The organism is Cohnella sp. GCM10012308, from assembly GCF_042649185.1.
Lineage (GTDB): Bacteria > Bacillota > Bacilli > Paenibacillales > Paenibacillaceae > Cohnella.
This window is the reverse complement of record NZ_JBHRYU010000046.1, coordinates 1-55,416: the sequence shown is the minus strand read 5'-3', so window position 1 is coordinate 55,416 and position 55,416 is coordinate 1. Positions and strand designations below refer to the sequence as shown.

At 44.9% G+C, this 55,416-nt stretch carries 41 protein-coding genes and 1 pseudogene; 7 read left to right on the top strand and 35 right to left on the bottom strand.

The features are described 5' to 3' along the window. Positions 1-155: 155 nt before the first annotated feature. From ACFOTD_RS31620 to ACFOTD_RS31600, 5 genes are all read right to left on the bottom strand, one after another. Complete coding sequence (locus tag ACFOTD_RS31620; RefSeq protein WP_378123949.1) at positions 156-1,286, bottom strand: response regulator; 1,131 nt, start codon at positions 1,284-1,286, stop codon at positions 156-158. A gap of 24 nt (positions 1,287-1,310) precedes the next feature. Further along, a complete protein-coding gene (locus ACFOTD_RS31615) occupies positions 1,311-3,110 on the bottom strand; it encodes a sensor histidine kinase (RefSeq protein ID WP_378123948.1) in 1,800 nt (599 codons plus the stop codon). A 174-nt stretch (positions 3,111-3,284) separates the two neighbouring features. Continuing rightward, positions 3,285-3,701 (bottom strand): hypothetical protein, encoded by a 417-nt coding sequence (locus ACFOTD_RS31610; protein WP_378123947.1) that lies wholly within the window; start codon positions 3,699-3,701, stop codon positions 3,285-3,287. Continuing rightward, a complete protein-coding gene (locus tag ACFOTD_RS31605) occupies positions 3,698-3,907 on the bottom strand; it encodes a hypothetical protein (protein ID WP_378123946.1) in 210 nt (69 codons plus the stop codon). The genes ACFOTD_RS31610 and ACFOTD_RS31605 overlap by 4 nt, the downstream gene beginning before the upstream one ends. Before the next feature lie 143 nt (positions 3,908-4,050). Further along, positions 4,051-4,635: a TetR/AcrR family transcriptional regulator gene (locus tag ACFOTD_RS31600; RefSeq protein ID WP_378123945.1), complete on the bottom strand. Its 585-nt coding sequence runs from the start codon at positions 4,633-4,635 to the stop codon at positions 4,051-4,053. 149 nt (positions 4,636-4,784) lie between these two features. On the opposite strand from ACFOTD_RS31600, the gene ACFOTD_RS31595 reads away from it, so the two are divergent. Next, positions 4,785-5,732, top strand: a complete 948-nt coding sequence (locus tag ACFOTD_RS31595; protein ID WP_378123944.1) for a ketopantoate reductase family protein — start codon at positions 4,785-4,787, stop codon at positions 5,730-5,732. Positions 5,733-5,802: 70 nt separating this feature from the next. Here the strand turns inward: ACFOTD_RS31595 and ACFOTD_RS31590 are convergent, their stop codons facing one another. The 5 genes from ACFOTD_RS31590 to ACFOTD_RS31570 all read right to left on the bottom strand — a co-directional run bounded on the left by ACFOTD_RS31590 (position 5,803) and on the right by ACFOTD_RS31570 (position 10,788). After that, positions 5,803-8,226 (bottom strand): TOTE conflict system archaeo-eukaryotic primase domain-containing protein, encoded by a 2,424-nt coding sequence (locus ACFOTD_RS31590; RefSeq protein WP_378123943.1) that lies wholly within the window; start codon positions 8,224-8,226, stop codon positions 5,803-5,805. 106 nt (positions 8,227-8,332) lie between these two features. After that, positions 8,333-8,737 (bottom strand): PIN domain-containing protein, encoded by a 405-nt coding sequence (locus ACFOTD_RS31585; protein ID WP_378123942.1) that lies wholly within the window; start codon positions 8,735-8,737, stop codon positions 8,333-8,335. Then, positions 8,734-8,970 (bottom strand): hypothetical protein, encoded by a 237-nt coding sequence (locus ACFOTD_RS31580; protein WP_378123941.1) that lies wholly within the window; start codon positions 8,968-8,970, stop codon positions 8,734-8,736. The genes ACFOTD_RS31585 and ACFOTD_RS31580 overlap by 4 nt, the downstream gene beginning before the upstream one ends. 219 nt (positions 8,971-9,189) lie before the next feature. Continuing rightward, positions 9,190-9,774: an SF0329 family protein gene (locus ACFOTD_RS31575; protein WP_378123940.1), complete on the bottom strand. Its 585-nt coding sequence runs from the start codon at positions 9,772-9,774 to the stop codon at positions 9,190-9,192. 24 nt (positions 9,775-9,798) lie between these two features. Then, the gene (locus ACFOTD_RS31570) at positions 9,799-10,788 is read right to left on the bottom strand and encodes a tRNA dihydrouridine synthase (protein ID WP_378123939.1); all 990 of its coding nucleotides are present in this window, start codon (positions 10,786-10,788) and stop codon (positions 9,799-9,801) included. Between the two features lie 192 nt (positions 10,789-10,980). Here ACFOTD_RS31570 and ACFOTD_RS31565 point away from each other — a divergent pair, with 192 nt between their 5' ends. Next, positions 10,981-11,496: a thioredoxin domain-containing protein gene (locus ACFOTD_RS31565; RefSeq protein WP_378123938.1), complete on the top strand. Its 516-nt coding sequence runs from the start codon at positions 10,981-10,983 to the stop codon at positions 11,494-11,496. Positions 11,497-11,595: 99 nt separating this feature from the next. On the opposite strand, the gene ACFOTD_RS31560 is transcribed toward ACFOTD_RS31565, so the two are convergent. The 13 genes from ACFOTD_RS31560 to ACFOTD_RS31500 all read right to left on the bottom strand — a co-directional run bounded on the left by ACFOTD_RS31560 (position 11,596) and on the right by ACFOTD_RS31500 (position 33,468). Continuing rightward, positions 11,596-12,768, bottom strand: a complete 1,173-nt coding sequence (locus ACFOTD_RS31560; RefSeq protein WP_378123937.1) for a M24 family metallopeptidase — start codon at positions 12,766-12,768, stop codon at positions 11,596-11,598. A gap of 24 nt (positions 12,769-12,792) precedes the next feature. Then, positions 12,793-13,701 (bottom strand): polysaccharide deacetylase family protein, encoded by a 909-nt coding sequence (locus ACFOTD_RS31555; protein ID WP_378123935.1) that lies wholly within the window; start codon positions 13,699-13,701, stop codon positions 12,793-12,795. Positions 13,702-13,757: 56 nt separating this feature from the next. Next, complete coding sequence (locus tag ACFOTD_RS31550; protein ID WP_378123934.1) at positions 13,758-14,129, bottom strand: sensory rhodopsin transducer; 372 nt, start codon at positions 14,127-14,129, stop codon at positions 13,758-13,760. A 48-nt stretch (positions 14,130-14,177) separates the two neighbouring features. After that, the gene (locus ACFOTD_RS31545; RefSeq protein ID WP_378123933.1) at positions 14,178-16,310 is read right to left on the bottom strand and encodes a hypothetical protein; all 2,133 of its coding nucleotides are present in this window, start codon (positions 16,308-16,310) and stop codon (positions 14,178-14,180) included. 59 nt (positions 16,311-16,369) lie between these two features. After that, positions 16,370-17,200, bottom strand: coding sequence for an amidohydrolase family protein (locus ACFOTD_RS31540; RefSeq protein WP_378123932.1), 831 nt, complete (start codon positions 17,198-17,200; stop codon positions 16,370-16,372). Beyond that, positions 17,200-17,958 carry an amidohydrolase family protein gene (locus tag ACFOTD_RS31535; RefSeq protein WP_378123931.1) on the bottom strand — a complete coding sequence of 253 codons (759 nt, stop codon included), beginning with the start codon at positions 17,956-17,958 and terminating at the stop codon, positions 17,200-17,202. Before ACFOTD_RS31535 ends, ACFOTD_RS31540 begins: the two co-directional genes overlap by 1 nt. Continuing rightward, a complete protein-coding gene (locus tag ACFOTD_RS31530) occupies positions 17,955-19,718 on the bottom strand; it encodes a glycoside hydrolase family 2 TIM barrel-domain containing protein (RefSeq protein WP_378123930.1) in 1,764 nt (587 codons plus the stop codon). Before ACFOTD_RS31530 ends, ACFOTD_RS31535 begins: the two co-directional genes overlap by 4 nt. A 7-nt stretch (positions 19,719-19,725) precedes the next feature. Continuing rightward, positions 19,726-21,663, bottom strand: a complete 1,938-nt coding sequence (locus ACFOTD_RS31525; RefSeq protein ID WP_378123929.1) for an alpha-amylase family protein — start codon at positions 21,661-21,663, stop codon at positions 19,726-19,728. Positions 21,664-21,845: 182 nt separating this feature from the next. Then, complete coding sequence (locus tag ACFOTD_RS31520) at positions 21,846-26,546, bottom strand: DUF4838 domain-containing protein (RefSeq protein ID WP_378123928.1); 4,701 nt, start codon at positions 26,544-26,546, stop codon at positions 21,846-21,848. A 68-nt stretch (positions 26,547-26,614) separates the two neighbouring features. Continuing rightward, the gene (locus ACFOTD_RS31515) at positions 26,615-27,490 is read right to left on the bottom strand and encodes a carbohydrate ABC transporter permease (protein WP_378123952.1); all 876 of its coding nucleotides are present in this window, start codon (positions 27,488-27,490) and stop codon (positions 26,615-26,617) included. Positions 27,491-27,505: 15 nt separating this feature from the next. Then, positions 27,506-28,405 (bottom strand): ABC transporter permease, encoded by a 900-nt coding sequence (locus ACFOTD_RS31510; protein ID WP_378123926.1) that lies wholly within the window; start codon positions 28,403-28,405, stop codon positions 27,506-27,508. 125 nt (positions 28,406-28,530) lie between these two features. Beyond that, complete coding sequence (locus ACFOTD_RS31505; protein ID WP_378123925.1) at positions 28,531-30,225, bottom strand: extracellular solute-binding protein; 1,695 nt, start codon at positions 30,223-30,225, stop codon at positions 28,531-28,533. A gap of 216 nt (positions 30,226-30,441) precedes the next feature. Further along, on the bottom strand, positions 30,442-33,468 hold the full coding sequence (locus ACFOTD_RS31500; RefSeq protein ID WP_378123924.1) for a hypothetical protein: 3,027 nt from the start codon (positions 33,466-33,468) through the stop codon (positions 30,442-30,444). Positions 33,469-33,645: 177 nt separating this feature from the next. Here ACFOTD_RS31500 and ACFOTD_RS31495 point away from each other — a divergent pair, with 177 nt between their 5' ends. Together ACFOTD_RS31495 and ACFOTD_RS31490 are read left to right on the top strand one after the other, a co-directional pair. Next, positions 33,646-35,373 carry a sensor histidine kinase gene (locus tag ACFOTD_RS31495; RefSeq protein ID WP_378123923.1) on the top strand — a complete coding sequence of 576 codons (1,728 nt, stop codon included), beginning with the start codon at positions 33,646-33,648 and terminating at the stop codon, positions 35,371-35,373. Next, complete coding sequence (locus ACFOTD_RS31490; protein ID WP_378123922.1) at positions 35,366-36,994, top strand: response regulator transcription factor; 1,629 nt, start codon at positions 35,366-35,368, stop codon at positions 36,992-36,994. The genes ACFOTD_RS31495 and ACFOTD_RS31490 overlap by 8 nt, the downstream gene beginning before the upstream one ends. Before the next feature lie 147 nt (positions 36,995-37,141). On the opposite strand, the gene ACFOTD_RS31485 is transcribed toward ACFOTD_RS31490, so the two are convergent. From ACFOTD_RS31485 to ACFOTD_RS31475, 4 genes are all read right to left on the bottom strand, one after another. Then, positions 37,142-37,441 carry a hypothetical protein gene (locus ACFOTD_RS31485; RefSeq protein WP_378123921.1) on the bottom strand — a complete coding sequence of 100 codons (300 nt, stop codon included), beginning with the start codon at positions 37,439-37,441 and terminating at the stop codon, positions 37,142-37,144. A 38-nt stretch (positions 37,442-37,479) separates the two neighbouring features. Next, a complete protein-coding gene (locus ACFOTD_RS31480) occupies positions 37,480-37,617 on the bottom strand; it encodes a DUF3885 domain-containing protein (RefSeq protein ID WP_378123951.1) in 138 nt (45 codons plus the stop codon). Positions 37,618-37,876: 259 nt separating this feature from the next. Then, a complete protein-coding gene (locus ACFOTD_RS34590) occupies positions 37,877-38,029 on the bottom strand; it encodes a DUF3885 domain-containing protein (protein ID WP_483862643.1) in 153 nt (50 codons plus the stop codon). A gap of 43 nt (positions 38,030-38,072) precedes the next feature. Next, positions 38,073-38,369, bottom strand: coding sequence for a hypothetical protein (locus ACFOTD_RS31475; protein ID WP_378123920.1), 297 nt, complete (start codon positions 38,367-38,369; stop codon positions 38,073-38,075). A gap of 377 nt (positions 38,370-38,746) precedes the next feature. On the opposite strand from ACFOTD_RS31475, the gene ACFOTD_RS31470 reads away from it, so the two are divergent. Further along, on the top strand, positions 38,747-39,091 hold the full coding sequence (locus ACFOTD_RS31470; RefSeq protein WP_378123919.1) for a helix-turn-helix domain-containing protein: 345 nt from the start codon (positions 38,747-38,749) through the stop codon (positions 39,089-39,091). A gap of 427 nt (positions 39,092-39,518) precedes the next feature. Here the strand turns inward: ACFOTD_RS31470 and ACFOTD_RS31465 are convergent, their stop codons facing one another. The 8 genes and pseudogenes from ACFOTD_RS31465 to ACFOTD_RS31430 all read right to left on the bottom strand — a co-directional run. After that, a complete protein-coding gene (locus ACFOTD_RS31465; RefSeq protein ID WP_378123918.1) occupies positions 39,519-40,922 on the bottom strand; it encodes a TIGR02679 domain-containing protein in 1,404 nt (467 codons plus the stop codon). Positions 40,923-41,066: 144 nt separating this feature from the next. Continuing rightward, positions 41,067-45,248 (bottom strand): TIGR02680 family protein, encoded by a 4,182-nt coding sequence (locus tag ACFOTD_RS31460; protein WP_378123917.1) that lies wholly within the window; start codon positions 45,246-45,248, stop codon positions 41,067-41,069. Beyond that, on the bottom strand, positions 45,241-46,443 hold the full coding sequence (locus ACFOTD_RS31455; RefSeq protein ID WP_378123916.1) for a TIGR02678 family protein: 1,203 nt from the start codon (positions 46,441-46,443) through the stop codon (positions 45,241-45,243). Before ACFOTD_RS31455 ends, ACFOTD_RS31460 begins: the two co-directional genes overlap by 8 nt. Then, positions 46,415-47,959: a TIGR02677 family protein gene (locus ACFOTD_RS31450; protein ID WP_378123915.1), complete on the bottom strand. Its 1,545-nt coding sequence runs from the start codon at positions 47,957-47,959 to the stop codon at positions 46,415-46,417. Before ACFOTD_RS31450 ends, ACFOTD_RS31455 begins: the two co-directional genes overlap by 29 nt. A 631-nt stretch (positions 47,960-48,590) precedes the next feature. Next, the gene (locus ACFOTD_RS31445; RefSeq protein ID WP_378123914.1) at positions 48,591-49,895 is read right to left on the bottom strand and encodes a restriction endonuclease subunit S; all 1,305 of its coding nucleotides are present in this window, start codon (positions 49,893-49,895) and stop codon (positions 48,591-48,593) included. After that, positions 49,892-51,325 (bottom strand): type I restriction-modification system subunit M, encoded by a 1,434-nt coding sequence (locus ACFOTD_RS31440; protein ID WP_378123913.1) that lies wholly within the window; start codon positions 51,323-51,325, stop codon positions 49,892-49,894. The genes ACFOTD_RS31445 and ACFOTD_RS31440 overlap by 4 nt, the downstream gene beginning before the upstream one ends. Positions 51,326-51,349: 24 nt before the next feature. Then, the gene (gene hsdR, locus ACFOTD_RS31435; protein WP_378123950.1) at positions 51,350-53,728 is read right to left on the bottom strand and encodes an EcoAI/FtnUII family type I restriction enzme subunit R; all 2,379 of its coding nucleotides are present in this window, start codon (positions 53,726-53,728) and stop codon (positions 51,350-51,352) included. A 258-nt stretch (positions 53,729-53,986) separates the two neighbouring features. Next, positions 53,987-54,295: pseudogene (locus tag ACFOTD_RS31430) on the bottom strand (restriction endonuclease); the annotation flags it as partial. Between the two features lie 254 nt (positions 54,296-54,549). On the opposite strand from ACFOTD_RS31430, the gene ACFOTD_RS31425 reads away from it, so the two are divergent. Then, entirely contained in the window at positions 54,550-55,062 is a 513-nt protein-coding gene (locus ACFOTD_RS31425) for a hypothetical protein (RefSeq protein WP_378123912.1), read from the top strand. After that, positions 55,055-55,348, top strand: a complete 294-nt coding sequence (locus ACFOTD_RS31420) for a hypothetical protein (protein WP_378123911.1) — start codon at positions 55,055-55,057, stop codon at positions 55,346-55,348. The genes ACFOTD_RS31425 and ACFOTD_RS31420 overlap by 8 nt, the downstream gene beginning before the upstream one ends. The last annotated feature ends 68 nt before the right edge of the window (positions 55,349-55,416 follow it).

Below are 55,416 nucleotides of genomic sequence, written 5' to 3'. Positions count from 1 at the left end.
CAAAGAAACCGTTCCTTTCGTAAATGGTTGCTAGACACTTCCATTTTACCAAAGAACGGTTTCTTTTTGTTTTACAAAAACAGGACTGCCCCGCAGGTCATTTTCATGACCCTTTTGGGACAGCCCCTTCTCTGTTTGGGATGTTCTCTCTCCCTTTAGTTAAATTTCTCTATAAGACGGTAATAAAAATCCGTTACTTTATGGGATATATCTACATCCACCTCTTCACGCATCATTTCAGTAAATTTTTTATATTGCCTTTTTAATCCTACTTCATCCTTTTTCAAAGCCAATGCTTCTAAGTAAAGCATGATCGTTCTATCCTGAAGATCATCGTTTTCAACCAACTTTTTGAGAATAGATATGGCTTTATCCATCTCTGCTCTACGCAATAACGCCTCGCAAAGCTGATGCGCAAATGAAATGTACAATAAAGCGAATCTCTCTATTTCATGATGCGCCCATCCATAAACATGTTCGCCGAATAACTTCCCTTTATAGTTTTTCTCATGCTCGACTGCCCGGTTAACTTGGATGGCATCGCCAAAATCCAGCATGCTGCTTTGGTCTTCAAACAGGAAAGCGTCAACTTCAATATGCGTTTGATCTATAACATAATGCTGATTACCGGAATAGATCGCCTGAGGAAGCCCATGACGGTCCAACAATTTTCTAAGTTGATAGATCGTTGTATTCAGATAAATATCCGCGTTTTTTAATGGCATATGATCGAATACATCTTCTATCATTTTCGCTTTTGATACAAGCTTTCCTCTCTGCATGATCAAGTACGCAAAAAGTTCCGTACTTTTACTCGAACGCCACTTTATGATTTCATTCTGCGATGTTCTTAACTCGATGCTGCCCAGGCAGTTAAATATCAACTTTTTTTCTTGCGCAGCCTGTTTGGCCGTGTCCTTATGCAATTCTATATCTACAACTGCCCGTCCGATGGTTTGCTGAAGCCGCTCTTGATTAACAGGCTTCAACATATAATCCAAGGCATAAACATCAAACGCAGGAAGCGCATATTCTTTGTGCGAGGTCAAAAAAACAATCTTCGTTTCTCGCCCTTCCTCTCTTAACCGTTTCGCAAACTCTATTCCACTCTCTTTTGGCATACTGATATCAATAAAGATTAAATCTACATCATGTTCAGATAAGTATGTATTTGCAGACCACGTATCAAGAAAACATTCGACCAAGGTAATCGCATTTATTTTTTTGAGCATTCTTTCCATAATCATATGCATGCTTTTTTCATCGTCAACGACGATCACCTTCACGCGATTCCCTCCTTCACATCCGTTTTAACGACCGCGTTTTGAAGCGATCGGGAGTGAAAAATAAAAGGTAGTGCCTACGCCTAGAGAACTATCGAACCATATTTCCCCACCATTTAATCGAACGAATTCTCGGCAGATGGATAGTCCAAGACCAACGCCCTGCTCGCCGGCTGTACCTCTTTTGGATATGGGGAATTCATCCTGCAATAAATAACTGGCTTCATCGACGGATATCCCCTGTCCAGTATCGCGAACGGCAACGACAACTTTGTCTTGCAGAACTTCCGAGCTCAATCGAATGGCTCCGCCAATCTCCGTAAACTTCACTGCATTCGACAATAGATTACGAATAATTAAATCCAGCATATCTTTATCTGCATAAACGTAAACATTCTCAGCTATCGTTGAGTTAATGTGCATTTGCTTACTATTTATTTTTGCTTTCATCATATTTATCGTTTTTTGAACAACGTTGCCCAGATCTCTGACGACAGGGTTAAACAGCATTCCCCCGCGTTGGGTATGAAACCATTCGAGTAAACTTTCAACGAGCAGAAACGTATTGTTAATATGCCCCCCCATTTCCTTGATCAGATCTTGATGGTTCCCTTTATGTTTGATTAATTCCGCTTCCTGCATATCCTCTTCCACTAGCTCCATTAAATTAACGAGTACGGCAAGCGGATCACGAATATCATGCGCGATTACGTTAAACATTTTATCTTTAAATAAATTCAGCTCGGATAATTGCCGGGATTGCTGAAGTAAACTTTCTTCGTACAAGGTGGATTCCGTAACGTCATGCAGGATGAGTATCTTGCTAACCGGCTTATTATTGCGTCCATCTATATTTGAAAATTGAACATGATAATACCTGTCTCCTAGCTGCATGGTACGTCTGATTGCATGAGATTGGTCCGATTCATGCTCCATAAACTGTAATAAAGAAGGAAAAGGAGACAGCACTTGCGAGGCGGGGCTGCCAATCCGCTTTTTATCGGGCAACTGGTTAAATAATATATCGGCAGAGTTGTTGTAGCTTCTTAACTTATTATTGATATCAAAAATAAGGACGGCGTCATGTATGGATTCAAAAACTTTCTTCGTAACCAAGGGAGATAGATTAAGAATATTAAACCGATGAATACCCCAAAAATAAAATAATCCGGAAAAAATAAGTCCAAAAGGGGAAATATCGATGAGTATTTTGACAACGCCTATTGAATGTATGAGTGGAGGCGCAAATATACAAAAAGACCCGATCATCATTAAGACAATCCGTTTATTCCGCTCTCTATTCCGTTCTCTCCTTGACTTCAGATACATATGAACCAATAAGCCTATGCCGGCTAAATAGTAACTACAGACGTAAACAATATGTAAGTAAAAAAGCGGACCTCGATCTAGAATAATAAGCGGGAATCCTTGAGAATAATCTAAAGCCATGTCCTTGTAGAACAAATGATGCCATGGATTGGTGAAATGGGAGATTAATATGCAGAGTGGGCCAGTGGACAATAGAGCAATACTCTTCTTTGTTATCATTTTCTGATTGCCTGTGAATTGCAGGATCATAATGACCCAAATAAAGGGTGCAAAAGGAATGCCCAAATACTGAACGTGTATCCAAAAGAGCATTTGGTCCACTGTCGTACTCACGAGTTGAAAAGCATAGCCGAATGTATAAAACGAAGCGGATAACACGCCTAAGCCATAACTAACCGAAATAGGGGTCTCCCTGTTTTGCCAAGAATAGTTCAGCAATACCATGAAACCAAAGGTGAATATCATTAAAATTGCTGAAAGGGTAAGGTTGTAGCCCATGCTGCCATATCCTCCGATTCCATTGACACTTCTCCAAGCCTATTGGCTTATTGTTGCATATGTCAAAAGTTTAAAGGATCCCTGAAGCAAAAAACAGCCTAACTTCTTGGCTGTTTTTACGAATTCAGATTTTAGGCGTAGATACAAACGAGCAAAAAGCCCTGGCGTTATTCGTTATTCGCTAGGGCTTCTCTTCTTATAACCCTTCGAAAGATCCGGGTACTTGACCTCGATCGGCAGCCGCGGAATCTGTACCTTAATGATGAGGTCCGAGTAATCCTCCACTCTCTCCGTCATGTATGCGCGTAACGTAGCCCTCTCGATCTCGTATAACCCGCGTCGGCCGGCTACAGCATATGTAAAAATTAATTTTAGCCCTGAGCGCTCCGGCGTATCCTTGATCCAGATGCGGCGCTCCTTGAGTTTGCCCATTGATCGTTCCAGTTCTCCTTGCAGGAAGCTACCTACAAGCTTAGTGATAGCCGCTCGCGTGCCGGTTGCCTCTTCATGCTGCTTGCGCGCCAGCTCCATAAGCGTCATGATCTCGACATGATGTTGAATAAGCTGCAGATCCTCTGCTTGTGCGCTCATGAGATGTCACGACCCTGCATCGGCAGCGGCCGGCATGCTAAGATGCGATCGGCATGCAGACTGCGCGGCGCGTGCTTAGACAGGTCGTAGGCGGATACCTTGTTGTCGGTCACTGCAATCACCTTAACCGGGCGTTGCGTAAAATTGCCTTGCCGATCTTCATAAATCATGAGAATTTCTCGGCTTATATATTTCGTGACGTCCATTCTGTCCGCCTCCATATAGAACGTATGTTCTTATAATACCCGGAACGCGGGATTTTATTCAATAGGAGGCAGATTCCATATGGGTTGCAAAACGTTCTAAAGTCTAAAAAACGCCCGGCGATGGCCAGACGGTCGCTAAGTTTTTATTCAGCCGGGTCGGACCGCGGATCGACCTTGCCAAAGATATGATAAGGCGTTATCCCATTTGCAAATAGGCTATCGATCAGCTTGACCAATTCTTCCGACGATAGATCTTTTCCGTTGCGTATCCAAAGGCGAAACATAGCGATTAATGTGGATATGTAAAACTCAATCATGTATGGTGCTAAGACATCGTTTGTTGGAAAGTCCACAATCAATCGCTCAAAGGGAATTTCTCTTTTCAGGCGCTCGACAAAATGAACAGAACCATAGTCGCCGAGGAGGGCTTTTAGGATAGAAATTTCTTCTGCACTTTCCAAGCATTGAAGCGCATTTTGTAAAGTGTGCGTAGAAAACTCTCTGCTTGCCATTTCCTCGTTAATGGATTTCAAGACACAGGCTTCAACGCAGTCCAGCAACGCATAAATATCCGTAAAATATTGATAAAATGTACTGCGGTTATATCCTGACTTGTTGGCAATCTCTTGAATCGATATTTTCTCGATTGGCTTTTGGCTATATAAATCGCAGAACACATTGATAAAGGTCTGCCTGGTTTTGTCCGTAATTTCAGGTTGCTTGTTCATGCTTTGCCCTCCATTTCGGTTCAATAGACGATCCGACAGATATTGAAAATCTGATGGTTGATGACTGTATGGCGAATCCATACAATATGATCATACAACACGTTGTTGGATTATCAATAAAGGTGATCAACGATTTGGGGGCGTCTAACATGAAAATTTTATTCTTCGGCAGAGGTGTCATATCGACTCAATATGCGTGGGCGTTCGAACAGGCAGGTCATACCGTCGAGTTTTACGTTAGAAAGGGGAGGAAAGAAACCTTCGGTAGCCATATAGCGCTTGAAATGTGGGACGCACGAAAAGGGAAAAAGCTCATCAAAGAAAGCTGGAACGTCAAACTGCATGAGGAGATCCTTCCCCATTATGATCTCATTATTGTGAGCGTCAACACCGAACAACTTCCGGAAGCCGCACAATTCCTGTCAACTGCTGCAGGAAATACCCCGATCCTCCTATTCAACAACATTTGGCAAGATTTGAAGTCGTCGATCGCACCCTTGTCTATGAACAATGTTGTCTTTGGCTTCCCCGGAGCAGGAGGCGGCATCGCGGACAATAAGCTTAGGGGCGGCTTTTTGAAAATGGTATTTCTAGAAAAACCACGGTCAGGCACCGAGCTTATTAACAACAAGGTCAGCGAACTATTTGAAAGTGCCCATTTTAAAATTAGTCGGATAAAGGATATGCAAAACTGGCTATGGAATCACTTTGCCATGAATGCAGCGATGGAAGCCGAGGTGTTAAAACGGGGAAGTTTCCCGGCGCTCATGAACCATAAGGACTCATTCGCAAATGTTGGTAAGCATATGAGGGAAATGATCCCCGTCCTTCAAGCAAGAGGTGCAAAGCTTGATGCCATTTCCCTCTTGTTGACTAAAATTCCACCGGCCATTCTCGGCATCCTTTTTAACAAGGTTATTTTTGCAAAAGGCGGCTTGGCACGACTCTTCGTGGAATATAACAATAGTAAAGCAGGTTTTGCGGTACTTGAGGTTGTGAGAGAAGCCAAAAAGGCAGGCATCCCTTTGCCGCGTCTTACAAGGGCATTTGAAAATACGGAATATTACAAAGCTATTGAAAATCCCATATTGCCTTAACTATACCTGCAATGCGAATAGGAGCCGTGCTTCGTGTAGAGCGAAGTGCGGCTCCCTTCATTATTACAGGCTACAAACTCATCCCTTTATATCCCATCGCTTGATAGCCCTTAACCCTTTTCTTATACATACTCATGAGCATAGGAACTTGCAGATCTATATAGTCGTAGATCTGCACATCTTGTTTGCTTTGGTGAATCCGATGAAGCCGACCTGCATATTGTTGAAGCGTCCCTCTCCAAGAGATAGGGTGCACCAAAAATAAAGTATCCAGCCTCGCATCGTCGAAACCTTCGCCAATCAGTTTACCAGTTGCTATAAATACCCGTTCCTCAGAATCAGGTATGCTGCCGATCTGCTTCCGCAAGGCTTCACGCTGTTTCTTCCCCATCCCTCCGCGCATGACGATCACATTCTTAGCAAACCCCTTTAACCGGTTCTCAAAATACTCCAGATGTGCTGTGCGTTCTGTTAACAAGAGTGGTGACCTGCCTTGTTCTAAGGCTAAAAGCAGGTCGTCAAAAATCAAATTATTGCGCTCCTCGTCTTGCGTCAGCTGATGATATATGTCTTGAATGTCATAAGCACTTGCTTCCGGCAAACGGAAATTTGTATATCGTGGAACCACCTTATGTTCAATCCCGCGGGCTTGCGCCTGCGACTTAGGGTCAATCTTTACCCGAATCGGGCCGCACTGCATTAAGACAATCGGCTGATGCCCGTCTTGTCTTGTCGGAGTTGCGGTTAAGCCTAAGACATATTGAGCCTTTGCTTTTTTCAGCACTTGTTCGAAACTGAACGCCGAGATGTGGTGACATTCATCCACAATGATTTGTCCGTACTCTTCCACGTATTCCTTCAAATTTCCCTTTTGATTTAAGCTTTGGATGACGGCAATATCCACGATTCCGGTCCTTTTATCTTTTCCTCCTCCAACAATGCCAATATTCTTTTTATCGAGACTCAGAAAAGTGCCGATTCGCTCTCTCCATTGGTCCATGAGTTCTCTTCTGTGAACGAGCACCAATGTATTTACCTTCCTGGATGCGATGATCGAGGCCGCTACTACCGTTTTCCCAAATGCAGTTGTTGCCGAAAGAATTCCTGTGTTATGCGCTAAAATAGTCCTCGCCGCGCCGTCTTGCAGCATGGAAAGCGTTCCGGCGAAGTCAGCATCGATCGCATTTCCAGCGTTACGATCATCCGAAATATTTGCCTCGATTTGATGGACATTCATCAAGTCCATCATCATTTCGAAGCAGCCTCTAGGTAAGGCTATATACTTGGCATAATCCTCGTAGCAACCGATAACTCTCGGCTTACCATACGTAGGAAGCCTCATTGCTTGCGTTTTATAAAAATCCGGATTCTGAAATGTTGCTAAGTTTTGAAGCCGCTTAATGAAAGCCGGTGGCAAATCCTTTTTCTCGATATAAATCATATTAGAATAAATGACGTTTACTTTTGACGGCAACGCACCCGAAATTAAATCGGAATGTTCATTTATCCCCGTAGTTGACCAGAACAGGTCCTGATCGTTATTTTCATTCCAAGTACCAGTGCTGAGCAATGAGCCTCCTTTTGTCATTTCATAAATGAATTGCTGAACTCGCTCTATCGGAAGCTTCTCCATCCCCGCTAGATAACTCCACTGATCCTCATATGGCTGGAAAGTCTCGTCCACGAATACACTATTTCCTTCCCTGCGAGGGACCCCCTGAAGAGGAAGCGCAATCAAGTTTCCAAAGCCGCCTTTTGGCAGCGTATCTTGGTTCGGAAACAATCTATCATATGAGTCCAATGAAATCTGGTAACGGCGTTCCATCGTCTTCGTTAATACGGCGCATCCCAATTTCCTTGCGATGACGGCTTCAATCGGTTGATTAAAAAATATCCAAACATGTCCGCCATTCCCCGAACGAGAACGTTCAAGTGCAACCGGAATGTCCCACTCCTTGCAAGTCTCCAATACAGCGACAGCATCTTGCTGCCAATTTTGCTTATCGAAATCCATGGCAACAAACCAACAAGTCTCATCTTGAAGCATAGGATATAAACCAATAGTGCGATTTTTCTTCGCATCGAGATGTCGGGAGATAATTTCATTTGATATAGATTCAAATGCCTGATGTACACATTCGGAACATTTAACTTGCGGCTTTTTACAAACAACTGTCCACTCATTCTTACAAGCTGGTGAATACCCCGCTTTTCCGGCTTTGTTCGTCCAGCGAACAGGATAGACATCCTCTCTCCCACGAAATAGAGAACGAAACAGTGCTATTTTTTCTTCAGAACTAGATTTTGCATGCACATTGCTCTCAGATTTTGGTTCTTGTTTATTTGCAGTTTTAGGTAAATGTTGTGTCGGAGATGTCGTTTCTTCAACATTTGTATAGTTGGAAAGTTGGCGCTTCAGGGAACGATTCTCCTGTTTAAGAGCTTCTATTTCTTTCAAAGCCCTAAATAATTGTTGCTCCAAATCGTTACTCATACCGTCTCCTGAAATAAAAAATTTGGTCGTATCCATTCTATCATAGGGGAGTAAATTGATATAAAAAAACAGCCCCTCCAACTTATAGTAGGAGAGACGGATAAGCTTAATTTGTATCTATATTTAATCGTGGGATACCCAAGTCTTGCTCGATGAATTTCATGTCAGAATCTCTAGAAACTAATGTAAGTTCGTAAACTGACGCTGTAGCAATAATAAGAGCATCCGGCGTTTTTAACTTACGTCCCTTACCTATAAGATCCCTACGAAGCGTTCCAGCAAATTTTGCAATTTCGGACGAAACATCTATACATCTTTTTAATGTAAAAAGTTTTTCTGCGCGTAGTTGTTCCTCGTGCTTTAACCCTGCGAATACCTCAGAAATCGTAATTGCCGAAAAATAAATCGGCATTTTATCACGGGAGGCTTGTTGAACAAAATCGATTACATTACTCTCGTTAATAAGAATCGCAATCGCAATATTCGTGTCCAGGAGATACCCTCTACTCATGCATTCCATTCCTCACGCGATTGGCCCACTTCTTTAAGAAGCTCTTTCCCTCGTTCAGGGGTTAAAGTGCCTGCCGCTTCCAAAAGATCATCAACGGAATAGTCGTCTTCTTGAGCTTCCACCGTTTGCTTTTCAAGGTCAATCCATACACGAGGGTTATTTATGTTGAGTTTTTGAAGGATGGATTTTATTGTACTCGTGGCTTGAGAATCCATTTTTTTGAGGATCATCATGATCCCTCCATTGTCGCTCGATAACACATTATAACACAGAGGAGGCTGTCATTAATAACCTCGTGAATTGCCTGAATTCTGCAGGGACGGCGGGCTAAGCGCATAAGCCAAGCGCATAAATACAGGCATATTTTTGGGCGAGTGAGGCAAATGCCGCACTCATCCATTGGCAAAAGAAAATACATGCCTTATGGTGGCTCCTTGCCCATCCATGATCAATCACGTGTATAATCCTTCATCAGGACTACGCCTCAGCTCATAAAAATACTGCACGATCGGATGCTTGAACTTTATCTGCCCAGCCATGTTCAGAACCCGCTTTTTCCCGACTCGCCTGTCCACCAGAGCTAGAATATTCAATACCATATCATCGCTCTCTATGCTTTCCTCTATGGAAGTCGATAAATACTTATTAGCCACGACGATAAAATTCGATTTACTTAATGAATCCTGTGCTGACAAAAGCGCTTTGGCATGCTCCGTCCTTTTTCTGCTTCTGGCCATGACGATTAAACGATCTTCCGGCACGGTCCCCTTTGTATTTTTTCTGATCGCTTCTATGTCTTCATTGCTGATCGGAATTTGAATATCCGGATCATTCTTAATCTCCAGCTCCGTTTGATACCATCTGATCGCGTTCGTTTTATCATTCATATTGAGTATATTCTTTTTATCTACCATCAAATAACAGACCCCTGATTTATCGGGTAAATAACGGTAACCCTGCGCGCGGTATTCTACTCTATGATTTAACACAGGACTGAGGAAGCCCTCCAGTTGCTGCTTTAATTTGCTCCAGGACATGTGGCCTCCCCCTCTCAACCGCTTCTAGTTCCCACGTTCCTCGGTCTCATCATGCACCTTGCTTTCAAACTCGCCAAGCAGTGCCCGCACTTCGCTTGTTGACTTTGCGTTCATTAAGTTATTTCTTAATTCGCTTGCTCCCCGGAATCCGCGGACATATATTTTGAAGAAACGGACAAGCGAACTGAACGAACGGGGGGCTAGTCCTGAATATTGATCATGGAGATCCAGATGCAGCCGCAGCAAATCCAGCAATTCCTCACTGCTGTGCGCCTTCGGCTCCTTCTCGAAAGCAAACGGATTATGAAAAATACCGCGCCCGATCATAATGCCGTCCACGCCGTATTGTTCAGCGAGCTTAAGGCCGGTCTGGCGGTCAGGGATATCCCCGTTAATGGTCAGTAGCGTATCCGGCGCCACTTCATCGCGAAGCTTCTTAATCTCCGGAATCAGTTCCCAGTGCGCATCTACTTTGCTCATTTCCTCTCTCGTGCGCAGATGGATGGACAGATTCACGATGTCTTGCTTCAAAATATGGGTTAACCAACCGCGCCACTCGTCGACTTCGCTGAAACCGAGCCGCGTTTTTACGCTGACGGGCAGTCCCCCGGCTTTGGCCGCTTGGATGATATCCGCAGCGAGCTCAGGACGGCAGATCAGGCCGCTTCCCTTCCCGTTCTCCGCTACATTCGCTACAGGGCAACCCATATTGATATCAATGCCCTTGAATCCCTCTTTCGCCATGCCGATGCTCATTTGACGGAAGAATTCAGGCTTGTCTCCCCAGATATGAGCCACAATGGGCTGTTCATCTTCCGTAAAAGCCAAACGCCCGCGCACGGCATGTTTCCCCTCCGGGTGGCAATAGCTCTCCGTATTCGCAAACTCCGTAAAAAACACATCCGGTCTGGCTGCTTCGCTCACGACATGACGAAAAACAACATCCGTCACATCTTCCATGGGCGCCAGTATAAAAAAAGGGCGTGGTAGATCACGCCAGAAATTGTTTGTCATATCAAAAACCTCTCTAAAGTTATCAGGACTCTGCCGAAATCGTCTCGCAGCCGACGCCTCGGCTCCTTAAGACATTATAAACCGGAAGACGGGTATACAACAGATTGATGATATAATCATGGCAAGCCGGCAAAAATTAGCCATGACTGCGAGTCCATCATTCCAGGTAACATCAAGCAAAGGGGATTGAACATGACACGAGTTATCGAAAATGCATATTTAAGTTATGGCAAGGAAAATGCGCCTGTAAAAGTCGAAGTGTTCTTAAATTTAGCGTGCCCGTATTGCGCAACATTCTTTCAAGCTGCCGATGAAACATTGCCTTCGTATATGGAGAACGGACAAGTTCATTATGTGGTTAAACACTATGACAAACCGCGCGAAATGCTTTTATACGGCTCACTGGCGAACGCCTTTTTAGACTACAAGGATCCGGAGCGCGTCTACGAGCTGATGAAGGATTTATTCGCCAAACAAAGCCAGTGGAGCGAATCCGACAGCCATTCGATTAAAAAAATGTTAACCGAAGAGTACGGGTTACAGGAACAACCCGATAACATCGACTTAAGTTTAAGCATTATTGCAGAAGCCATTAAACGTCGTGTGAAGATGGTGCCGACCGTATTCATTAACGGCAAAGAGATCCAATACCCTGATGAAATTGACGCAAACGGGTTAATCAAGGAAGTCGAACAAGCTTTGGTCTAGGAAATTCTGTATAGCGAAAAATTAATGTGAAATAAGAACCCCCGAAACCGTATTCGTTTCGGGGGTATTTGCGGTTCGAAGGTGGCCTTTCATGCCGGATTAAAACTCCAGCTCGTGAATCGTGCCGATCGGGTTGCACAGCAATTCGCAACCGTCTTCGCGAATGACCGCCCCCTTCTCCCAACGGATACCGAACGTGTCTGTCGTAACGAATGTATCGATCTGGAACGTCATATTGGGCTCCAGCAGGTAGTTCGACGACGTCTCCATCCAAGGTGCTTCGACTTCGATCATGCCCGTGCCGTGGCAAGGTCCGTAAAGATAATTTTTCTCGTACCCGTTATCCTTGTAAAATTGGTAGAACCCTTTCGCCACATCGCTTGCCAGAATGCCCGCTTTTAAGTTCGCCTGCGTCCATTCATGCGCCTTCAGTCCGAACTCGATGACCGCGCGGCGATCCGGCGTCAGTTTGCCAAGGCTGATCGGCATTCCGATGCTTGGCGAGTAGCCGTCCACTTTAGCCGACAGGTTGAGTTGCACGATGTCGCCTTTGTTGATGACGCGGTGCGAGGAACGAGAGATCGCGTGGCGGGTCGACTTTTCGCTGAAAATGTACATCGGAAGCCCTTCGTACTCCGCGCCGTTCTCGTAGATCACGCGCTGCGCGACGCCAACCATTTGCGTTTCCGTCACGCCCGGACGGATCGTGCGGATCACTTCTTGTGTCGCCAGCTCGGTAATGCGGAAGCCTTCGCGCATGCATGCAAGCTCGTTAGCGGACTTGATTCTGCGCAGCGATACCATGATCTCGTCGGCGCTGGATATTTCCGCATCCGGGAAATTGCTCTTCAGCCCTTCCATCATGACGACACTCGTGTCGAGCAAGCTCGCAACGCCGATTTTCAGCTTCGATCCCTTAATGCCAAGCGCTTTGAACACATCTCGATAGCTGTCCGGCTTCAGTTCCGGATAGCTGGGGTTCGCGGATTCGCGATACTCCATTAGCGTGAACAGCTTGTCGATTTTGCCGAAGTCGCTCGCGTAGATCGTGCTCTCAGGTCCGACGAGCAGCGCCGCGTCGCCCGCCGCCGTAATCGCGACGCCTGCCCGCTCGAACAGCGGCCAGAATCCGCTGAAGTAACGAACGTTCGCGTAGTCCGCTTCGTTTGAATTGACGATCATGACGTCCAAGCCTCGTTCTGCAACGAGCTTGGCCGCCCTCTGAATTCTTTCCTTATACTCATGATCCGGAATATATACCCTGGCTGTCATATCGCATGTCTCCTTATCGGATAGTTATTGACGAATGGTTTTCTTGCGCCACAATCCGGCGAAATCGTCCGCACGGTGGAATATTGCGCCTTTATCCTTAAGCCGGTCGATTAGAATCGAAAATTCGCTCATCGCCTTCTGCCCGCAGCCTAGCGTCAAGAAACGATCGGGCGTTACCGTCGCTTCGCCGTAATGGTAGCTTTCCTGGATCGGAATGAACTCCCATGGGTGAAAGTAGAAGCACAGCACGACCGGCAAATTCCGCTCTTGCAGAAACTTCATGAACCCGTCAATGCGCTTCATCAGCTCGTCCGCGCTCTTCGTACGGAACAGCGGCCACTGGTCGCGATCCCGCTCCAGGCCCGGGTCGTTGCTCTGCATGACCATGTCGGCGAAGTTCGGAATTTCGACGATGTGCATGTTGCCTTCCTTCGTCCAGTCGGTCGTGCTCGGGTGGTACGGAACGAATCTTTCCCGATAGAAGTACATCGGATAGGAAGCGTCCGATACATAGTTGAGCCGTTCCAGCGCATTCAATAATGCAGTCGATCCCCAGAGACGAGGCGCGCGGAACGACACCGGCTGATGGCCAAGCACCTGCTGCACCCATTCCGTCGCTTTCTCGATGCGCAGCGGAACTTCCTCCGTTAATAACGGCACGACGCCCGGAATCGGAAATAGCTCATCCCCAACCGTCTCATGAAACAGGGAGTGACAGCCAACCTCGTTGCCGCTCATCTTGACGATCTCGACGCTCTCGGGATTGCGACGGGCCGCATCCCCCGTATAATAGAAAGTTCCCTTGATTCCCTTCTTATCGAACAGCTCGACAAGCGGCCCGGTAGCGTTCTTGACCCCGTCATAATACGGCGTGAAGCTGCCCACGTCCGTTTCCATATCAAAGCCGAAAATAACGTGAATGTTATCCTTCATCTGATCTCCAACTCTTCTCCCTATTGATTTGAAATCCCGTATGTCTGTATGTCCGATTACTTGCTGAATCCCATCGTCGTATAGAAGGCCGCATTGTCCTGTCTAGTATCCAATCGACCGTATTGCACGACGATCGGTGCATCGCTTTCGACTTTAAGCGCGTATTGCTCTTCCCGAGGGATGACATATCCGTTCAGGTCGTCCGGGTTGTCGAGACGCAGGCAGCGCACTCTTTCGCCGCCAACCTTCACTTCGATATGGCTAACCGGATCGCGATCGGTAAAATAAAGCGTCAAATTCAGCTTCGCCTCACGGCTCCCAAGATTCAGCACGATGACCGACTCGTGGCCTTTGAGTAAAGAGTCTCCGGCCGGCGGCAGCTCGCAATCGGGATAGATCCATAATGTATGGCCCTGTACGTTGCCCATCTTCTCACCCTCCAAAAGTATGTCAGCCGATAATTCAAAGGCGGAAAATCATAATTGCACGTTATCTGTCAGCGCGAGCGACTTGCGATATTGCACAAACTCGTTTTCCAGCACGCTCCGAACTTGATGGATTTTCCACCGCAAATGCGCCGTATCCGTCATGTACTCCATGCTCGGTTCCCAGCCCAGACGCGAGTCTGCTTCCACGAGCGGAATCGTCGCTTCTGCGTTGGCGATTTCCCGGAGAGCCAACTCCTCCATCAGTTCCAGCAACTTAGTCGCTTTGCCAGTATCCCCTTCGCTCAGAAGCTGATGTTTCAGCTTCCACCATTGCTTCACATGGAGAGTCGTCTGAATGGATCTAGCGATAAATTGCCCAATCCCATGCATTCTCTCGCCATCAATCCGCTTGTAATCCGGCGTCATCTGCAGCGCTTTCTCTAGTCGTGCGTTGCCGGCCTCTATCCGTTCCAACATCCGTTCTAGGCTCCTCATCTCCACGTCGATGCGGGATGCGCCTAGCGAATGCCGGGGATCCTCGATAGGCTCGTAATTCGTTGCAACGATTTCGTTGCCGAACATCGCATGATCGACAGACGGCATTTGAACAGTTCTGCGGAAAATAAGCGGATATGACGGGCCTACGCGGAACGGTCCATATTGATCCTCGTTTGTCGGAATGTAGTGCCGAATCGCATCGCTCCACGCGCTCCAGGCATCCAGCGCGAACGGCGCAGCCGCTTTGCCGAAATCCCGCACCGCCAACATCTCCAGCACGCTCTCGTAAGAGGGGCTTGGACGCCAATAAGCCCATTTGGCAAGCTCGCTGACAAAGGACGGCCACCAGCCATAATGATGCGATTCCATGAGGCCGCTTAAGCCCCATTCTTCCTGCGCTTGTCGGAGCGCCTGGTGTCTTCGGTTCCACTGATCGGGAAACGGCTCATAAGGGATAACGCCGATATCCCAAGTGAGACCGCCCGTATTACTCATCGCATACAGCTTAATGCTGCGTTCGCGGGCAACTTCCGCCTCGCTGCTGAAATATTCGCCAGGTCCGACGTTCGCCAGCGTGTAATCGACGCATACGTGCGTCACATTTTCGTTGCGCATCTGCTCGAACATCTCGAACGTCACTTGCAGCGTGATATTTTCCGGCAGGGCGCGAAGGAGCTTGAGCCGATCTTCCTTCGGCGCATACCCCCAGTTGTACGTCCAGAACACGATGTCCGCGTCCGGGTTGTGCTCGCGGATCGTAACCGACAACAGATTAAGCCACTGCGGAAAGTCATTACACGGCCACCAGCCCGGGCTTGGCTTCGTTCGCGGTTGATCAGCCGGCCATTCGAGGCGCAACTTGCCCGTCGTGTTCGGGTCCTTGCTCGGAAACTCGCACGATTCTCCGACCAAAATGACACCCTTGAACCGGGGGCAAGCCTGAAACACCTTGCCGTAAGTGTTGTCGTAATAGGCTTTCGCATCCGGGTCGTCCGGATGAAGACGGCTCGTCAAGTAGCTGTATACATACACGTCCAGTCCGTACAATTCGGCGCGATCTACGAGGTAGTTAAAATCCTGATAACCTTCGGGCGTTTCGTCGACATCCTTCACGAATACCATAATCGCGTCGAGGCCCGCATGCGCCATCGCGTTCAGATGTGCGTCGGGATAGCGATCCAGCCCCCAGCCGGAGTGCGCCATACGAGGCGAGAATAGCGGCTCGCGGGTGACATCTATGAGTGCCAGCACCGGCGATTCACGCAAATTCATTTGATCCTCGAGAAAATAGCTCCCCTGTGCAGCGCCCCGGTCATCGAATCCGCACACGACAATGCGGTCGGTCTGGGCAACGATCCGATAGCTTCTCGATTTCTCAAGTGATCCGCCCATCGCAGGCAATTCCTCTTTTGTCGCCAGCACGATGACGCTTCCCCAGCCAGACGCGGCTTCCGCCACGTTACGTGTCCGGGTCACGCGGATGGAGACGTTCATGCTTGTCCATAAGTAGTCCTGCAAATCCTTAACCGTGTTCGCCAGCAGCGGCCCGGCCGCTTCGTCGATGACGATGCGCCAGTCTTCCGTAATTTCGAGCTCCCCCGCATCGGGCCGGATAGCCGGATCGCGGCGGTTCGGCTTATGAACGACCTCGAGCCGCTTGCGAAAATCATATTTGCGTTCCACGCTCTCCCACTCCTTTTCCCGCCGCTTTTAAGCTGTCTCCCTGCATCGCATTTCTCGTTTCAAATCAGGGATGGAATAAATCGCTTCAACAATCGCTGCGCATTCAAACCCAGCACCTTGGCTTTCACTTCTTCGGACACGCGGGAATATAAAATGTTGCCGATATCCCACGTTATACTGTTGAATGCGGCATCGCTGGAGAAAAGCAGCTTGTCCGGGTTCGCCTGGCGAACAAAATATTCAAGCGGATGTTTCGAACATAGGAAAACGCCCGTTAAGTCGAGATACATGTTCTCATACTTGTTGGACAGCTCTATTGCCGTCGTTACACCGGGCTCTACTCCGCCGCAATGGCCGATCAACACGGTTACGTTTTTGTATTTTTCCGCAATAGCGAACAAGCGCACTGGATCGGAGTAAGGACACTTCGACCACGTGTGGACAAGCACGAGCAGCCCTTTGGCATCCGCATATTCCCACATTTGCGTATAGTCCGGCCCGTCAATCGGATACTTGTTCATATCCGGATGAATCTTGAATCCTACGAACCGATCGGACTGGGCAAAGCATTGTTCAGCGATTGCCAAGCTTTTCTGCTGCCAGGAAGGGACATACGTTACATAGCCAAGCAGTTTACGATGAACCTTCATCAGATTGGCCAGATCAAGGTTGGCTTCCAATTCATTCGTATTAAGCCCTCTTAGCATCGAAACGATGGCATAGTCGACCCCGATCTGATCCAGCATGTTGGAGAAGTGAACGGCCTGCTCCTCCTCCTTGTTGGCATAGGGCATATAGAAACTGGGAGAGGGACCTAAATGCCCATGAACGTCAATGACCAGGAGATGATCCAGCGGCTTTCCTTGCTCGGCATATTCGTTTAACCTCATTACGCTCCCTCCTCCATCAGCTTCACAACATTTTTATAGGCGATATTCTCTTTGTCCCCTACGCTAATATCCGCATAAGACAGCATCGTAATGGCTGAACCGGGCATTCTGAATGGCATTTCCGTGCCCCATAACAGGCGCTCCGAACCGAATCTCGATACCGCATCTTCATAAGCGAGAGTGTTGGCATACGTGCTAAACTCCACATAGAAGTTGGGGTAGTTCTCCAAATAGCCGTAAACGACCATGATGTTTCTATGACTGACAGAAGTGAGAATCACGTTGACGCCGGGATGCGCCTTTAACAAGTGCTCGAATATCTCCATATCTTTCCCGTAGGCATCGATGATTTCCGAATGATCGATCAGCACATGAATGCGGAGTCGGGCAGCCATCTCGAATATTTCGCGAGTATGCGCGCCGTGCAGCGTAAATCCGTGCAAACGCGGGCAAATTCGCACAAACCGGATATTTTCCTCGCGCAGTATTCGCTCCGTCTCAGCCCATCCCCGATCATATTTATAATGAGGAGAAAGAATAAAACAAGGAATCAGCTTGTCCTCGTTTCGAGTCCATTCCAGCAACTTCTCGTTTCCGGCAATCGGGTTCGAGTCGCGCGCCACGGAATGAAATACGATCGCTTGATCAATATTGTAGTCTGCGAGCCGATCGATCAGCTCGCGTTCGTTTCTGATCTCCAATGGTTCATTGGCCGAAGATCCGATCATGCAGTGGACATCGATTCTTCTCATCTTCATGCACGCCCTCTATCGGTTTCTTCATTAAAAAGCTTGCTTAACGCGCCTAATGACACTTTATCTTGGCGATCAACCGTTACGACGCCATATGCGCCAAAGGGAGCTTGCCATGGTCCGGCATACACGCTGCGATGATAATAATCCGCCCAGCACCACAGAATCCCGCCCTGAACGCCCTCCACGCTTCGAATTGCCTGCCATACCGATTGTATATAAGCGGCTTGAAGCGCTTCGGAATAACGAAGATCGCCTTGAACGCCCGCGATCGATTGCGCCCCGAACTCTGTTACGATGACAGGTTTTCCCGCATATTCCGATACCGTTTCTCGTAAATGCTTAGCCGTTGGAGCAGCCGCATGTTCCTCCAGTTGATCCATATGGTAGACCAGCGGCGCGATCACTGAGCCATAATACAAATTGATGCTGACGACATCCGCATCCAGGAATGCTTGGTGGCCCGGGGTATGTCCGACTGCAACGAAGGTAACGAGGCGGGTGGGATCCATCTCTTTCGCTTTGCTCATTAACCGGCGCATCGCCTGAATACCGTATGGCTTGTTCGTTCCTGATTCATTGCACATGCTCCAGGCAATGATGCACGGGTGGTTGCGGCCATGCTTGATCATCGCCTGCAGCTCCGTCTCAGCTCTGTCGATGATGTCATTGTTCTCGATCTCGTCGACTTCGGCATCGATCTCCCACGGCTTCAGCCACCAATTTAACGGGATTTCGTCGATCAGCAACAGCCCGATTTCATCCATGATGTTCAAATGAAGCGTGTCCAGCGGATAATGCGTGCGAATACAGTTCACGCCGGCTTGCTTCGCCTTGAGCAGATCGGCTCGAATGTCCTCTTCCGGAACGGTAGGTCCATATCCGGCAATATCGTCGTATCGATTTACGCCTTTAATCAGAATCGGCTCTCCATTAAGGAGAATTTGCGTACCCTGCACTTTGATCGTTCTGACCCCGAAGCGCTCCGTCTTTCCGTCAACAATCTGTTCTCCATGTCCAAGCATTTCCACTTGCAAATGATAGAGTTGTGGCGACTCCGGTGACCATAACCGTGCTCGCGCCATGTCGATCGTTGCCGAGCATACGATCTTCTGCCCTGCAGGGCAGGCGATCTCCGTCAGGGCTGTGTAGACGGTATTGTTCGCTTCGATTCCGAGCCGGATTTTCCCCTCCAACAGCGTCTCTCCTGTATTCGTCACCTCGACTTGGCAGACGACCGCAGCACCTTCCTGAACAGGCGCAGCGTCAATCGCAACATTTGAGATCAAACAACGATCGTTCGAGACGAGTGAGACCGGCTGCAAAATCCCCCCGTATTGAATCCATTCGATCAGCATCGATCCCGGCAGCCAGTTGCGTCGCGGCACATTATCGACTCGGACAACAATCTGATTGGTTCCCGTTGCTTGCAGGCAGGAGGTAATATCCCATTCAAAAGGCAAGAAACTGCCGATATGCTCTCCCACCAGTTCACCGTTGATCCACACTTTGGCGTGTCCGCTTACCCTCTCGAATTGAAGACGATAGTTGCGGCCTGATGGCGTTTGATCCGCTTCAAGCTTTAGGCAATACCAACCGATTCCCTCATATCCCCAATAAGCATGACCGTAAAAATCCCATGCGCCCGGGATGTTTACGTGCAGCCAATCCGATTTATCGAACGCTGAAGCAAACCAGCCTTCCTGCTCTCCCCGGTTATCGATATCAATCTGGAAAACGGCTTCGTTCATTCTCAATACCGTCAAAGTCTGTTCACTCCTTATCTGCCTCTTCGACGACAACCATCAGATAACCGTCTACATCCGGCAGCGGAATTCGAATGTACTCCCCTGCCGTTTCATAGGCCAAAGCCTCTCCGTCGGGAGCCGCATACACGTTCCTTGCGTTTTGTCCCTTTAGGTATACGACCGCTTGCGTCAGCAACGGGCGATCCTCGATAATGGTGTAATTGCCTCGTTTCTCCGGATGTGTCGTCTTCACATGGACCATTTTCATCCGGTCTTTCTCCGTTACCGTCACCCGTGAAGTTGAAGGGAGATTCTCGCACTTGAGCAACGGTTCGGCAAGCAACTGCTCCAGGCCATATTTCACCATCTTTTTATGCGTGACAAATGCGTATTCGTTATACGCCGTAAAAATATTAAAGCTGAACTGAAAAATATTGCCCGATCTGGCGAGCGCGGGACGTCCGTTGCTCCCCTTCGGCGGCGTGTAGAAATAGCCGTGAAACCCATCCCAATGCCGATTGAAATACGGCTCGATGTAATCGGCAATCATTTGCGCGCCGTCTTTCAGTTGCATCTGAATGCCCTGATTGTAAATAGCGCATGGTCTGTCGGGCACTTCTCCGCCTGTATCCTTCAGCATCCTAAAGTAGGAACGATTCCATGGATCGGGCCCGTCGTACGTTAGATTCCAAGCATCAATCGCAAAAGCGTTCTTCTCGGGATTCAGCCCTCCGTGTCCGGAGCTGATAATGCCTTTGCCTTCAGCCAAGTGCCGCTCCAGCTTCTCTTGAAGCTTCTCCGTAACCGTCAGATCATCGGGCAGTATAATGACCTTGTACGGCGATAGATCCATGCGCTCATCCAGCAGATCGTACGTATATTTCAATTCGCCCAGTATTCGGACAGCCCCGTTATGGGATTTGCCAATCACACCGCTGACAGGCACCATGATCCCGATGTCCGCGACTGCACGAGCATGGTCCGTCCACGGCTCATATTTCTCGATCTCCGTATACACTTCGCCAATCATGCTGTATACTGCCGGGTCAAGACCATCGCGAGGGTGCATATGATCGCCGACCGAAGTCGTCACGGCGTTGCTGAGCGCATCCCAGCAATCGTTTTGCAACGAAGCCTTCGTCTTCAGACCGCCGAAATCGCCCCAGCTGGCATGAAATCTGCCCGTCATATAGAACACCTGTATGCCGAGATTGCGTGCATAGGCCACTTGTGCCGGGAAGAAATCGTAACCCCATAGCTCCGGCAAGCACTCGATCTCGGCATGCGTATTAAGCCCCTGCGAATCGCCGAAACGCAATCCGTTCAAGTGAAGGAATTTATGATCGCCAACGAGCTCTTTCACCTTCCGGCAAAATTCAAGCGTCTGGATGCCGGTAAAAGCAAGCACGTCGTCGTCGTTAAGCGGGTCCATGCCCCGCTCCCGCATATGCTCGCAACATTCGTTGCCATAGCATGGGTTCGCATACATATTAATGCAATCAAGGAATATCCCCTCGACCGGGTAACGATCCAACACTTCCTTGATCATCGCCAGCATATAATCGCCGTAACCGGAGTTCAGGCACATCGCTCTGAAGAAGTTTTCCGTCCGGTCGCCGTAGATGATCTGCCCTTCTTTATTGACGACACACCATTCGCGATGCTTTCTGGCCATTTCATGATCCAATCCCAAATTGAAATAGGCGGTCACGCCAATCCCCAACTTGCGGCACTCCTCGACCGTTTGCCCGAACATATCAAAGTTCAAATGCGGGTGCATGACCCCAACTTCGGTAGGATAGTATGCGTAACCGATATTGCATTTGGCAAAAGCGTTAATGAATTCGACCTTGGCGTCTTTCAGCGTTTGAGCGAATGCTTTGGCATCAAAATTCGCCCCGAAATCGGGGATATCCGGCATCGTATGAAAGTCGATATGAACCGCTCGTTTGATTTGTCTCATCTTCACTCTCCTCCAGTAGCGACGAAATATGCTCGAATGCATCTCTAACTCTAAGTGAAGCAGATGACCCCAACAAGGGAGAAAGCTTGTCATTCTATGCACTCTCTTGCTCACTATGACGAAGAAACATCCCGCGGCAGGCGCGGGATGTTCTCGATTGAATCTGCGTGCAAATGACTGTGCTAATTCAGCTTTTGGAGCGTGACATCGTCGATGTATACGTATTCGCCTTGCTTAAAACCGACGACGTAGATAACAGGCTGCACGCGCCCCGGTACGCCTCCGGCATAACTTGGATCTACCGTAAATTGGATTGTCGCTTTTGCCCATTGGCCTTTGGTGGCGGCAACCTCAAACGCATCAGACTGCTTCGAGCTTAGTACGCCATATGCAGCGGTCTTCACGTGAGCCTCCCATACAAGACTGCCATTCGTTGTTGAATTCTCCGGCACGAAATAATGGAAGGACGCTTCGTATTGACCCGGCGTGATCGGCAAATCAAGGAAAGCCGCGACGTCGTAGCCGTTAGGATTGTTGTACATGTTTACGGCGAGACTATACTCGCCTGTACGTGCATAATCTGTCGTACGTTCGATCACATCATCTGCGTAAGCTTTGTCGACATACCACGGAGGCGCGGTTGGGTCCCCGCTGTCAAACGATCCGTTCGGAATCAGGTTCGTTTGGCCGGGATTCGTGCCGGGATCGGTTCCAGGACCGGAACCGGGATCTGACGAGCCGTCAAAAGGATAAAGGGTAACATCGTCCAAATATACCTTCTGGTTGTCGGCAAATCCGGTGAAGAAAATGACAGGCTGCACTCGGCCTGGCGCTTCCGTTGTCGGCGCGACGATATAACTTGGCAGCACCTCGAAGTCGACCGTAACTTTGGACCATTTCCCGACTGCGTCACTAGCCGATTGATCGGGAGAGACGATCGAATCCAGCAGCTTATAATTTGCGTTTTTCACATTGATTTCCCAGTGTACAGTCCCAAGCGTTGACGAGCCTGCAGGCAGGAAGTAGTGAAAAGTCGTTCTGTATTTGCCAGGCGTAATCGGCATATCCTGAAACGGGGTCGCAGGCGCCACTGTCGACGTTTTAATCAACAAGCTATGGCCGCCTGTCCGCGACTTTTCATCCGTCCGAGTACTGCCTTCCAAATACCATGGCGGCGCGGCATCCGGGTCGGTTGCTTCACCGGTTTCAAACGAGCCGTTCTGAATAATTCCTTCGCCCTCGACCATATTGATCGTTTTGAACGACTCCAGTTTCCATGGAGCAGCGCCCAGCCACCCCAAAAATTCGGTCTGGCCATGATAGTTCCGCAAGAAATAAGCCTTAAATGATTTGCCTTGCTCCGGATCAACACCTATGCTCTCGAGCGGGATCACCTGAATCGTATTCCACCGATCGCTCTTGATGACCGATTTGTTTTCCCATCCCGCGACAGTGCTCGGTACCGCCAAGTATCCTGGCGTCTGATGATAATTAAACTTGACCTCTCTCGGATTGGTGAAGAACCCGGTGATTCCGCCTGATGGATCGCTGACCATGAACGTCTCCACCGAGTCGTCTCCGCCGCTTCTCCACCATCCATTGGGCGCATCATCGCTCAAGACCATGCCCTCAAGGTGATCGTCAAAATTCTCATACCCGACGTAAAGATTCGTGTCGTCCCACAACAAGTACACTTTTGTTTCGTACGGTCCCTTTGCTTGTGTCTTGATATTATTAAATTCAGTAAACGGTTTGGCGTTCGCCCATGGTCCTGTGCTGAAATCGAGCGATTGCAATATTTCAGCTTTACTCGCCGTCGTTTTCACAGCCATTTCCGAATAGTTGGAGCTGATCGCATCCAAAAATTCGGCTAGCTGTGGACCGATCGCGCCGTTCGCCGGTTCGGTTTTCACGTATTCTTTTAACGCGGAGATCAGCGATCGTTGAACGCCGTCCCAGTTGCCTCCCATGCCTGGCGGATAGACGGGGAGCTCCAATATCGGATCGCCTTTGAACTGCGTGACGAGCTCCGTCCGCTTCTGGGCCATGGCAAAGCTTTGCTTGATATCGTTCAGCATGGCTGCGGCTTGTTGTTCATTGGCCGGTGTGGCAACCGGGCCGCTTCGCGGATAACTGAGCGCAGAAGCTTCGTAGAACTCAAAAGAACGGAGAAGCAATTCGGCGCGTTTTTTCTGTTGACTCGTCTGCGCTTTGGCGACAGCCTGCTCCAACAGATTGCGGCTTTGCGTAATATCTTCCTTCGTTACCGGCTGCAAGTAATCAGGCTGGTCGAAACGAAGATAATAGCGCTCTGACTTGAACCTCTCATACCAATCCGTATCGAGAATACGCCGAGTCCAAAAATCTTCCCACAAATCGTAATAATCCTTCAAGTAAGGAGCGGCTGCCTCGCCTACCGCACGCTTGTACCAATCGTCCAGCAGTTCATCCACATTCTGGTCCGCATTCCATTGCAGCTTAGCGGAAAGCCACGGTTTCGGCCCCTCGCCGAAGTTAGGAAACAGCTCCGCAACATGAGCGATAACCCCTTGATCCTGGGCATATTTATAATTTTCAGCCATCTGATGCGGGAACACACGCGGGAGATTGTATGGCCAACCATAAAGATACTCATACCAGGCCACATTTGTCGCCGCCTGTTTCCAGCGCTGGAAGACCTCGTTTGATAGATCAAAATTCGTTTGATCGATCCACGTCATGCGATCTTCTGTAATATAAGGAATGACATGGGCGTTCAGCGTTACCGTAGTCGGCGGATCGAACAGATTGGAGTACGCCAGCAATCCGAAATATTTGTCGGGATACTCGGCTAATACGCCTTCCACGACTTTGTTGACCCATGGGTAATAGACATCCGACAAATTCTCAAGCCCGACCGAATTCAATTGTCCCGGTTTCTCGCAAAATCTATGGCTGTCATTCATCCCAAGCGAGTATGACATCGAATCCGGATTGTTCTGGAAATACGCTTTAATACGTTGGATGGCCACCGCCGCTGTTGTATCGTTGAAGCATGGCTGCCAATCATACGGATGTGTCGGAACGACTCCGTCTACGTAATACTCCGGATGATTTTTAAATACGACCGGATCGAACAGATTAGCCAAGTTGTGATGGAATTGAATGTTATCATGCATTCGATTCCTTGCTGCCCACTCCGCATTCGTTACCGACATCGAAGCTTCGGTACCGAAGAAATGGCGAGATATCGTTGCAGGCTCCTCCTTAACGAGCGTGCGCGGGATGGTAACTGTACTGTGCGATGGCACATCTTCGCCGTCCGGTCCCGGCATCAACCAGCGAATGTCCAAATATCGCTCCAGGAATTCGTTAACGCCAAACTCCGTTCCCCAATCCGTGGATCCGATAATCGTAATGTTGTTTACTTGCGAATCGATAATAAAGCCATCGACATTGAGTTGGTTCAACAGAGCTTGATGGTTTGATTGATCTTCAATCCGGCTAACTCCGATATAAATATTTGCCTTATCGTCAGTAGATGGCTCAGCTAGTTGTTCAATGGTTACGATTGATAGCGCTGCTCCCGTTGATTTCTGTACGTATTTCTTGAAAGTGTCAGCAGCCTCGCGCGTGCGTTGGCTAGCATCTTCATCAATAATAATCCGTGCCTTGGCTGCTCCATTCTCAACAATCGTATTTTGTGCCGGCACTACGTATGGGCCAGTTTGGCCTTGAGATCCGCCTGACTGATCGTCCAGTTGCAACGGTCTGGTCTCGAATGTTGTCCCTTTCGCTTTTGGGTTCAATGTTGCCTTCTCGATTACGCCAAGCCCCGATACCTTAGCAATCGCCTCCAACAACATGGTGACGATCTTTGCTTCCTTGCCCACTTCTAAAATAACGGAAGACTTAACGATCACTTCGGCAATCGTCGTTCCCTCAACAACAATTCGCACCGTTCCAGTTGCTTTGTCTACAATAACAGCTGACAGAACGCTATTTTCAAAATGTATGCTGTTGATTCCCCCTCCCTTAACGGTCGTCGTTCCTAGAACCGTTACATTCTTAAGAATCACTTCACCTTCTTTGATGCCTTCATTTAACAATAAACTTCCGGTGATCTTCATGTTCTGCAGCGTTACGCCGGAAGCATTGACGCTCACGTTACCGTTAACCGTCCGAATACGATCCACGGGACCATATGTGCCTGACTGATTGTATTCATTCGGAGTCGCTAAGTTTAGGGCTCGATCCAAAATGACTACAATCTCTGCACGCGTAATGAAAGCGTTAGGTTTAAAGCTTTTATCCCCATAACCTTGCATGACTTGTGCGGTGACCATAGCTGCAACCGCCTCTTTGCCCCATGTCGGTATTTGATCTGCATCCGTAAAGGCATTAATTGCGGTATGATCTTCTTTCGGCTCCAACCCCAGCAAGCGTGCGATCATGATTGCCGCTTCTAACCTGCTAAGTCGTTGTCTGGCTCCTATCGTCCCATCGGAATAGCCTGTGATGTAACCTGCCTTGAGCGCTTTGGCCACGTCTTCATATTCCCAATCGGAGACGGCTAGATCGGAGAAATCGATGGGCACTTGCTCATTAAGTCCAAAGGATCGATTGATGAGCGCGAAAGCTTCCCCGCGGTTAACCGTACGATCCGGTTGAAATGTACCATCAGAATAACCTTTGATTAAACCGATCGATGCCCACTTCTTCAATGATTCCTCTGCCCAGTGGCCATCTAAATCAGGAAATAAGGGAGTGGATGATGCTGCGCTATCTGTCGGGTTTGCATCAGCGCCGTATGCGACGCTGAACGATGAACTAAACGCAGAACATAGGAGACAAAGCATTAAAGCCAGGACAAATACTTTTTTACCCTTGCTTTTCAAAGTCATGGTAAACCTCCCTAACTGGAATTGTCCTCACCTATGATTCCGCTTACATGAATAAAGCATATGGGAGCCTAACCCTTGACACTTCCAAGCACAATTCCTTTCACGAAAAACCTTTGCAAAAACGGATATACCACGACAATGGGCAGCATGGCCACGACAATCTGCGCAGTCTTAACCGTTCGAGTAGAAATGTTCTTTAACTCGGCAAAGTTCATGACTCGGCTCATATCGGGATTCGTCACAATCGTCTGCAAGTACGTTTGAAGCGGGTAGTTATCCGACCTGTTCATATAAATGATGCCGTCAAACCAGGCATTCCAGTGACCCACCATTGTAAATAGCGCAATGGTTGCGAGCGATGGGAGCGATAAAGGAAGATAAATACGGAAAAGAATCGTCCAGTGGCCCGCACCGTCTACAAACGCCGACTCGTCCAGCTCTTTCGGGAGTCCCCGAAAGAAGTTCAACATAAGCGTGATATTAAACACTTGAAGGGCTCCGGGAAGTACCAATGCCCATATGGAATCCAACAATCCGTATGAGCGAACAACCATGTACGTAGGAATAAGCCCGCCGCTGAACAGCATCGTTGTTACATAAAACCAAACATAGTAGGTGCGGGGACGAAAACGGATTGATTCTTTAGACAAGGGATATGCAGTCAACAGCGTCAACAAACAACTGATCCCTAACCCCAGGCTTACTCTCCTCAGAGAAACCATAAATGACTTTCCGAATCTCGGTTCATCCATAATATACGTATAGGCATCCAAGCTGAAATCGATCGGCCAGAAGGTGACTTGACCCGAATTAGCGGCAGCCGAACTACTCAATGAAAAGGCGATAATATTAATAATTGGAAGCAAACACAAAATGCCAAGTGCAACCATAATCGTACTGATAACGATGTTTCCCAGTTGTCGCTTTCCTTTTTTCGTTGCCATCATTTACCCTCATCTTCAGAAGATTCTATATCCAGCCAGACGATAGGCAAGCCAGTACGACATTCCAATCAGAAATGCAGCAATAACGGACTTAAACATTCCCACCGCTGTTGCAACGCCAAATTGCGCATCCACAAAACCAATTCGGTAAAGCAGTGTATCGATAATATCGCCGGATTCGTACACAGACGGACTATAAAGCATAAACACTTGCTCAAAACCCGCATTCAACACATTTCCCAGACTTAATACGCCTAGCAAAATAATAATCGGTGTTATCCCGGGCAAAGTCACATGCAGCGTTTGCTTCCAACGATTAGCGCCATCAATAATAGCGGCCTCATACAATGTCGGATCGATCGAAGTCAGGGCAGCCAAATAAATGATGGTGGCAAACCCGAATTCCTTCCAGACATCTGTGACGACAAGCGTTAAAGGAAACCAACTGTTGTCTCCCAGAAAAAACACGGAAGGCAAACCGATTGCTTGAATCGCCTTGTTAACGATCCCGTTTTCAACAGATAAAATATCAATCAAAATTCCTCCGAGAATGACCCATGAAAGGAAGTGCGGCAAGTAGATCATCGTCTGAACAGATCTGACCAGCACTTTCTTTTTCATTTCGTTCAATAAGAGTGCAACCACAATCGGGACGACTAGCCCGGCGATAATTTTCATAACCGCAATATACACGGTATTGTATAGAACCTGATAAATATCCGGCATATTCATCATGTAGGTAAAGTTATCGAACCCGACCCAGGTCGAATTAAAAAAGCCCCGGCTTGGAATAAACCTTTGAAAGGCAATCACAATTCCTGTCATGGGAATATAGGAAAATAGAACAGCAAATATCGTAGCCGGAATTAACATGATATGAAGTGACATGTTCTTCTTCCAACGTGTTAAGTTCATCTGGCATTTACCTCCTGAGAAAACCCTTTCCTGCCAAAACGCCTTTTGCGGTATCGTGAATTTTATTCTTTCCGATTCGCCGAGGAAAGGAGGAGGCACCGGAATTTCCGCTGCCTCCCTGACCTCTAGTTGTTGTTAAGCTCTGCGGTAATCTCATCTCCGCCTTGTTTCTTCCAATCTGCTACGAACTTGTCGAAATCTGCAGCTCCGGCTTCACCGAGTATAACTTTCGTATAGAAGACTTCCTCCATCTTGGATAAGGTCGGCATTTTTTGCGCCATAGTTGGCGTAGAAGGAACTTTTAACGGCGTTGTAACCGTTAAACCGTTGGTAAAATAATAATCTAACACTTCTGCGCCGCTATTCGGCGTTCCGAATGTCGTTTGATACATCCATCCATTTTGAACATCCGGATTTTTGTTGTCCTTCGGATTTTTCAAATAATCATAGATCCCTTTCAAATAAATATGCTCGTTGGATGAACTCGGAAAAGCATCGGCAGATTCATTAGCCAAGAAAGCCTCTTTGACTTTACGATGTTCATTGACTTGAAGCAGCGGCGAGTTAAACGGCACAACGGTATATTGCCAGTACATAATTCCGTCCTTGCTCGTGCCATAATCGGGATGTGGATGAACCATCCAATGCTCAGTAAAGAAGTTAGCCAGTTTGACAACGGCTTCCGGATGTTTAAAGCCTTTTTTCACAACCCAGAACGATCCTGCCGTAGGTCCAACATACGCTTTAGCAGGCGAACCGTCCGCGGAAGGCATGGGGTACGCTTTTAATACAGCACCGGGATTATTAACATACAAATCCTTTATTGCACTGAAAGCATAACCGAAGCTGCCATAGACCATTCCCAGCTTTCCGGAAACAATGGCTTCCGTTACTTTGGCATAGTCTTTCACGCCGAATTCCTTATCGATAAGCCCTGCCTTATACATATCGGCCAGCGCCAATACGGCTGTTTTGATTTCCGGCTGTATGCCGCCGTAAGCAATCTTGCCCTCGTTGTCTTTAATCCACTGGAAAGGATAAGCATGATAGCTATTAAAAAAACCATTGCCAACTGCAGTCGTTAATTCTTTGGTAAGGCCCAGTCCATAGGTGTCCACTCCGTCAGGCTTTTTCTTAACAAACTCCGAGGCAACATGTGTCAGCTCATCCATCGTCTTCGGCGGCTGCAGTCCCAGCTTGTCCAACCAATCCTGGCGTACCCACAGCATGTTGGATGTCCAGAAGCCTTGGGACACTGCGGGAAAAGCGTATAACTTTCCATCGACTGTTGCTGCATTGATTGCATAGCCGCCATCTTCATCAACGGTTTTCTTTGTGTCTGCGCTTACATACTTTTGATAGACGTCCGTCAAGTCTTCGATCAAATCAGCCTCAACCAAATTTCTCAACTGATTTGCGTCAACCATGAACACATCCGGGATGTTGCCCGAGGATATCGCCACATTGGTCTTAGCTGCATATTGATCGCCGGGAACAATCCATTCATTAACAAGCTTTACGCCCAGTTCGCGCTCGTAAAAATCATAAACCCTGTTTTTGTCGATCGACTCGCCAGAATCAAACTTGAAGCCATCGGCCGATCGGCCGATTTTGACTTCAATCGGCGGATCAAATTTGCCTAACGGATCAACATTTTCGTTCCCAACATCAGTCGCGGCTGCGGATGGCGAAGACACCGCCTTCGATTCGCTTGCGTTCGATCCGCTCGTATTCTCTTTACTGCATGCACTGAGAATGGATACCATGGCTAGCGCCACAATCAAGACCACAAGCTGAACCTTGCTTTTTCGCAAATTCAATCTAAAGTCCCCCTAATCAATATGAATTACACTCGAGTGTATGTCTTAACTTTAAGCGGGGCTGCAATGATCCAACAAGGGATAATACTTGTCATGTCATGCACTCTATTGCTAACTATTTCACGCCTTGACCTCATCCATAACGAGAAAAAGGCCACTTGTTTAAACGATCAGTGGCCTATTTTCGCATGAGGTTATGTCATTTCAAGGAATCAATTAATACCCGCTGGGAAGCGCATAAAGCCTTCCTTCTCCTGGGGCAAACTGAGCCGATATGATTCCCGTTGAAGAATTATAATTCGTGCTACCTTCTTGCCCTGTTGTCTTGGATACTTCCGTTACAGTTGCAGGTTTAGGATTAATATTAAAAGTAAATGTACTGGTATTTGTATATGATTTATTAACTGCCATAATATACTTCCTGTTACTTGAATCCTTAAAGTAGGAAATGATTACATCATCACTAACGTTATTAGGTTTCCAGAAGAAATCAGTCGGCACACTACGCGTTCCAGTATTCAAAGTACTAACCGAGTGATATACATCCTGCGAGATCAGGTCCATTAAAGTAGGACCCCATTTTTTAATTTGTGCATTTAACGTTTGTACGGGCGTATATAAGTCAGTTTTAGTTCCCGTTCGGTCAATAATGGCATCGCTAAAGGAAGGTATATTGATTGGCGTCCACCACGTAAACCACGATACCCCCTTCGCTCCATATGCAAGGCTTGTAAATACGTTCCATCGCATTTGATTTTCGTTGGGACGAGCCAAATTATTGTTAATTCCTACTGACTGTAAATAAACATGCGTACTAATATTCGTCTTTAATCCTTTATCCCTTAATAACTCAAGATTCAAGAAATAAGTATCCGTTTGAACGCCTGATGTCGTAAAAGGATAATAGTCATTGGAAATATTTTTTAAACTGGATTGTCCGATCGTATCCACCCATTCATCCAAATAATCCTGATACTCCGACCGGAATATCGTTCTGAAATACAAATCCCAGGTTTGTACAGTACCGTTGATATACCCGCTTCCGTCCGAATAGGATCCTGATAGGGAATGAGCGACATATATGCTGTTATTCCCTCCGCCACTATGCGTCAGTTCGTAATAATAGGTCGTGTCTGGCTTAAGAAAGGCATTCAAATAAAACCTTGGCAGCCAGCCATTATTCGACTTGTCGGAAATTGAAGCTTTGGCAAAAACCTCTTTTTTGTTTATACTATCATACACCGTCAACGTCAGCGTCTCACCCGTTGTCCAAGTGCTTGGGTCTGCATACAACTCCACGCTATATAAGTTCCGTTCTAAATATTTTGGAGTCTTGATCGTTTGCCCCACTGCATTTGAAGCACTTACAAACTCCCCATCGCCGGATGTATTATTGATGACGATCTTATCTTTAACGGTTGGACGATCATAAACTCTGAAGACAAAGTCATTGTTTAATAATAATCCGTTCCGATAAGCGGAGCCCTCTGCGAAATTGTTGGTATTTGAGTTCCATACCCATCCTATGGAGTTGTCTCCGCCTCCATTATGCGTTAATTCCCAATAGTAGCTGGTGTTTGCGGATACGCTGGCGTCCAGCTGAAATTGAGGATAGTCCCCATTATTAGTAGACGATAACGTTTTCGAAGCAATTAAACTCGTTTTGGAAGGCGAGTCCCATAAATTCAATGTGAGAGCTTCGCCAGCGTCCCACGAACTGGAATCAACCATTAACTGTATTTTATGAATATAAGTGCTGCTCGGCGAAGTTTTAAAAGTTTGTCCAATGCCATTTGAACTTGTGACGTTGTAACCTGTTCCCTGTAAAGTTTGCGATGTGACCAGGGGCATTTTTATGCGATCTTTCCCGTAGACTCTGAAATACAGATCATTATTGGGCACTGAAGTTCCGTTTGAGTAAAAATTCCCATCCGGATAACCACTGTAATTCAAAATATATAACGGGCCTATGTCGCCGTCTCCTCCGCCATTATGAGTAACTTCCCAATAATAGGAGGTATTGGCCGCAACATTAACACCTAGCTCAAATCTCGGATAATCGATATTATTGGTTGCGTTCAGCGTACGGGAAGCGATCAGCGTTGTTTTAGCAGGAGAATTCCATAGCTTTAATGTTAGCGCTTCGCCCGGCAACCATGTGTTGCTGTCAAGACGCAGCTCAATAGCGTCGATATACGTAGAAAACGCCGTAGTCTTAAAAGACTGACCTAATGGCCACGTGCTGGTAACGGAAGTGTTAGCAATAGGCGCGCCTTGATTTTGTTCGATTAATGTCGTTTTTGCTTTTGTATATCCAGAGAATACTCTAAAGTAATAATCCCAATTCTGCACCGTGTTATTGACATAACCGGCACCGTCCGGATACACATTGGCAGTAGACCTGACCACCCACCCCACCGCATTGTTCCCGCCTCCGTCGTGGGTTAGCTCCCATTGATAAGTCGTGTTGGGAGATACATTTGCCAACAATTCAAATCTCGGATAATATCCATTATTCGACGCATTCAAAGTGCGTTTGGCCAGCCAATCGGTTTTGTCCGCGTTCCACAACGTTAAAGTGAGTGATTCAGAGGGATCCCAGGAGTTATAATCAATTTTCAGTTCTATCGAATGAATGAAAGTGGTTGATGCGGAGGTTTTAAAACTTTGTCTCAATGGCTGGTTGCTTTGAACGGCCGTGCCGTTGCCTGTTTCGGTCTGTACGGTTTCAGCAACCGGGTATGTTTCAAAATCGAAATCACTTGAATAACCTAGCAGATTCGCAAAGGGTACAATATCCGGTTTGTTAAATAAATATCTATTATAAGCTCTAGCATAACCTTCCCACCTTGAGGCGGACGGCTCATCTCTTATATATAATCCCTTGAATGCGGTATGATTTTTGTAATCATTCACAACCGCATCGATATCGGCATTCGTCGCACTATCCACGTACCTGACTCGCGAATCGGACACATGATACTTCAATCCTCTTGGGCTGCTCAGATCCATAGCTGCAATATTTTCCGCTACTGTGTCTAATGTTGAGTCGAAAGCGTTCACATTAAAGACTTCGTTTATATTTGCATCTCTTATGTAATCGTATTGCGTCGCATTCGTATAGTCCGATGGCGGCGCATAATAGAAACCGATCATGAAATCCTCGGCAAAGGTTGTTTTTGTCCCGAAAAGCAACAAAACGGCCGTCATCAAAGCAATTACTTTTTGAGATAATTTCTTCATTATTATCACTCCCTTTATATACTCGAGTGCATGCCTTAACTTTAAGCGAGGCAGCAATGAGCCAACAAGGGACAATACTTGTCATGTTGTGCACTCTGTTGCTAACTATTGAACTCCCGTTGTTCTTTTTCATCTTTCAAAGTATGATGAATTTCAATTGGAGGTGGCCTCGTTATAGTGAAACTATCCGCGCTGTTTCCTGTCCGTTACGGCATATTCATGAAGCTCTTGACAACTTTTCTGCTCGTTTTTATTCCTGTTTATTTGATCAGCTCGCTGATGAACAAATTTGGAGTCGATATTATTCGCCAGCAGCTTCTGGTGCTGATGGAGCAGAAGTCCGACTTCTTCGTATCTTCAATGGATTCTGAATTGGAACGCGTGTTCCAGCTGCAGCAGGACTTCCTTAAAGATCAGGATTTACAGGCGATTAGCATACGCTCGGATACATTAACACCCTACGAACGAACGAAAACGATTAATGACCTTCATTCCAAGCTCTATGCGCTTTCAGGTTCGAGCAGATATATTAAAGAAGCATTAATTATGATGCCGAACATCCAGAGACGCTTGTCCTCCCTTACGGGACAGACAGAGTTGGAACCGAAGGAGTTGGACGATCTTCTTCATAAAAAAACTTCGAATTCCGGTTTAGTCGCTTCAGATGATCGGATATACTTCCCCATGGGATTTCCTCATCTCAATAACGCTATGTTTATTGTCGTTATTGAGCTTTCTGTTTCTAAAATTCGCGAGGAACTGGCCGATCCTAAAGCGATAGGAAACGGCACCTCCTATATCGTGAGCAATGAAGGCAACTCGTCTTTTGTTATTCCAGCGGCCGGCGCGAATGCGGAAACGATGCAGTTTATTCAACAAACCGCCGCCATGCAGGACACTGCTTTCCGTTTGGACAACAAAAGCTATCTTCGCTTTACGAAGTCATTCAAGTTTAGCAATTGGTCCTTTGTTACGATTGTGGAAGAAGGACAAATGCTGCAGCCCGTCTACGCATTCAAAACATGGTTGACTGTGCTCTACGCGATTGCCGGAATTGTTGTGCTCGTCGTGTCTCTGCTGTTGCTTCGCTTCATTCACAAGCCGATGCGCAAATTGATGCAAGCCTTAAAAATGGTCGAGATCGGGCAATTCAATATTAATCTTCAACATAGCCACAAGGATGAGTTTCACTACTTGTATCAACAATTCAATAAGATGACCGCCCAGTTAAACATTCTCGTACAGCAAGTGTACGAACAAACGATCCGCAGTCAGAAAGCGGAGCTGAAGCAGCTGCAGTCGCAAGTAAACCCCCATTTTTTATATAACAGTCTGTATATTCTGTACCGAATGGCGCAAGCGGAAGACTTCGAAGGCGTATCCGCGATGTCCAAGCATCTGGGCGACTATTTCAAATTCATTACGCAGAATAAAGCGGATTTTATCCCGTTGGATAAGGAACTTCAGCATGCCAAAACCTACACGCTTATTCAGCAGATCAGATTTGGCAGCAGAATCGCTTTTCAGTTTACCGAATATGGCCCTGTTGACGGTTGGGAAGTGCCGCGGTTAATTATCCAGCCGTTTATTGAAAATGCGATTGTACATGGGCTGGAAGATACGCACAAGGATGGCATGGTTCATGTGCGCATTATTGCGACGCCCCATCGATTAACGATCGAAATCGAGGATAACGGTAAAGGCGTTTCGCTCGAGCAGCTTCAGAAGTGGGACAACAAAGCCGCGTTGGAAGACGAGTTCCGCGACCATGCTTTATGGAATGTGCACCGGCGTCTGCATCTGCGCTTTGGAAACAGCAGCGGCGTCCAGTTGCAAAGTAATCATTTCGGGGGACTAACAGCAACCCTGACGATTCTGACAGAAAGAGAGAATGTCTATGAATAACATTTTACTGATCGACGACGAACCCGTAATTGTGGACACGTTATTTGCAATGCTGTCCACAGTGGAGTACTTAGAGCTTACGATCTGGAAAGCCAATTCCGCGATCGAAGGCATGGAAATTATGAAAAATAATCGGATCGATATTCTGATTACCGATGTCCGTATGCCGGGAATATCCGGATTGGAGTTAATCAAGCATGTCAAAAAACAGTGGAGTCGCTGCAAGGTCATCTTCTTGTCCGGATATTCGGACTATGAGTATTTGCAAACCGCCATGCGGGAAAACGCTTTTGATTATATACTGAAACCGGTCGAGGACGAAGTGATCATCGAAGCGATTCAGAGGGTCATCGGGGAGATCGAAACGGATTTGCGCATGCACGACATTATGACGCAAACGGAGCTGCAGCTGCAAAAAGCGCAATATTTGCTTCACAAAGACTTTTTCGAAAACTTGTTGTCCGGCAGACTCCAAACGCTCAGTTCGATTTTCGGTTACATGCAATCTTTACAAATCCCGCTTGAGCAAGAGCAAGATGTCGTCCTGATGATTGGTAGAGTAGATCGTTGGCCGCAGGATTACCGACTTAAAGACAAGCTGCAGCTCCAGTACGCCGTAAACAATATTGTCGAAGAATTTTTGCGTAAAACTTGCCGTATCGTTTCGTTTATCGAGGATCGCTATATCGTTTGGCTCATTCAGACGGATTCCGCTCAAGATTTGACCCATTTACAGTGGTACATTAACGAGTTGCTGGAAAAAATCCAACAGTCCATTCGGCAGTACCTGCATCTTCCGGTCTCTTTTGTTCTCTCCAAACCAAACATAGGCTGGCTGCAAATCCATCATACCTACAAGGAAATGAGCGAGTGGATGCAGCGCGGGATCGGCCTTGACGAGGGAATTATTTTGATCGAACAGGCTAGCAGCATGCTTTCGCAGTTCGGGGAGCAGGAGCTGCTGCCTCAGGATATCAAGCGGAATTTATATCAACTGACCAACCTGCTCGAATCCGGCGACAAACCGACCTTCCAACGTACGATGACGACTTTTTTTCACGATATACAAAGGGCGGTTTTTATTGATTATACGTTGCAGTTGGAAATATTCGCACACCTGTCCGCGATGTTCCTTTCCTATATGAACGCAAGAAAAATAACGCATAGCATCGAAAATGAGCTTGATCTAAAGCCGCTCTCGAACTATGAGATGCATGCCAACTGGTCCGCTTTTGAAGAATACTGCTCGCGGTTGGCCAGCATGCTGTTCTCATACGCGGAGGGAGAAAAGAAAGATCAAAAACAGGAGATTATCGATAAAGTGGATGCCTACATTGTAAAACATCTGCATCAAAACACGTCGCTTGACCATCTGGCTAAGACGTTTCATCTCAGCCCCTACTATTTGTCACGGCTATACCATGCGGAGAAAGGTATTTCCATATCGGAAAGAACGAAGCTGCTTAAGCTTGCCCGCGCCAAAGAGCTGCTCAGCGCAGAGGGCGTCAAAATTCACGAAGTCGCATCGCAGCTTGGATTTTATAACATCTCTTATTTCACCAAGTTTTTCAAGAAAAATACGGGCATCTCGCCTCAGGAGTATAGGCAGAACAATACATAGGGCTCGTCACGTGACGAGACAGATGTGGCTATGGAAGACCTGGTTTTAAAAACAGCTTGGCAATCGAACTCGCCATGCTGCCGTTCAGCTTCCTCGGTTATGTAAGTGCGGGGCCAGGGAGAGGGACATCGTTTTATCAAGATCGCATCATAAAATGGTGACGGCAGCAATCTCCCTCCCAGCCCATAATTTAAAGCTGAATCCAGGTTCAAGCAAGTGCCACGGGGCCCCGTCTACGATAAAAGCCACATCTGCATAGGTATGCGAGTCATCGACCACTTCTGTAACGCGAACCAAGACCGTCCAGACATCGCCATGAATGACCTTGCCGACGACTTCACCGAATATGACGACGATATCGCGAAGCCATTCGTTTAATGGAAATTTGCTTGTGTCTTTATCCTTGTCCCATTCAATAATGGCTTTGCAGTGTCTTCTTTCCATCATATCCCCCATTTCGTCCTCATCGTACAGACAAGACTGAATTAATTTTTCATGAAAGTAGATTCGATTCTCTTACAATCGTATTTCAATATCCAATCATTTCGTTTTACATAAAGGTCTCTTAGCGCTTCCTTGGAGCTGGCTGCCACGTCAAGTCCTCTACTATCATAAAATGAAATATCGTATTGTTCGAAAGGTTGATGAAGTAAATATCATTAGGCGCAAAAAGGACTTTTCGATACTTTAGCTCCGAACGCTTACATCTCAAAACGTACCGATAGGATTTCCCATCCATCATCATCGTCATCATATTTATGTAAGTTTACGCAGGCTAGTGTACGAATCACTTTAGAATTATAAAAGGCATGATCGAATGCCTTTAACTTCCTTGGCTTTGTTGCTCGGTGTGAATCGTGATTTACAACCATAAGTATGTCGTCATCGGCATGATGTACATCTATAAAATTGTGCTCGATACGCTTCATCGGACACCGAGGGATCTGGATTCCCGACTTCAAATCGGATGCCATACTCCGCATTGTAGAACAGTGGAGATTCCAGTTTTAACTTCGACGAAAACTTTTCTTCCATGAAGTTATTTAGAATAAAAAATGTGTTTATAGTTGTACCTCCATTACTCTGGATCAATCTTAATCCATTTATCGGCCAGCAACGCCGAAACCATTTGAGCCCCGTCCTGTACGCCTTTCATATAAAAGCGTTCATGCTCGAGCGCCCTCTTGAATAGATGCTTATCTTCCCAGGCTAAATACCTGTTGAACTGTGTCTCATCCATATCGCTGTAAAGTGCTTCGAATGCCATTTTCTCCTCGGTACGCGCTCTTAGCAATTCAGGATCTAAATCGTTTTGGACATAGATTGCATCCAGACGCTGCTGCATCGCCATCCGAAACCAGGCTGGAAGCTCCACCCACTTCTCCCTCCGATATCTCATTATTTGTGTAGCCGCTTATCATATCTTGCTTGCTTGCGATGGAACTGAACGATTAACTCGTCAACCTTCCGACTTTGCGCCTGAACAGCCTCATTTTTGTACAGCGGGATTCCTTGTTCTAAGGATTGGCACCCAAGCTCGTTTAGCTTTCGTTTTTCATCCTCATACTGATGAAGTAGGTGGGGCATGGGTTGGCCTCCTTATCTCCAATCCTTTGGATACTGCCAATGATCTATAAACTTATTAATCATTATACATATGACTATTATTTGTATCAATAATTTAATTATGACTTCTTTAATGTAATTTTTCGCGACTCCCATTACCTCTAAACTCATTATGAGGTGTACAACATGTCCGAAATTTTGAAAAACGTTGGCAAGCGTATCCGAGAAATAAGAAAAGCAAAAGGCTTATCCCAAACAGCCCTAGCCGAAAAATGTGGTTTTACCTTTTCGTACATTGGCGGCGTTGAACGAGCTGAGAAAAACATCTCTCTAATCAACTTAGAAAAAATAGCAGAGGGCTTGGGCGTAGGAGTACACCAGTTCTTTGTTTATTCTTATCAATATGAACAGCTGCCAGCTAATGAAAAGATTATTCAGGAAGTGGTTTCTATGCTGATCCAGCATGATGAAGGAACGATTGAAATGGGAAAGAATATATTGTCTGAGGTTTTAAAGCGTTCACGTCAGTAATAGTGAGGTGAGGCAGACTCAATTGATAATCGTCCTCCTTTCAATTATAACGCCTTAGGGTTTGAACACCGACACATTTTATTAATAATGTTCCGCACGAGTACTGAACAGCACTCCACATATGTTGCGCTGGGAATAGGAACATGGATCACTCGCTGTATATCGTACGATTGCAATCACTTGAATCAATATGTTCTACCTCATCAGGAATTGGTTTCGCGCGATGTTTAATCAGACACTTAGCGACTTTCAGGATTAAAGAAAAATCCCTCAAACCTAAACATCGGGATCAATATTCACACTGATTCTAGCCAATCAAAGTATTTAATTTTAATATTCCGTTGCCTTTATTACCGGCAGATATAGATGAGCGGTATCTGTTCAAACATAAATTCCTGACTACTTCCATAAATATTTCATAGTTTGTTCATTCATTAATTTGATTTTTTGAAATCGCAGTAGAAACTACTTTAATCCAATCACTTCTCAGTTCTTTTCCCAATAATTCATGGTAAACTTTTGCTCTAACCTGTATCATCTCTCTTACTAAGCCTCCCTCTAGCCTTTGAAGAACTTTCAAGTCTGCATCAGATAGAGGCTTGCTTTTGGTTGCAACATAGTTTCGGTATATAGAAGCATCCATGCGCCACGCATAGAATTCCGCTGAAAACAGCTCTTCCATAATATTTAACATCTGAATACCTGGAACATCTAGGTCCCCGGAATAGTAAATTACGCAGCTTGGGTTTGCTTCAAGACACTTTTCAATAAATACTTTAGAAGCCGTTCTTGCCTGACCGATAGTACAAAGTAAAACTGGAAAATCAGATGGAAGCTGCTCTAATGAAAATTTGTTCAGATTAAGAAAATGAATAGTTTCATCAACGAGATATGATATGACTGTAGGATTTTCAAGAATATATAAGGATGAGTATTTTGGAAATTTATTCATTTCTTCGATTTCTCGTAAATTTAATGTACGAGGAGACGTACCTCCAACTAAATGGGGTACAAAAACATGGGAAATCGAACTTAGGTCGTCGTCCAGAATATCGAAATTTCTATAAATTTGACGTCCAATCAAATACTCTGGCATGACTTTCAAAGCGTTATCAGTATCTCCATATAGCTTTATATATTGGGAATTTATATCACTTAGAGCACTCGATAATAATCTCCCTAATGCATTTGTTTTGTCAAAAGCATGCGAATCCTCAGTAACATAAGCAGCAAACATTGGTAATCTAATTTTTCCAGTAGAGATTCCACATTTTTTGAACATCTCATGTTTTCTCATAAGTAGATGCCATAAAGCGCTTAGACATGTTAATAAATCTGAATAGGCATTTATTTCTTTATTAAAAACCATCCTCAACACCAAATAACCCTTCGCTTCGCCTTCCTTCATTCTTTGAAACCAATCAAATGTCTTTTGAATGAAATATTCAATATCAGTATTTGAGATACTGAATCTGCTAATAAAATCTCGCTCTACTCGAATAAAAAGATCCGTCCAGGCCGAAAGTTGTAACTCTTTTTGTTCGCGTTTGGTGGAAAGTTGACAACCATAATATAATTCCAGCAATTCAAGCAGTGAGACCGAATATCCTGCCTCTTCGATTGCTTTTTCAAAGTCGGCCGCTGGGAAACGGGATCCCTTGTAGCGAACACCAAGAAAACCGCGTAGGGCTTTCTCCTCTTCTCGGGTGGGCTGCATTTGTACTGTACCGAATGATCCATAGCTTTCAAACTTCTTGCGATATAAGTGGAAAAGCCGGTCAAAGCCGACGAGGCGTCGAAAAATCTCGACAAGTTGACTTTTGTTTTGCATTACGGGAGCACTCCTCGATGCTTTGTTCACGGCAAAGAAAACAAGACGTATTGTAACACTATTCTATTGCTAATGAACTTTGCCCAAATTACCTCTAATAAGGAAATGATTCGCCATCGCTGCATACGATGGATACAAACTAACTCAAAACAATGTAACTTGAGTAATTGAAGACTGAACGTCTTCGCATGTTTCATATGGTTCTTCCACACGAGTCTTCTTAATACCATTCCATGAATATGAGGTTGAATTAACAAGGTTTGAATTCCCCATTCGATTCAAAACATAAATCGATAAATCAGGCACTTCATCATAACATCCCCATAAAGATTGTGAGTTTAATGTGTAATCAAAGTCGTACATCTCAATAACTTTAAATGCTTCTCTGATATTGTTATCATCAACGCCAGCAAATGCTTCGTCTAGCGCAAATATACGAGGTGCTTCACAGTGAGCATTTTGCAAACGTGCATCAACCGCTGCTAGAAGTGGCGTATACATCGCCATTGCTCGCTCACCACCAGAGAAGGTGTTATAATTGCTTTTCTTCATCTCTTTGCGCTTTTCACCTGTTTTTTCGTAGTAAATAATGAATTCATACCAATCTCGATAATCCAAGGCCAACTTAATATCTTCCATAAAGGTCGGCGTACCGCTTAACTCAGATTTGCGTTTCGCTTCATAAACCTTGGAACGAAAATGCTGAGCTATCCTTGCCCTATCAGAATTCGTAAGCCATATTGGATCCTTCTCTAAAAATCGCATTAGTTCTGCCGTGTCGAGTTCTTGTTCATTATCTGTCTTTTTCGGTGACCACACGACGTCAAACTTCAGTCCGCTGGAGTTCTGCGTCCTTTCCATTATTGTGTTGATACGCACTACCCATTCTTTTGCATTTCGAATTTTGTTCTTTATCGTTTCCCCGATATGGTTAATCAGAATATCTTCGTAAATCTCGCGGTCTTTTTCAGCCATTACCTCTGCAAGCGTTTTGTCATGCTCGTTTAGTTTGGTCTTTGCAAACGACGGTGAAACACGACGTCCCTGATACTCCAGTGTAATTTTTTCGCGCCTGGCTATCGTTTTAAGCATTTCAACTCGACTTTCGTCTTCCATAGCCATATGGGCAAAATTAACTTCGAATTCCACTGGCTCCATCATTAAGTTGTATTCCGGCAATCCCTTGTCTGCATCCGAGAAGACGTTACCCAACTCACTTTTATTTTTCGTTCTATCTTTCTTCGCGAGGAGGTGCCCAAACTTCGACATGACACTCTCAGCAAGCGATTTCGTATCTAACTCGGTTACAAGATCAAACTTCTCACTGAATTCTTTCACATCTTGCAGAAAGGCAATTTCCCATGCTAGAACAAGCTCCTTTATAAATCTTTCTTTCTTCTCTCCAGTTAAAAGGCGAAGTTGAAGATTTTTCAAATCGTTTTTCAATCCATTAAGTTTTCCGTCCAGCGTTCTTTGCTCCTTTGGCAATTGTTCCAGTTTATCGTAAATACTTTTGGCAATCTCACGAACGTTATCCGCATCCATGTTCTGTAATTGTTTTTCATAGTTTTCGATACGAACGTTTATATTCTTAATTTGTCCGTCTAGTGATATAACGGCCGTCCGTGCGTCATCCACGCCATCTTTAAAAGCATCTATCTTATCACCCTGATTCTTTAGAAGACTTTGTTTATCCCCTCGTGAACGGTAAGCACTTTTTAGATTTGATAATGCTCGCTCAAAATTGTGCAAGCCGTCACGCGCACCAGTGACTTCCTGCTCATTTTTCTCAATAGCGATATCTCCGAACTCTGAGTTAAGGTTCCTACTTTGCGCCTCCACGCTAGTTATAAGTTCCTTAAACTTTTCGTTCAACAACACGAGTTCAGGTTCCAACAATTCCGCAATGCGCTTTGCAACGGCTTCAAATTGTTGCTTGGCATCCTTTAGAGCCAAAAATTTCGGGAACGATTGATATTCAACTTCAATTTGGCTTTGCCGCGCTTTACTTTTATTAATAAGCACTTTAAGTTCTTCAATTTCTAACTCAAGAGCAGTAACTTTTTCTTTTAACGCTGAGATTTTGCGGAGTCGCTCTTGTTCCCGTGCATGCTTCCCAATATATTTAGCTACACTATTCTGCGAAGCCGTTCCGGCTGTAAAAGAACCTTTAAATGATCCATCAACAGCTACAAAATAGCCATCCGCATCTGAGACGGAAATCCCTTCTAGCACTGCTAGCACATCATCGTAACTCACATCGCCGTCAACTAAAACATCCAGATACTTCGTTAGATTACTCGGCACTTGGGCTTGATGAGTACTAAGAACCGTCCCAAACAATGCTTCGTTATAACGGTTAGCGGGTACAATTAGCGAAGTTAATATACCAGTTTCAGTTAATACCGACTCCAAACGTGACTTCTGATCCTCAGTAAGATCTCTTTTGAAATCAACTACAGCGTAAAACGGGACGTACGGAATTCCCTTTTCTTTGAATTCCTGTATCTGCTTTTGTTTGGCCATCGGAAGTTCAGGTTCAATTTCATCAGTGCTTTCAAGAACACCAACTTCTTCTAAAGCAAGATTTCTTTCTTCATTCGTTAGTCGTACTTGTGCTTCTAGCGATGCTTGCTCCTTAAGGCACTGAGACACTTGTTCTTCGCGTTCGCCCGAGACTGGTGCCATTAATTGTTCCTCAGTCACATTTTCTAGATATCCATTAATCATCCGTCTCAAACTCATACTGCGGTTAACACTAAGCACAAGCGATGTTAATTCATTTAGCCAGTTTTCAAGCTCGGCGTATGCGTTGTTTCGTTCCATGTCATAGATGTTCGCAAGGGTCATACGCTGTTCTCTTTCGTTCTCAAGAACACCTTGTTTCTCTTCAATTTGTTGCCTCACGCCATCTAAATCACGCTTCTTTTGGTCCAGTTCTTTAACTTGCTGCAGCAGCACACTAAACCTTTGAAGCCTAATCCTTATATCAGATTCCCAGTTTGAAAAATTATAATCACCAATTTTTTCATTTCGTGCAAAATGATTAGAGAATGCTAAATAGATGTCTTCAAATGCCGTATCCATCCCCAACTCTTCTAAACTTTCCAACGCTGCATTTAATTCTTTTTCAAGTTCCCACAATTCATTTTCAATATTACGCTTTTCGTTATTAGCATTCACTAATAACCTTTTCCTCTCCTCAAAGCGTTTTGTTTTGTCTGATTTTTCATTCGTTATTCGGGTGAGCACTTGTCTCGCAGATTGAAGAGTCTCTTCCAAATTCGTTATTTCATCATGCCTCAATTCCTGCCTCGCTTGCTTCAACCCTTCAATTTCATGTTCAATATTTTGGATTTCTTGCTCGGTTTTATCGTGGTCAATACCCTTGGTTTTAAGATCACTTAGTGCCGTTTGATGCTCTAAAGCAATGGCATTCCACATATTGTTGTTTTCCAAATAGTACTTAGCCTTTTCCGCAAATACATATGAAACATAATCGTCATACCCTCTATCCAATTTCTTTACAAAACCAAGGTCGCTTCGCGTTTTTAGAATTTCTCTCTGTGTTTGGTCTTGTGCCTCTACCGTAGTGGTTAAAGCAGACAATTCTTGATCAGATAGTGGCGACAGTGATTCGTTCAAAGTTTCCTTTAAATCATCGGGCCCCCCGCCTTTGGTTAACTTAGGACTTTTAAGCCTTACAAGAACATCAGTAAAAAGCGTAAGTCCTGTTCCATCCGGAAACTTAAATAGATGCTTATTTATCAGTTCAGCGTATTTTTTACTATCAACGACCGTACCGCTCTCGCCGATTGCTGCCGTTATTTCTTTTCTATCTAAAGGAATTTGCTCCGGCGAGCCATCTAATACTTCTACCTTGTAAAGTGAAATCGGATTTGATCCGCGCCCAATCCGTCGAGAACCGTCATGAATTACAAACCCCCAGGCATCTTCCAACCTCCTGTTTTTTCGTTTGGCATGCAATCCAAATCCAGTCGTCATGTACTGCTCCGTGTTAGCCAGCTTATATTCAATCACAACATAACCAATTCGCTCGATAATGTCCTTGTTTAACGACTCTTCGCCAAGCAAAATGTCATAAAACTTACGGTCGCTTGACTCAAACGGGTCCAAACGCTTAGGATCTTTGTTTCCATCCAACATAAATGTAAAAAGTGTATTCATAGCAATCGACTTTCCCGCACCATTATGACCGCGCAAAAGTAGTCGTCCATTCTTGAAATAATATTCTTCATAATTAAAATACCAATAATTGAATAGGATGACTCGGTAAGGCTTCCAACGCCGTGCATTGTTAGTCATCATTATGCTCCTTTAACTTTTCTTCTTTAGCTTTTTCATAAAACCTTCCAACTACATCGTATAGTTTCAACTCGCCTTCTTGCGTCATCTCTGCTAACTTCCATTCAAAAAGCATATTTTTAATTGTATTCTTAACTTCAGCAACACTCATGCTTTTTAAGCCCGTCGTCCATCCTTGGCGATTCTCGACGATAAGCTGCCGGCACATCACATCCAAATCAACATTTGTTAAAATAACTGTCCCATCTTTCTGTTCAACAAGACTGTCATTGTTGTCGATGATTTTAAGCCGTAACAACGTTGCAAACTGAATAACTAGATTTGATTCGGCATTGTTCGCTGGAAAAAGCCGCCGAAACGTGCCGATGCTCTCTTTTACCAAAAAAGCACTACTACCGTAAATATCCACATTCATATCGTAGTATTTTTCAGCGTGTTCATTTAAGTAACGACCGTACTGTCTTAAGTAATCAAAATCGGCCGCCGATACTTCATGCCTATACAAGGCTGGCTCTAAAAATAGTTTTCGATATAGTAAATGTTTTCTTTCTATACCTAGCTCCTGCTCCTGGACTTCTTGAAGCAGTACAATATCATTCAGCGTCAATTTTTCTTCAATATTAAAACTGATATTACGCATGAAATATTTCACAAGACCAGTTGAACGCAACAATGCATCATTCGTTTCTCGTTCTTGAAAATCTTCAATATTTTTATCCATTACTTCTATCAGACATCGCCGAACAGCTTCTTTTAATGCACGGATAAGGGATAGTCGATTTCTATATCCTTCGTTACCTTTCCATGTTAAGACTGGTGTATTTTCATCAACTCCCTCCTTTGAACTCCTCGGATAATACGAAACAACCGCTTGGCAAACATCAGACAACGCAAATTGCTTTGAAGCCTTTCCATCCAAGAATGCAAGTACACAGTAAAAGATGATGTAATCTTTCACTTCTTTGAAATCTGATATGCCAGTTGAAGGTTGAGGCGCTATTTGAAATTTCTCTACTTTTGCAAAATCCGCCCCAACCACCAATTTAAAACGAAAGTAGTCCTTAAAATAATCGCGAAGGAACTCTTCGTTTTGCTTAATTTCATAAAACAACTCTGGGTTTTCCTTGCGTACAACCCAAAAACGGTCAAGTAATTGATGAATGCAATCAAGTGACTCCCTCGACAGCTTTTTCACGTGTTTTCACCTCCGTGAAAGTCATTTCGAAATCCGGCAAGAAAAGGATTCCATCTGAACAATGCAGTTCAATGATATCGTTACTGATCCTATGGAGTTTAAATTTTACGCCGAGTTCTGTGGTACCTTCATAAATACCGTAACCAACGGGATTCAAAAGCGCCGCACTTATCCAATCCAATAGTGCTTTTCGAACAAACGGTTCAACTCCTTTGTCCAAATCCTTTAGGACTACACAAGGTTGCTCCACGAGTGTCTTTAGTACACTTTCCTCGTACGCTAATCGCTCCTCGAACAACCGCTGCAGTTCGAGTGACTCCTGACTCACTTTCGATACCTTCAAGTTCTGTTTTATGGTTCTATCGGACGGCGGGCGAATTCGATACGTCACATCTATTTCATCCGGATCAAAATCCCATACCGTACCATCATTCCTATCTGACGGCTTCCGTGCCACTTTGAAATGTTGGATACCTTCGAAACCGAACAGATAAGAAAAAACTTTATGTGCCTCTTCCAAGTTGCCAGACTCATACGCCATATCTGCAAGTCGTAAAAATTCTGTTACTCGACTTTTCTTCACGAATTGCCGCTCTGCGTGAAAATGTGCCAGCTTAGACATTTTACTGATGGCATCCCGAGTACGAACTTCAAGGTGAAACGCTTTGCTTGGTTTGGTATCACTCGCTAAAAACCAGTTACGAATGCCTGTCCATACATCAAAAAAAGTATCGAAATACTCTTTATCAGACACAACCGTCGTAGTTGGGATATTTTTCTTATATCGGACAAGTTGCAATATGATGTTCTGAATCTTCTTCTCCGAAATACGTGTAATAATATCAATTATCGCAGGTGAATTGCGGTTAAGCTCAACCATAAAATCCGTTAGATAAGAACGGAACTGATTTTTAAATACGATGAAGGCACCTGTCTCCATTTTGCTGTCCAACTTATCACCGCTGATATGATTCAAATAATCCGAAGCATCATTATCAAGCTTTGTAAATCGCTCGAACAGTTCATCCCACGCTTCGTATAATTGAACAAGTGTAGTCGCATCCAAATCAGTTTGCACGGAGAATCCATTTAATTTCATAAGTGCATGATGTAAACGCTCAGTGAGGTTTTTATCCAAAGAACCGCCGCGTATACGATGAAGTCTTTTTTCCATAAAAATAAGCATTTTTTCAAATTCAATTGTATAGTCGGTTAGAGAATACGTTTTACGGTTCTTAACAAGCTCTTCTAACGTAACAGCATCTGTATTGTTTTGATTCAACACTAAGTTATTATTTTCAACCAAAACTGCTAAATCAGCGTCTTGCTCTTCGAGCGTATAATCTCCAAACTCCGGAAATTGTTTAAGATGCGTGAAAATTTCTATCGGTAACACATCATTATTAAATATGCGATGTTGCTCATACATGTATCTTAATATTGGACGATATCTGTGCGTTTTTTTTGTTGACAAATACGCTGCTTCTTTGATTTCACGGATCAACGACAAATCCAAACGGAACACTCCTTTTACAAGGTATACGTTTTAAATGATTGATACTGTAATTCCATTTTTAAATATTTGGAAATAACGCTATTATAAATATATAACATCTAGTTTGGATACTAAATGGAAAAAAATCGAAACGTGACGATAATTTATGGTTCTTGACAGCTTGCGCCGAGAAATACACTAAAAGCAAGAACATAATAATGGGCAGATTTCTTTTTACATCGGTACTAGCGTAAGAAGCTGCTTTGACTAATATTTTGAATAGTCGAATATCCCAATAGAAAGAGAAAGAGAAAGAGAAAGAGAAAGAGAACGCCCAAATAAGGACGTTCTCTTGGATATTCTAAACTTCCAACTTAAAACTTGCTAGACGTAGCTACCCATTTGAAATCCAAAACAATAGAGACCTCAATTTTATTGGTCAATACCTTGTTCTTGTAGTCCTCTCATTAGTCGTAAACGAAGCATACTTCGCAGAATACCAATATTTAAGAACTCCTAGGTATCGATCCAGCACAATTCTACCACGCACTCCATATGTGAGGAGTAGACAATGAGAACACACACATGGAGTGGGTAATATTCGCTGATTACTACTCAAATCTCACAACCCATTACAATTAATCATTGCATGTTAAACGGTTTCTTGAAGCACTGATTGCATCAGCATCTCATTTTCCTTTCGAGACTGTGCAACATTCTTATCGAGTTGGTCACACAATAAAAACAGCTGATCGACTTTTTGAACAATCCTGATCATCTCGTTTAATGGAGGCAATGGAATCAGTAATTCATTCAATATACTTAAGTTTATATTTTTTTGGGCAGTTGAAGGAGCGTACTTATTTAACATCTCTTTCGATATTTTGACAAAATAATAAAAGTAACTAACGCTTACAATCGGCTTATATGGGACAAACCCAACTACACTATCTGGAAAACATGCATCAAAACTCAGCACACCAGTATCAGCAATGTTTGCTGCGATTGTAATACAAAGTGTTCCAGCAGACCACAATCTACTCTGATTTAATCCAACTTCGTTATATAAATTACTGTATGTTTTTATTAATCCGTTACTTCTTGCTACGTCACCAGTCTGTACAAGTGGGTACTTCCCTTTTTCAAACAATACCTCATCATTTCTAGGTCTGTGCTTAGATTTCCCTCGCTCTAATTCTCCAATATCGCTAAACCTTACCCATTCCCAACCTATTGGCAATTCATATGGAACCTCATCTTCCTTTATCGCAGGAAGTGGCTTCTCTTTCTTGATTTTCTTCTCTTTTATCAATTGCTCTTTCTCAGCCCTAATCCTCTCCAATAAGACACTTGCAGGCTCATCGTTAGGGTCTTGTGGGACAAGTTTACCTTGTATTGCTTCTTGTTGGATGGAGTGGCGTAACATGTGGACATAAGTAGATTGCAAACTCAATTCCGAATTTAAGTTTTCATTCCATGAGATTAATTTCTTTGCCTTTGCCACTAGCTCTTTTTGAATCTGAACTTCTGGTAATGCCACTTCAAATTCAAGGAACATTTCTTCCTTGAGTCGCTTTCTATTTGTGGTTCCTTTACTACCTTCAATACATAATTGCATAAAGTTTTTTGTTTGGGAGTAGAGTTCAAAAAAATCAATATCTACAATGTCATTATTAACTGTGAAGTTAATAAAATCATTTGTAATTGCAGCTTCATCAATTGTTTCTGGAATTATCCCAAATGCTCCATTCCTGGCGTCAATCCTTGACATAATAAACTGTCCACCATGAGCTAAGAACTGATTTTTTGTTCCTATGTTTTCTCCTAGTTCCACGTCTCGCACACAGACACCTTTATGATACATGCGTATAGTCAAACGCTTATATTCTTGTCCGTCCTCAATTACTAATGGATCTTTAACTCTATTTAAAATCTGTCCCACTTTATATTTTTTCATTGTGCTAGTTCCTTTTCCATCACTTGCAAAATATTTGCAACCTTTGCTTGCGATGCTTTCAATCTGCTGATAATCTCATCAATCGTTTTTGATTCTTCATCAATGCTACGACTTGGATTTTTTACATCCAAGTTAAAATTGCGTTCTTTAATCGCTTCAACGCTTATTTTCCATGCATTTTTATTTTCAATTCGATCATTCCACCATTTTTTCTCTATTTCAAATTCTTCCAGTCGAATTGGTTTTGTTTTCGTATAATTTTTATACCCCTCAGGCAGCGGATGCTCAAAGTACCAGATTTCCTCAGTAGGCTTACCCTTCTCAAAGAAGAGCAAATTTGTATTAATACCTGTATATGGAGCAAACACCCCATTAGGCAATCTTACAATTGTATGCAGATTAAACTCTTCCAGTAGCTTTTCTTTAATCGCTGTCTTCACACCTTCACCAAACAAGAAGCCATCAGGCAAAACAATGCCTGCACGACCTCCATCTTTGAGTAAGTACATTAAGAGAACCATGAACAAGTCAGCAGTTTCCTTCGTTCTGAACTTCTCTGGGAAGTTAATCTCAACGCCATCTTCTTCAATTCCACCAAACGGAGGGTTTGTTACAATAACGTCTACTTGATCAATTGGACGATAATCCCTTACGTTTTTGGTCAATGAGTTATCATGCCTAATTTTAGGTGCATCAATGTCATGTAGAATCAGATTGGTAACTGCAAGCATATGAGGCATTGGTTTCTTCTCAATGCCCAAGATGGAGTCCTGCAATATCTGATTATCCTCTACGCTCTTGATCTGCCCTGTATTCTTCAAGTGTTCGATTGTGCTTGTCAAATAACCGCCTGTACCGCAAGCGAAATCCAGCACTTTCTCACCAAGCTTAGGGTTAACCATATCAACAACAAACTGGGTAACAGGACGAGGCGTATAATACTCACCAGCATTACCTGCGTTCTGCAAGTCTTTCAGGATGTTCTCGTAAATATCATTGAACATATGGCGATCTTGCTGGGTCGTAAAGTCGATCTCATTAAGCTTGTTGATGACCTGACGCATCAGCGTACCAGATTTCATGTAGTTATAGGAATCTTCAAATACAGCTTTCACAATGAAAGCCTTAGGATCACTATATTCATCTAGTTCCATCTCTTTAAGCTCTTTGAACAGCCTATTGTTGACGAAGTCCAGAAGATCGTCACCTGTCATGCCTTCGTCATTTGCTGCCCAATCACGCCAGCGTAAACCTTCTGGAACAATCGCTGCATACTCATCACGCATGAGTTCCCATTCTTCTTCTTTAGCGTCAAATACCTTTAGGAACACCATCCACACCAACTGCGAAATACGCTGCGCATCCCCATCTACACCTGCGTCTTTACGCATTGTATCTTGTACTGATTTAATAACCGCTGAAACCGACATCCTCTTGTTCCTCCCAAAATATCTCTAAGCTGAATAAATGACTTGTCCTAATTCTCTTATTGCTGTCATGTAACCTTGCTTTCCACCAAAACGCTTAACAATCTCGATTGGCGAGCCGAACGTCTGGAATTCTGGGATTTTGAGCACTTCAATACTTTCCAAGTTCTCGATTCCTGTATCTGCATACTTATCCAGTAATGCTTCCAGCACAAGTCTAGCTTGTTCACTGTACTTAGCGAAATAATTGCGCTTCTTGACATTCTCCGCTCGCTCTCGGCGTGTTAACGGCGGCTGATCGAAGGCTACGTGGCAAATGAGATCGAAGGGATCAAGGTCTTTGCCAACCTCATCCTTCAATTCATCAAGTAATACTCCCTGATCTTCCAGTTCCTTAATAATGACTTCCTTCTTATCAGCGGAATTCCATTTTTGCAGAAAATCGTTCAACGATTTGTATTCGTCTTTTACGTTCTTCTTCGTATAGTCAATCAAAGACTCCGTTATCAGCTTACCATCCTTATCGTAATAGTACACACGATGATTGAGCACTTTGACTTCGACATTGTGCACGTAATATTTGGCAGGTGGTTCACTCGTACCTCCACCGCCACCATTCGGAGGCGGTTCACCATAACCTCCATCACCGAAGCCGTCATCAGAGCCCCCTTCACCAGTAGGCTCATCACCATCACCTTCATCCTCAGGCGGAATATCTCCTCCACCTGGATGATCAATAATGACTACAGGATCGCCATCGAAATCAGGATCGGCAAACAACTTGGTAACATTACGGAAATCAATAATTGTAAAATACAGCTTCCCAAAGTCTTCTCTTATCCTTGTTCCTCGTCCAATGATCTGCTTAAACTCGATCATACTGTTGATATTCGAGTCCAATACGATGAATTGGCACGTCTTCGCATCCACTCCAGTGGTCATGAGCTTACTCGTTGTGACAAGAACAGGATATGGCTCATTCGGATCAATAAAGTTATCCAGTTCCGCTTTACCTTCCTCATTATCGCCGGTAATCCGCATGACATACTTCGAGTTCTTGGCAACGAGATCAGCATTTTCATTGACCAACGCCTGTCTCATACGCTCTGCATGATCAATATCAACGCAGAAGAAGATTGTTTTCGCCATACGTGATTTATTAGCCTTTAGATAATCAGAGACCATTTTCGCAACAGTATGCGTTCGTTTCTCCAAAATCAAGTATTTGTCGTAATCCTTGATATTGTACTCACGATCTGTAATTTCAAAGCCATACTTATCTCGCTGTCCTTTTGTTGGTCGGAATCCTTCAACATCCTTATCCAGCAGCACTCGGATAACCTTGTAAGGGGCTAAGAAACCATCATCAATCCCTTGTTTCAACGAATACGTATACAGTGGCTCGCCAAAGTAAGTAAGATTCGATACTTCCTTAGTTTCCTTTGGAGTTGCCGTTAACCCAACATGAGTGGCAGCGGAGAAATAGTCCAGAATTTCTCTCCATGCGGAGTCTTCCTTGGCACTACCTCGATGGCATTCATCAATGATGATAAGATCAAAAAAGTCTCTGGAGAACTCCTTATAGGCGTTTTGGAAATCCTCTGACCCAGTTATACCTTGATACAAGGCAAGATAAATTTCATGTGCCTTGTCGATTTTACGATTCTTGATCTTGGTCATCTTATCGCCAAAAGGAGCGAAATCGTTCGTCATAGTCTGATCGACAAGAATGTTGCGATCAGCAAGAAACAGTATGCGCTTCTTAGATTTGGATTTCCATAATCGATAAATGATCTGGAACGCTGTATAGGTTTTACCTGTACCAGTCGCCATAACAAGGAGGATTCGATCCTGTCCCTTAGCGATAGATTCAACTGTACGGTTAATGGCGATCCGTTGGTAATAACGAGGACTCTTGGACTCCTGTGTGAAATAATAATCCTCTACAATCGTTTCCTCTGTTTGCGTATCAATACCCTTTGCTGCTTTATACCGCTGCCATAACTCCTCAGGCGATGGAAACTGGGATAACGCCAGTTCTCGCTCAACTGTCCCTGATGTTGCAGTTCTATCATGCTCAAGGAACCCATCGCCATTCGAGGAATAAACAAACGGAATGTCCAGAATGTCGCCATAGTTGATCGCTTGCTGCATCCCAGCACCGATCGAATGCTTGTTGTCCTTCGCTTCGATAATGGCAATAGGAATGTTGGTTTTATAATAAAGGATATAATCCGCGCGTTTCTTCTCGCCCCGAGTGACTACTTTCTTACGTACAATGATCCTTCCGTCAGTGAATGAGACTTCTTCACGAATTTGCTTTTGAAGATCCCAGCCTGCACCGACCACAGCAGGGGTGATGTATTTGGTGCATATATCACGTTCTGAGAGATCATGTTTAGTCATATCTAATCCTCTCCTTGTTGATCTTTGAAGATCCGCTATTCCTCTTGAGGCTTCATACAATATGTAATCTTTCAGCGAATTCAAGTTCATCAACCTAGAATCAGAGGACAATGCAAAGAAGGACTCTCCCTTTGAAGTAAAATCTTCTTTGGTTAAAGCATTTATTGTCTCCGATTTAATTTGAATAACGGAGGGCATCATTTCTTCTAAAATCCATTGCACTTGTTCGTTCGGAAGCAGCCGGGTCAAGCTAATCCCCTTTGACCTTGCGAAGTTTAGCGCAGCTTTTTGATACGAAGCTGTGGAAGTGATTATTGTTCCAATTGTTTTGTTTGCTCCAATCTGTTGAAGCTTTGCATCAAACTCTTCAACATCATCAATCGGAACTTTTCCCTTGTAATCTTTGCATTCCCATACCCATATTATAGACGGCTTACTTTGGTTTTTTAGATACACTTCAACAGAAACATCGAATACAATCTCGCTGCCACGAGCGCTTGAATAATATCCTTTATGAAGGTAAACCTCAGCATGCTTTGATATGCCAAGTTCCTCGTTAATAACCATTGATTTTATTGTGCTGAATACGTACTTTTCAAACTCTCGTCCCGTAGACATGGTTACCTCGGTTTTCCCATTATTGTTATTTTTGTAGTTCGACAATAATAGACTTTATCCTTTAATTACGAAGAAGTTTGACTGTTATAAAGCGGGGATGAATCGCAGATTCAAAGAAAAACTTGGTGATTATTGTAATTTAACTAATCAAAATGTAAGATGGCTATTAAGTTTAAAAATAATACGAGTGAGGCGAAGGAATCATGCCTTGGATCATTCTTGATCCGGTCGGCGGCACGTACAACGGAGAGATTACTCCACTAACTTCGGTTGATTATAAATATCTCCGCCCTATAAGAATCCATGAAAAAGATGGATGGTTTGATTGGCATGAATACGTGAAGAACCATCCTCTTATGAAAGTGTACAAGCTTCGTCGCAAAGGGAAGCGTGAGATACTTGGCGTTATTGCCTTGAATTACCGAGATGGCGTGTTTGTCGACTCACTTGAGACATCTCTGCATAGTCGTCATATGCCTACGGATCAGAAACAATATGTGAACCTCGCAGACATCATGATCAGCTTTGCTGCGCTATGGGGATTACATCATTATAAAGATGACTTTGTTGGACTCATTCCTAAGGACAATAAGCGTGAGTACTACAAACATAAATTTGGCGCTCGTCCAATGGGCGCTGTCTATGCACTTAATCCCGTTGTTATTACTCGTATGATCGGGTTATACTATTTAGAAGGAGATGATTCTTATGCCTAAGCTTCGCAGAGGCTTTAGCAATCGTCATGGTGTTCGAATTAACATCGGCACTCGTCGACCGATTGATGGAGGCTTAATGACTGCTCCGATTCCGGCCGGCTATACCGATGAGATGATATCCAAAGAAATGCGTGCAGCAAGAGCAGCGATGATGGCGGATCATGGTCCTGCGATCCTACAGGCAAGAAAAGAATTAGAAGCGCATCTTAACGTTAATCGGAAGCATGGGGGCTGTCCCAAAAGCCCTTTGAAGTTGAAGCAAAAAGCTGAAATGAAGCCGAAATAGCCAAACGGGACGAAGCAGGGGAGTTTCCTGCTTCGTCCCGTTTGCGTTTTTGGTCGATGGCGACTTTT

Excerpts from the sequence above, each read along its gene's own strand:
- ACFOTD_RS31555 (WP_378123935.1), bottom strand. The coding sequence starts at position 13,701 with ATGAAGGATAACATTCACGTTATTTTCGGCTTTGATATGGAAACGGAC.
- ACFOTD_RS31525 (WP_378123929.1), bottom strand. The coding sequence starts at position 21,663 with ATGAGACAAATCAAACGAGCGGTTCATATCGACTTTCATACGATGCCG.
- hsdR (WP_378123950.1), bottom strand. The coding sequence starts at position 53,728 with ATGACTAAACATGATCTCTCAGAACGTGATATATGCACCAAATACATC.
- ACFOTD_RS31610 (WP_378123947.1), bottom strand. The coding sequence starts at position 3,701 with ATGAGCGCACAAGCAGAGGATCTGCAGCTTATTCAACATCATGTCGAG.
- ACFOTD_RS31520 (WP_378123928.1), bottom strand. The coding sequence starts at position 26,546 with ATGACTTTGAAAAGCAAGGGTAAAAAAGTATTTGTCCTGGCTTTAATG.
- ACFOTD_RS31615 (WP_378123948.1), bottom strand. The coding sequence starts at position 3,110 with ATGGGCTACAACCTTACCCTTTCAGCAATTTTAATGATATTCACCTTT.
- ACFOTD_RS31590 (WP_378123943.1), bottom strand. The coding sequence starts at position 8,226 with ATGAGTAACGATTTGGAGCAACAATTATTTAGGGCTTTGAAAGAAATA.
- ACFOTD_RS31535 (WP_378123931.1), bottom strand. The coding sequence starts at position 17,958 with ATGAAGATGAGAAGAATCGATGTCCACTGCATGATCGGATCTTCGGCC.
- ACFOTD_RS31490 (WP_378123922.1), top strand. The coding sequence starts at position 35,366 with ATGAATAACATTTTACTGATCGACGACGAACCCGTAATTGTGGACACG.
- ACFOTD_RS31540 (WP_378123932.1), bottom strand. The coding sequence starts at position 17,200 with ATGAGGTTAAACGAATATGCCGAGCAAGGAAAGCCGCTGGATCATCTC.
- ACFOTD_RS31425 (WP_378123912.1), top strand. The coding sequence starts at position 54,550 with ATGCCTTGGATCATTCTTGATCCGGTCGGCGGCACGTACAACGGAGAG.
- ACFOTD_RS31500 (WP_378123924.1), bottom strand. The coding sequence starts at position 33,468 with ATGAAGAAATTATCTCAAAAAGTAATTGCTTTGATGACGGCCGTTTTG.
- ACFOTD_RS31485 (WP_378123921.1), bottom strand. The coding sequence starts at position 37,441 with ATGATGGAAAGAAGACACTGCAAAGCCATTATTGAATGGGACAAGGAT.
- ACFOTD_RS31550 (WP_378123934.1), bottom strand. The coding sequence starts at position 14,129 with ATGGGCAACGTACAGGGCCATACATTATGGATCTATCCCGATTGCGAG.
- ACFOTD_RS31470 (WP_378123919.1), top strand. The coding sequence starts at position 38,747 with ATGTCCGAAATTTTGAAAAACGTTGGCAAGCGTATCCGAGAAATAAGA.
- ACFOTD_RS31595 (WP_378123944.1), top strand. The coding sequence starts at position 4,785 with ATGAAAATTTTATTCTTCGGCAGAGGTGTCATATCGACTCAATATGCG.
- ACFOTD_RS31565 (WP_378123938.1), top strand. The coding sequence starts at position 10,981 with ATGACACGAGTTATCGAAAATGCATATTTAAGTTATGGCAAGGAAAAT.
- ACFOTD_RS31440 (WP_378123913.1), bottom strand. The coding sequence starts at position 51,325 with ATGTCGGTTTCAGCGGTTATTAAATCAGTACAAGATACAATGCGTAAA.
- ACFOTD_RS31570 (WP_378123939.1), bottom strand. The coding sequence starts at position 10,788 with ATGACAAACAATTTCTGGCGTGATCTACCACGCCCTTTTTTTATACTG.
- ACFOTD_RS31515 (WP_378123952.1), bottom strand. The coding sequence starts at position 27,490 with ATGGCAACGAAAAAAGGAAAGCGACAACTGGGAAACATCGTTATCAGT.
- ACFOTD_RS31560 (WP_378123937.1), bottom strand. The coding sequence starts at position 12,768 with ATGACAGCCAGGGTATATATTCCGGATCATGAGTATAAGGAAAGAATT.
- ACFOTD_RS31600 (WP_378123945.1), bottom strand. The coding sequence starts at position 4,635 with ATGAACAAGCAACCTGAAATTACGGACAAAACCAGGCAGACCTTTATC.
- ACFOTD_RS31420 (WP_378123911.1), top strand. The coding sequence starts at position 55,055 with ATGCCTAAGCTTCGCAGAGGCTTTAGCAATCGTCATGGTGTTCGAATT.
- ACFOTD_RS31465 (WP_378123918.1), bottom strand. The coding sequence starts at position 40,922 with ATGCAAAACAAAAGTCAACTTGTCGAGATTTTTCGACGCCTCGTCGGC.
- ACFOTD_RS31580 (WP_378123941.1), bottom strand. The coding sequence starts at position 8,970 with ATGATGATCCTCAAAAAAATGGATTCTCAAGCCACGAGTACAATAAAA.
- ACFOTD_RS31445 (WP_378123914.1), bottom strand. The coding sequence starts at position 49,895 with ATGAAAAAATATAAAGTGGGACAGATTTTAAATAGAGTTAAAGATCCA.
- ACFOTD_RS31605 (WP_378123946.1), bottom strand. The coding sequence starts at position 3,907 with ATGGACGTCACGAAATATATAAGCCGAGAAATTCTCATGATTTATGAA.
- ACFOTD_RS31575 (WP_378123940.1), bottom strand. The coding sequence starts at position 9,774 with ATGTCCTGGAGCAAATTAAAGCAGCAACTGGAGGGCTTCCTCAGTCCT.
- ACFOTD_RS34590 (WP_483862643.1), bottom strand. The coding sequence starts at position 38,029 with ATGGAAGAAAAGTTTTCGTCGAAGTTAAAACTGGAATCTCCACTGTTC.
- ACFOTD_RS31460 (WP_378123917.1), bottom strand. The coding sequence starts at position 45,248 with ATGACTAACAATGCACGGCGTTGGAAGCCTTACCGAGTCATCCTATTC.
- ACFOTD_RS31510 (WP_378123926.1), bottom strand. The coding sequence starts at position 28,405 with ATGAACTTAACACGTTGGAAGAAGAACATGTCACTTCATATCATGTTA.
- ACFOTD_RS31585 (WP_378123942.1), bottom strand. The coding sequence starts at position 8,737 with ATGAGTAGAGGGTATCTCCTGGACACGAATATTGCGATTGCGATTCTT.